This is a genomic window from Crystallibacter degradans, assembly GCF_012952295.1.
Classification (GTDB): Bacteria; Actinomycetota; Actinomycetes; order Actinomycetales; family Micrococcaceae; genus Crystallibacter; species Crystallibacter degradans.
Genome location: NZ_JABBCH010000004.1, coordinates 282,890 through 339,387, shown reverse-complemented (window position 1 = coordinate 339,387; position 56,498 = coordinate 282,890). Strand labels below are relative to the sequence as shown.

At 64.0% G+C, this 56,498-nt stretch carries 58 protein-coding genes and 1 tRNA gene (2 of these 59 running past the window's edge); 11 read left to right on the top strand and 48 right to left on the bottom strand.

Translation table 11 applies throughout. The features are described from left to right. Positions 1-719 carry the 5' portion of an exonuclease SbcCD subunit D gene (locus HGO92_RS10195; RefSeq protein WP_169994373.1) on the bottom strand. 442 nt of this gene lie to the left of the window's left edge, so only the first 719 of its 1,161 coding nucleotides appear in the window; its start codon is at positions 717-719; its stop codon lies beyond the left edge, outside the window. 136 nt (positions 720-855) lie between these two features. Then, entirely contained in the window at positions 856-1,896 is a 1,041-nt protein-coding gene (locus tag HGO92_RS10190) for an MIP/aquaporin family protein (RefSeq protein WP_169994371.1), read from the bottom strand. 174 nt (positions 1,897-2,070) lie between these two features. Between HGO92_RS10190 and HGO92_RS10185 the strand changes: the two genes are divergently transcribed. Further along, complete coding sequence (locus HGO92_RS10185) at positions 2,071-3,123, top strand: ADP-ribosylglycohydrolase family protein (protein WP_169994369.1); 1,053 nt, start codon at positions 2,071-2,073, stop codon at positions 3,121-3,123. Positions 3,124-3,152: 29 nt separating this feature from the next. Beyond that, positions 3,153-4,079, top strand: a complete 927-nt coding sequence (locus HGO92_RS10180) for an SDR family NAD(P)-dependent oxidoreductase (protein ID WP_169994367.1) — start codon at positions 3,153-3,155, stop codon at positions 4,077-4,079. A 37-nt stretch (positions 4,080-4,116) separates the two neighbouring features. Here HGO92_RS10180 and HGO92_RS10175 read toward each other — a convergent pair whose 3' ends face one another. From HGO92_RS10175 to HGO92_RS10160, 4 genes are all read right to left on the bottom strand, one after another. Beyond that, a complete protein-coding gene (locus tag HGO92_RS10175) occupies positions 4,117-5,136 on the bottom strand; it encodes an exonuclease domain-containing protein (RefSeq protein ID WP_169994365.1) in 1,020 nt (339 codons plus the stop codon). Between the two features lie 120 nt (positions 5,137-5,256). After that, the gene (locus HGO92_RS10170; RefSeq protein ID WP_346768911.1) at positions 5,257-5,946 is read right to left on the bottom strand and encodes a hypothetical protein; all 690 of its coding nucleotides are present in this window, start codon (positions 5,944-5,946) and stop codon (positions 5,257-5,259) included. Further along, positions 5,943-6,878, bottom strand: a complete 936-nt coding sequence (locus HGO92_RS10165; protein ID WP_169994363.1) for an ATP-binding cassette domain-containing protein — start codon at positions 6,876-6,878, stop codon at positions 5,943-5,945. The genes HGO92_RS10170 and HGO92_RS10165 overlap by 4 nt, the downstream gene beginning before the upstream one ends. Beyond that, the gene (locus HGO92_RS10160) at positions 6,875-7,264 is read right to left on the bottom strand and encodes a GntR family transcriptional regulator (protein ID WP_169994361.1); all 390 of its coding nucleotides are present in this window, start codon (positions 7,262-7,264) and stop codon (positions 6,875-6,877) included. The genes HGO92_RS10165 and HGO92_RS10160 overlap by 4 nt, the downstream gene beginning before the upstream one ends. Positions 7,265-7,456: 192 nt before the next feature. Between HGO92_RS10160 and HGO92_RS10155 the strand changes: the two genes are divergently transcribed. Next, positions 7,457-8,059, top strand: a complete 603-nt coding sequence (locus HGO92_RS10155; protein WP_169994359.1) for an HAD family hydrolase — start codon at positions 7,457-7,459, stop codon at positions 8,057-8,059. Between the two features lie 7 nt (positions 8,060-8,066). Here HGO92_RS10155 and HGO92_RS10150 read toward each other — a convergent pair whose 3' ends face one another. From HGO92_RS10150 to clpS, 7 genes are all read right to left on the bottom strand, one after another. After that, positions 8,067-8,747, bottom strand: coding sequence for a DedA family protein (locus HGO92_RS10150; protein WP_169994357.1), 681 nt, complete (start codon positions 8,745-8,747; stop codon positions 8,067-8,069). Between the two features lie 74 nt (positions 8,748-8,821). After that, positions 8,822-9,457, bottom strand: coding sequence for an RdgB/HAM1 family non-canonical purine NTP pyrophosphatase (gene rdgB / locus HGO92_RS10145; protein ID WP_169994355.1), 636 nt, complete (start codon positions 9,455-9,457; stop codon positions 8,822-8,824). Continuing rightward, positions 9,454-10,224, bottom strand: a complete 771-nt coding sequence (gene rph / locus HGO92_RS10140; protein ID WP_169994353.1) for a ribonuclease PH — start codon at positions 10,222-10,224, stop codon at positions 9,454-9,456. Before rph ends, rdgB begins: the two co-directional genes overlap by 4 nt. 58 nt (positions 10,225-10,282) lie before the next feature. Further along, positions 10,283-11,077, bottom strand: a complete 795-nt coding sequence (locus HGO92_RS10135) for an MBL fold metallo-hydrolase (protein ID WP_169994351.1) — start codon at positions 11,075-11,077, stop codon at positions 10,283-10,285. Continuing rightward, positions 11,074-12,042, bottom strand: coding sequence for a glutamate racemase (murI, locus tag HGO92_RS10130; protein ID WP_346768910.1), 969 nt, complete (start codon positions 12,040-12,042; stop codon positions 11,074-11,076). Before murI ends, HGO92_RS10135 begins: the two co-directional genes overlap by 4 nt. A 117-nt stretch (positions 12,043-12,159) precedes the next feature. After that, positions 12,160-12,735 (bottom strand): DUF2017 domain-containing protein, encoded by a 576-nt coding sequence (locus HGO92_RS10125; protein WP_169994347.1) that lies wholly within the window; start codon positions 12,733-12,735, stop codon positions 12,160-12,162. Positions 12,736-12,737: 2 nt separating this feature from the next. Further along, positions 12,738-13,091, bottom strand: coding sequence for an ATP-dependent Clp protease adapter ClpS (gene clpS, locus HGO92_RS10120; RefSeq protein ID WP_169994345.1), 354 nt, complete (start codon positions 13,089-13,091; stop codon positions 12,738-12,740). Between the two features lie 87 nt (positions 13,092-13,178). On the opposite strand from clpS, the gene HGO92_RS10115 reads away from it, so the two are divergent. Further along, on the top strand, positions 13,179-14,519 hold the full coding sequence (locus tag HGO92_RS10115) for a nicotinate phosphoribosyltransferase (protein WP_346768909.1): 1,341 nt from the start codon (positions 13,179-13,181) through the stop codon (positions 14,517-14,519). After that, positions 14,516-15,148: a nicotinamidase gene (locus HGO92_RS10110; protein ID WP_169994343.1), complete on the top strand. Its 633-nt coding sequence runs from the start codon at positions 14,516-14,518 to the stop codon at positions 15,146-15,148. The genes HGO92_RS10115 and HGO92_RS10110 overlap by 4 nt, the downstream gene beginning before the upstream one ends. 27 nt (positions 15,149-15,175) lie before the next feature. On the opposite strand, the gene HGO92_RS10105 is transcribed toward HGO92_RS10110, so the two are convergent. The 8 genes from HGO92_RS10105 to HGO92_RS10070 form a co-directional block, all read right to left on the bottom strand. Next, on the bottom strand, positions 15,176-16,957 hold the full coding sequence (locus tag HGO92_RS10105) for a DEAD/DEAH box helicase (RefSeq protein ID WP_169994341.1): 1,782 nt from the start codon (positions 16,955-16,957) through the stop codon (positions 15,176-15,178). Continuing rightward, entirely contained in the window at positions 16,954-18,381 is a 1,428-nt protein-coding gene (locus HGO92_RS10100; protein ID WP_169994339.1) for an MFS transporter, read from the bottom strand. Before HGO92_RS10100 ends, HGO92_RS10105 begins: the two co-directional genes overlap by 4 nt. An 84-nt stretch (positions 18,382-18,465) precedes the next feature. Continuing rightward, positions 18,466-18,774, bottom strand: a complete 309-nt coding sequence (locus HGO92_RS10095) for a DUF3039 domain-containing protein (protein ID WP_169994337.1) — start codon at positions 18,772-18,774, stop codon at positions 18,466-18,468. Positions 18,775-18,873: 99 nt separating this feature from the next. Then, positions 18,874-20,445 carry a transporter gene (locus HGO92_RS10090; RefSeq protein WP_169994335.1) on the bottom strand — a complete coding sequence of 524 codons (1,572 nt, stop codon included), beginning with the start codon at positions 20,443-20,445 and terminating at the stop codon, positions 18,874-18,876. After that, positions 20,427-21,290 (bottom strand): ABC transporter ATP-binding protein, encoded by an 864-nt coding sequence (locus HGO92_RS10085; protein WP_169994333.1) that lies wholly within the window; start codon positions 21,288-21,290, stop codon positions 20,427-20,429. The genes HGO92_RS10090 and HGO92_RS10085 overlap by 19 nt, the downstream gene beginning before the upstream one ends. Then, entirely contained in the window at positions 21,277-22,452 is a 1,176-nt protein-coding gene (locus tag HGO92_RS10080; protein ID WP_169994331.1) for an oxidoreductase, read from the bottom strand. The genes HGO92_RS10085 and HGO92_RS10080 overlap by 14 nt, the downstream gene beginning before the upstream one ends. Positions 22,453-22,463: 11 nt before the next feature. Beyond that, positions 22,464-23,432 carry a tetratricopeptide repeat protein gene (locus HGO92_RS10075; protein ID WP_169994329.1) on the bottom strand — a complete coding sequence of 323 codons (969 nt, stop codon included), beginning with the start codon at positions 23,430-23,432 and terminating at the stop codon, positions 22,464-22,466. 61 nt (positions 23,433-23,493) lie between these two features. After that, on the bottom strand, positions 23,494-25,215 hold the full coding sequence (locus tag HGO92_RS10070) for a DUF8094 domain-containing protein (RefSeq protein WP_169994328.1): 1,722 nt from the start codon (positions 25,213-25,215) through the stop codon (positions 23,494-23,496). Between the two features lie 281 nt (positions 25,216-25,496). Here HGO92_RS10070 and HGO92_RS10065 point away from each other — a divergent pair, with 281 nt between their 5' ends. Beyond that, positions 25,497-26,780, top strand: a complete 1,284-nt coding sequence (locus tag HGO92_RS10065; RefSeq protein WP_440915771.1) for an AI-2E family transporter — start codon at positions 25,497-25,499, stop codon at positions 26,778-26,780. A 21-nt stretch (positions 26,781-26,801) separates the two neighbouring features. On the opposite strand, the gene HGO92_RS10060 is transcribed toward HGO92_RS10065, so the two are convergent. After that, positions 26,802-27,128, bottom strand: coding sequence for an Rv1322 family protein (locus HGO92_RS10060; RefSeq protein ID WP_169994326.1), 327 nt, complete (start codon positions 27,126-27,128; stop codon positions 26,802-26,804). 58 nt (positions 27,129-27,186) lie between these two features. Here HGO92_RS10060 and nucS point away from each other — a divergent pair, with 58 nt between their 5' ends. Beyond that, a complete protein-coding gene (gene nucS / locus HGO92_RS10055; protein ID WP_169994324.1) occupies positions 27,187-27,882 on the top strand; it encodes an endonuclease NucS in 696 nt (231 codons plus the stop codon). Positions 27,883-28,170: 288 nt separating this feature from the next. Continuing rightward, entirely contained in the window at positions 28,171-28,374 is a 204-nt protein-coding gene (locus HGO92_RS10050; RefSeq protein ID WP_074701697.1) for a cold-shock protein, read from the top strand. A 78-nt stretch (positions 28,375-28,452) separates the two neighbouring features. On the opposite strand, the gene murA is transcribed toward HGO92_RS10050, so the two are convergent. The 23 genes from murA to argS all read right to left on the bottom strand — a co-directional run bounded on the left by murA (position 28,453) and on the right by argS (position 52,951). Beyond that, the gene (gene murA / locus HGO92_RS10045) at positions 28,453-29,754 is read right to left on the bottom strand and encodes a UDP-N-acetylglucosamine 1-carboxyvinyltransferase (RefSeq protein WP_169994322.1); all 1,302 of its coding nucleotides are present in this window, start codon (positions 29,752-29,754) and stop codon (positions 28,453-28,455) included. Positions 29,755-29,829: 75 nt separating this feature from the next. Next, positions 29,830-30,261 (bottom strand): DUF2550 domain-containing protein, encoded by a 432-nt coding sequence (locus HGO92_RS10040; RefSeq protein WP_169994320.1) that lies wholly within the window; start codon positions 30,259-30,261, stop codon positions 29,830-29,832. Between the two features lie 18 nt (positions 30,262-30,279). Further along, complete coding sequence (locus HGO92_RS10035; protein WP_074701693.1) at positions 30,280-30,567, bottom strand: F0F1 ATP synthase subunit epsilon; 288 nt, start codon at positions 30,565-30,567, stop codon at positions 30,280-30,282. 4 nt (positions 30,568-30,571) lie between these two features. After that, positions 30,572-32,032 carry a F0F1 ATP synthase subunit beta gene (gene atpD / locus HGO92_RS10030; RefSeq protein WP_169994318.1) on the bottom strand — a complete coding sequence of 487 codons (1,461 nt, stop codon included), beginning with the start codon at positions 32,030-32,032 and terminating at the stop codon, positions 30,572-30,574. A gap of 73 nt (positions 32,033-32,105) precedes the next feature. Then, entirely contained in the window at positions 32,106-32,999 is an 894-nt protein-coding gene (locus tag HGO92_RS10025; RefSeq protein WP_169994316.1) for a F0F1 ATP synthase subunit gamma, read from the bottom strand. A 94-nt stretch (positions 33,000-33,093) separates the two neighbouring features. After that, entirely contained in the window at positions 33,094-34,731 is a 1,638-nt protein-coding gene (atpA, locus tag HGO92_RS10020; RefSeq protein WP_169994314.1) for a F0F1 ATP synthase subunit alpha, read from the bottom strand. Positions 34,732-34,844: 113 nt separating this feature from the next. Further along, positions 34,845-35,660 (bottom strand): F0F1 ATP synthase subunit delta, encoded by an 816-nt coding sequence (locus tag HGO92_RS10015; protein WP_169994313.1) that lies wholly within the window; start codon positions 35,658-35,660, stop codon positions 34,845-34,847. Continuing rightward, positions 35,660-36,223 (bottom strand): F0F1 ATP synthase subunit B, encoded by a 564-nt coding sequence (locus HGO92_RS10010; protein WP_074701685.1) that lies wholly within the window; start codon positions 36,221-36,223, stop codon positions 35,660-35,662. The genes HGO92_RS10015 and HGO92_RS10010 overlap by 1 nt, the downstream gene beginning before the upstream one ends. Positions 36,224-36,268: 45 nt before the next feature. Next, a complete protein-coding gene (gene atpE / locus HGO92_RS10005) occupies positions 36,269-36,472 on the bottom strand; it encodes an ATP synthase F0 subunit C (RefSeq protein ID WP_074701684.1) in 204 nt (67 codons plus the stop codon). Between the two features lie 65 nt (positions 36,473-36,537). Then, positions 36,538-37,344, bottom strand: a complete 807-nt coding sequence (atpB, locus tag HGO92_RS10000) for a F0F1 ATP synthase subunit A (RefSeq protein WP_169994311.1) — start codon at positions 37,342-37,344, stop codon at positions 36,538-36,540. 86 nt (positions 37,345-37,430) lie between these two features. Further along, positions 37,431-37,697, bottom strand: coding sequence for an AtpZ/AtpI family protein (locus tag HGO92_RS09995; protein ID WP_169994309.1), 267 nt, complete (start codon positions 37,695-37,697; stop codon positions 37,431-37,433). Continuing rightward, positions 37,697-38,194 carry a Cg1360 family ATP-synthase-associated protein gene (locus tag HGO92_RS09990; protein ID WP_169994307.1) on the bottom strand — a complete coding sequence of 166 codons (498 nt, stop codon included), beginning with the start codon at positions 38,192-38,194 and terminating at the stop codon, positions 37,697-37,699. Before HGO92_RS09990 ends, HGO92_RS09995 begins: the two co-directional genes overlap by 1 nt. 106 nt (positions 38,195-38,300) lie before the next feature. Next, entirely contained in the window at positions 38,301-39,305 is a 1,005-nt protein-coding gene (locus HGO92_RS09985) for an MraY family glycosyltransferase (RefSeq protein WP_169994305.1), read from the bottom strand. Then, positions 39,302-41,119, bottom strand: coding sequence for a polysaccharide biosynthesis protein (locus tag HGO92_RS09980; protein WP_169994303.1), 1,818 nt, complete (start codon positions 41,117-41,119; stop codon positions 39,302-39,304). Before HGO92_RS09980 ends, HGO92_RS09985 begins: the two co-directional genes overlap by 4 nt. Then, positions 41,116-41,841, bottom strand: a complete 726-nt coding sequence (locus HGO92_RS09975) for an L-threonylcarbamoyladenylate synthase (RefSeq protein ID WP_169994301.1) — start codon at positions 41,839-41,841, stop codon at positions 41,116-41,118. Before HGO92_RS09975 ends, HGO92_RS09980 begins: the two co-directional genes overlap by 4 nt. Positions 41,842-41,869: 28 nt before the next feature. After that, positions 41,870-42,715 (bottom strand): peptide chain release factor N(5)-glutamine methyltransferase, encoded by an 846-nt coding sequence (prmC, locus tag HGO92_RS09970; RefSeq protein WP_169994299.1) that lies wholly within the window; start codon positions 42,713-42,715, stop codon positions 41,870-41,872. 6 nt (positions 42,716-42,721) lie between these two features. Further along, positions 42,722-43,801: a peptide chain release factor 1 gene (gene prfA, locus HGO92_RS09965; protein ID WP_169994297.1), complete on the bottom strand. Its 1,080-nt coding sequence runs from the start codon at positions 43,799-43,801 to the stop codon at positions 42,722-42,724. A 129-nt stretch (positions 43,802-43,930) separates the two neighbouring features. Further along, positions 43,931-46,060: a transcription termination factor Rho gene (rho, locus tag HGO92_RS09960; RefSeq protein ID WP_169994295.1), complete on the bottom strand. Its 2,130-nt coding sequence runs from the start codon at positions 46,058-46,060 to the stop codon at positions 43,931-43,933. Positions 46,061-46,369: 309 nt separating this feature from the next. Beyond that, the gene (thrB, locus tag HGO92_RS09955; RefSeq protein ID WP_169994293.1) at positions 46,370-47,332 is read right to left on the bottom strand and encodes a homoserine kinase; all 963 of its coding nucleotides are present in this window, start codon (positions 47,330-47,332) and stop codon (positions 46,370-46,372) included. A gap of 7 nt (positions 47,333-47,339) precedes the next feature. Continuing rightward, positions 47,340-48,440 carry a threonine synthase gene (gene thrC / locus HGO92_RS09950; protein WP_169994291.1) on the bottom strand — a complete coding sequence of 367 codons (1,101 nt, stop codon included), beginning with the start codon at positions 48,438-48,440 and terminating at the stop codon, positions 47,340-47,342. Then, a complete protein-coding gene (locus HGO92_RS09945) occupies positions 48,441-49,760 on the bottom strand; it encodes a homoserine dehydrogenase (protein WP_169994289.1) in 1,320 nt (439 codons plus the stop codon). A 69-nt stretch (positions 49,761-49,829) separates the two neighbouring features. Then, positions 49,830-51,305, bottom strand: a complete 1,476-nt coding sequence (lysA, locus tag HGO92_RS09940; protein WP_169994287.1) for a diaminopimelate decarboxylase — start codon at positions 51,303-51,305, stop codon at positions 49,830-49,832. 2 nt (positions 51,306-51,307) lie between these two features. After that, positions 51,308-52,951 (bottom strand): arginine--tRNA ligase, encoded by a 1,644-nt coding sequence (gene argS / locus HGO92_RS09935; protein WP_169994285.1) that lies wholly within the window; start codon positions 52,949-52,951, stop codon positions 51,308-51,310. Positions 52,952-53,196: 245 nt separating this feature from the next. On the opposite strand from argS, the gene HGO92_RS09930 reads away from it, so the two are divergent. Continuing rightward, positions 53,197-53,269 (top strand) — tRNA-Arg (locus HGO92_RS09930). A 94-nt stretch (positions 53,270-53,363) separates the two neighbouring features. Here HGO92_RS09930 and HGO92_RS09925 read toward each other — a convergent pair. Continuing rightward, positions 53,364-54,338: a GlxA family transcriptional regulator gene (locus tag HGO92_RS09925; RefSeq protein ID WP_169994283.1), complete on the bottom strand. Its 975-nt coding sequence runs from the start codon at positions 54,336-54,338 to the stop codon at positions 53,364-53,366. A gap of 81 nt (positions 54,339-54,419) precedes the next feature. Between HGO92_RS09925 and HGO92_RS09920 the strand changes: the two genes are divergently transcribed. Further along, positions 54,420-54,581, top strand: coding sequence for a hypothetical protein (locus HGO92_RS09920; RefSeq protein WP_169994281.1), 162 nt, complete (start codon positions 54,420-54,422; stop codon positions 54,579-54,581). 43 nt (positions 54,582-54,624) lie between these two features. Here HGO92_RS09920 and HGO92_RS09915 read toward each other — a convergent pair whose 3' ends face one another. Beyond that, positions 54,625-55,182 (bottom strand): DinB family protein, encoded by a 558-nt coding sequence (locus HGO92_RS09915; protein ID WP_169994279.1) that lies wholly within the window; start codon positions 55,180-55,182, stop codon positions 54,625-54,627. Between the two features lie 135 nt (positions 55,183-55,317). On the opposite strand from HGO92_RS09915, the gene HGO92_RS09910 reads away from it, so the two are divergent. Continuing rightward, the gene (locus tag HGO92_RS09910; RefSeq protein ID WP_169994277.1) at positions 55,318-56,268 is read left to right on the top strand and encodes a helix-turn-helix transcriptional regulator; all 951 of its coding nucleotides are present in this window, start codon (positions 55,318-55,320) and stop codon (positions 56,266-56,268) included. A 60-nt stretch (positions 56,269-56,328) separates the two neighbouring features. Here the strand turns inward: HGO92_RS09910 and HGO92_RS09905 are convergent, their stop codons facing one another. Next, a protein-coding gene (locus HGO92_RS09905; RefSeq protein ID WP_169994276.1) for an ABC transporter ATP-binding protein crosses the window boundary here: on the bottom strand, positions 56,329-56,498 show its 3' portion. 622 nt of this gene lie beyond the right edge of the window; the window shows 170 of its 792 coding nt (coding positions 623-792); the start codon falls outside the window, past its right edge; its stop codon occupies positions 56,329-56,331.

Sequence of the window (56,498 nt, the reverse complement as noted above, 5' to 3'; positions counted from 1 at the left end):
GAAAACGAATACGGCAAGGGCGAACCGGAATAGCGCACCGAACGGCTCAACTCCTGGCGCCCATGCAGGTGCCCCAGCGCCACATAGTCGAGGCCGTCGAAGAGGTCCACCGGGATTGCCCCTACTCCGCCGATGCTCAGGTCCCGCTCGCTGTCCGAGGTCAATCCGCCGCTGGCGAAAGTGTGTGCCATGACCAGCGAGCGGACCGGCCCGTGTGCCCTGCGGCTCTCCAGATCATGGTGGACACGTTCCAACGCGGCACGCATCACGGCAGTGTGCGTGGGCGCGGCTGCCTCCAGTTCTTCCGCCGTCAGCCGCGGCTCCAAGTACGGAATGCCGTAAACGGCCAGGGTGGCGCCGGCCAGCTCAAGTTCCACGGGGGTGGCCAGCTCGGCAATCCGGGTCCTGAGGTGGACCCCGCCGTGGGCCAGAATGGCGCTGCCGAAGCCCAGGCGCGAGGCTGAGTCATGGTTGCCGCTGGTCAGGATGATCCGGGCGCCGGCCGACCGGATCCTGGACAGCGCGTCCGAAAACATCGTGACGACGTCCACCCCCGGCAGGGCACGGTCATACACATCACCGGCAATGAGCACGACATCCACGCTGCGTTCCCGCACCGTGTCCACCAGCTGGTCAATAAAGTGCTGTTGCGCTCCGAGCATGCCGACGCCGTGGAAAGACCGGCCCAGGTGCCAGTCCGATGTGTGCAAAAGCTTCATGGCTTCAAAGCTACCTGCCGGCTCTGACAGTTTTTCGCAGACCTGCCGTTATCCACAGGTGTCCTTTTACACAGCTGTGTCCCGCCCCTGCGGCAGGGACGGGACACGCCTTCTCAAAGCAGGCGGCGGTAACGCCTTACTCGGCGGAGTCCTTCCGGCCGGCGTCCTTGGGAGCCGGCTTCTGGTCAAAGAAGTCGCGGGCCTCGGCGGCACCGAGATCGTCCCGGGCAGGTTTACCGTCGGTAGTGTTCTGGTTATCGTCGATAGTATCGACCACCGCATTGCCCCCGGCGACTCCTTCGCCGGGCGTGGTGCCAGTGGGTGTACCGGTGACGGAACCGGCAGCGGAGGTATCGGCAGCCGCCGAAGCCGGCCGTCCGGCGTCGTCCGCATTTTTGGTCTTGCCGGCAGGCACGGTTTCAGCACTGCGGTACAGCAGCCCGGCAATCACGGCACCAAGCACCGGAGCCACCCAGAAAAGCCACAGCTCGCCCAGGGCGGCCGGCTCGGCAAAGTAGACCGCGGCCGTGGAGCGGGCCGGGTTCATGCCTGCGTTGGAGATCGGCAGCAGGGCGGCCGTCAGGACGGCGAAGGCCAGACCCACGGCGTAGGGTGCGCTGCGCAGCCGGTCGCGCGAAGAGGTGGCACCGAGGTAAATGGCCACGAGCATCGCGGTGCCGATGGTTTCCGCGAGGAAGACGCCGGCCATCGTGAAGCCGAGGTCTTCGCCGGAGGCATACCCATTGGCAACGGAGGAGAATACCTGGGCGGCCTGGGATCCCACCGGATGGCTGCGCATGATGACCCACAGCACGACGGCGGCCAGCGATGTACCGACCAGCTGGGCGATGATGTACGGCAGGACGTTCTTCCAACCGGTCCTGCCCGCGAGCGCACTGCCCAGCGTGATCGCCGGGTTGAATTGTCCGCCGGAGATGTGGCCGAATGCCAGCATGCCGGCGATCACGGCCAGGCCGAAACCGAACGGCACGGCGAATCCGCCCTGCGGGTTGAACATGCCGATGCCCAAGGCACCGAAGAACAACAGAAAGGCACCCGCAATCTCGGCGGCGATCCGCGCCGACATCCCATAGCCCTCCCCTAGCCGTGGAGGCAGTTCCCTCGCAGCCAGCGGTGCGGGACGTGGCTGGGGGTTCTCAGCCTGCTCTGTTGACATCTGGTTATTACCTCCTTGGGCCGGTGCTGTACCGGCGTCCGATCACAAAACGACTACAGCGTTTCACCTGCGGCTGGGAATAAGCTGAACGTTTGCTGAACGCGCTGGGCGACGGTTGGCTGGGAACCGCTCCGGCACGTCCAACGGGAGTTGAGGCGCAGATAAGCTGAAGGGGTGACTACTGACTTCGCTTCCCGCGTCCGCGGCTGCCTGCTGGGCGGTGCCCTCGGCGACCAATTGGGCTATGCCGTTGAGTTTTCCAGCTGGAACCAGATCCAGGAACGCTTCGGCCCGGACGGACTGCGGGATTTCCCGCAACTGGACTCCCCGGGGCACATCTCCGACGACACGCAGCTGACCCTTTACACTGTGGATGCCCTGGTCGAGGCGCTGGAATGGGCCAACGACGGCACGGCTGCTGACGAGACTGCCCTCCTGTGGCTGGCCTACCTGCGCTGGTACAGCGGCCAGGAAGGCGGTTTTCCCGATTCCGCCCCGCAGCCGGCGCCGCGCTGGATCGACGCCCAGCCGGTTCTTAAGCAGCGTCGCACCCCGGGCAAGGCATGTTTGTCGGGGCTGGCCACCGGCGAGATGGGGACACTGGCCCGGCCGGTGAATCCGCAGTCCAAGGGCTGCGGATCCGTGATGCGGTCGGCTCCGTTCGGGCTGCTGCCGTTCGTCACGCCGGAGACCGTGTACACCTTCGCGGTCAACGGCTCGGCCCTGACCCATGGCCACCCGGCAGCACACTACAGCGCCGCGGCCTTCGCATCCCTCATCCGGCTGCTGGTTCACGAGAACGCCGACCTCGCCGGCGCTGCGTCTGCCGTACTCTCCCGCGCCGAGCAGGAAACATCCGTCCCCGAGCTCGCCGCCAGGCTCCGCGCGGCTATCGGCGTGGCGGAGCAAGGCGTCATTGCGCCGGCAGAACTGACCGCAGCGCTGGGTGAAGGCTGGGTCGCCGAGGAGGCACTCGCCGTCGCTCTTTATGCGGTCCTGGTTACCGCCAGGAGTACGACGCCGGAAGAGCACTTCCGCAGCGCCCTCGCCATAGCCATTAATCACGACGGCGACAGCGACTCCACCGGGAGCATCGCGGGGAATATCCTCGGGGCGTTCTACGGGGAGGCGGCGCTGCCCCCATCCTGGGTTGACGCGGCAGAAGCGCCGGAAGCGGTCCTCGGCATGGCGGCCCGCTTCCTGGCCCAGACGCAGGCCCCGGCTTAAGCAGCCGGAGCGGCCGATACGCTGGTTTCATGACTCAGGACTGGATCCCCAACGCATTGCCGCCCCTGCACGGAAAAACGGTGGTCGTCACCGGCGGAAACGCCGGTCTGGGCTATTTCACCTCCGAGCAACTGGCCGAAGCGGGCGCCAAGGTCATCATCGCCGCGCGGAATCCGCAGAAAGCCAAAGCTGCCATAACCGCGATCAAGGCTCGCTTTCCGGAAGCAGATGTGACCTACCAGCATCTGGACCTGGCGAGCCTGGCCTCGGTGCGGCACGCGGCCGCGCAACTCTCGGAACTGGAGCACATCGACAGTCTTGTGGCCAATGCCGGCGTTATCGGCTCCCCGCTGCGGCAGAACACTGTTGATGGCTTCGAGCTCCAGTTCGGCACGAACCATCTGGGCCATTTCGCGCTGGTCGCCGAACTGATTCCCGCGCTGGCCGCCCATGGCAGCCGCATAGTTCACGTGGGCAGCGTTAGCCACCGCTGGGTGAGGCCGGACTTCACCACGGCGGCGCACCCTCGCAAATACTCGAGCTACCGCTCCTATGCCCTGTCCAAGCTGGCGGTGATGAGTTTCGGTTTCGAACTGGCGCACCGGCTCGAATTGATGGGCTCCCCGGCCACCTCGGTTGTGGCCCATCCCGGCTATTCCCGCAGCATGTTCACCCCGCGGCGGCCCGGCGTGGCCACTTATCGGCCAGCCTCGGCGCTGCAGCAACGGTTCAGCCGACCCTTCGCCCAGGGCAAGGACGCGGGCGGCTGGCCGCTGGTGCGTGCCGCCGTGGACGACGAGGTCCGCAACGGGGACTACTGGGGGCCCGACGAGCCGTTCCAGCTCCGGGGACGGCCCGCACTGGTGCGGCCGCAGTCCCATGCCCTGGAACGGAACGCCGCGTCAAGGCTGATCGATCTGTCCCAGGAACTGACCGGGTTCCGCCTGGACCTTTAATACGTAATTCAGGCTACGCGGTTTCGGCTACGCAGCTTCAGGCGCTGGTGGACGGCCATTCGCCGCCGAGCATCTGCAGGAACTCCCCCTCGGAGAGGACCTCCACCTGTTGGCCGCGGCTGTGCAGCGTCAGGACCTTCTGGGCCTTGGTGGTGATCCGGCCCCGCTTGAGGTCCGCCGCGACGAAGCCGTCCCCCACTACCAGGACACTGGTCTTGCGCGTCACGGTGCTGGCCGGCTGGGCGCCGAGCGCAGCTGCCCGGATCTTGGCCTGCTGGCGTTCAATCCCCAGATTGCCGGTGAACACGATGGTTTGCCCGAACAGCGGATGCGTCTCGTCCGCTTCCGGATTGGCCGGCGGATTGGCGCCTTCCTGCGGCCAGTAGGTCCAGGCGGTGCTCGGCGCCGCTCCCCCGGCTGTGCCGGCCAGTTCCTGGCGGGTGCGGGCGTTGACTGTGGGTTTGGAGAGTCCGTCGCGGCCCGGGACGTATTCCTGCAGCCGCGACGCCGGCAGCTGCATGGAGACCAGAAGTTCGGCAATGCTGGCCGCCGAGTTCCGGGCGGCAATGTCGACCATAATGCCGGCGCAGGCCCGGGCATCGGCAACCGCATCGTGGTGGTTCAGCAGCGGAACGCCGGCGGCTTCGGCGACGAACGGCAAAGAATAGGACACCAGCGAGTAGCTTCGCCGCGAAAGGATGACGGTGCACGCGTAGTCATAGGCAGGACCGGAGAGCTCCGAGACTTCCAGCGCTGAACGGATCACGCCCATATCGAACGCGGCATTGTGCGCCACCAGGACATCCGCACCGATAAAGCCGGCCATCTCGGGAAAGATCTCCCCGAACCGCGGGCTGCCGGCGACCATATCAGCGGTGATGCCATGGATCTGGACGTTGCGCGGATCGAAATGGTCGAAGCCCTCCGGCGGACGCATCAGCCAGGAGGCTTCTTCCACCACCTGCCCGTCACGGACCTTGGTCAGACCCACAGAGCATGGAGAGCCCCTGAACCCGTTTGCTGTCTCAAAGTCTATGGCCGTGAACTCGATTCCCACGCCCTCAAGAGTACCGGCCCGCCAGGGCAGTTCCTGCCATAAACACGACGCGGCTGCCAGCACCAAGGCCGGCAGCCGCCGTCGTTATTTTGGGTGTCCGCTGGAGCGTGGCTCAGCTCCCTACGGCTCGGCCCGCCGCAGTGTGAGGTAGGAACCCGCGGCGAGGGCCGCGCAGAATAGCGCAACCCAGCCGGAGACGCTCAGCGGCGTCTGCGCAACGAACCAGGCGCCGACCGCGGGCCACCAGCCCTGCCATGTGGTCAAGGCCACCAGGCCCAGCAGCACCAAGGCAATCGCGATCCAGACGATCAGCATGCCCGTAGCCCGCCAGCGTTTGTAGATGGTGGCGAACCAGAAGCCGACCATAAACAAGGCCAGCATGGCGATGAAGTAGAACAGGATCTGGACCACGGCGTGGCTGCCGGCAACCCAGCCCAGGGCGTAGAGCTGTCCGTTCTGGCCCCAGCCGTTGGTCGCCACTTCGATCAGGCCGAGAATGTAGTAAAGAACACTGATGGCCAGGGCGACGACGGCGAATAAGCCTACGGTGCCGATGTAGAAGGTCCGGCGGCTGACACTCATGGCCTGCGAGAACGGGAAGGTGAGGGTCAGCGACTGGATCCCCAGGGCCAGAAAATACCACATGACCGCCTGTGCAGCTCCGGAGTACACAGTGGGGCCGCCGTCCGGGATCAGTACCCAAATGAGATAGGTGACCAGGAAGGCGCCCGCCAAGATGACCGCCGGGATGCCCAGGAAGGTCCACTTATTGATGAGCTGCATCCGGGCGACGTTGACAATGCGGTTCACGGTGATACCTCCAGTTCGGTAGCCGCCCCGTTCATGGACAGTTCGGGGCCAGGGTCCATGGTCCGGCGGACGATGAGTTGTTGCAGGGATACCGGCGCCACTTCCAGGCCGAGCTCAGCCGCTTCGGCCCGGCCGGCTTCGCTCAGCCGGCCCTGGACAGTGACCGAAGCCAGCGAGGCCAAGGATTCCCGGTGCAGGATTTCGCGGCCGGCGGTAAAGGCAGCGACCCTGGTGCCCGTGCCGACTACGGTGAACGCCGAGCCGCGGATCGCCTCGGCGTCGTCGTCGATCATGATCTTGCCTTTGTCGATCACGATCACGTGCTCGAGCAGGTTCGCCACCTCATCGATCAGGTGGGAGGAAAGAATGATGGTGCGCTGATGCTCCGAATAATCCTCGACAAGCCGGTCGTAGAAAATCTGCCGGGCCACGGCGTCCAGTCCCAGGTACGGCTCGTCGAAGAAGGTGAGCTCCGCGCGGGACGCCAGGCCGATAATGACTCCGACGGCGGAGAGCTGGCCGCGCGAGAGCTTCTTGATCCGGCGCTTGAGCGGCAGCTGGAAGTCATCCGCCAGCCGTTGGGCAAAGGCCTTGTCCCAGTTGCTGAAGAACAGTGCGGCCGAGGCGAAGGCCTGTTCGGCATTGAAATCATCCGGGTACTTCTGCGACTCCCTGATGAAACAGATCCGGCTCAGGACCCTGTCGTTTTCGTAGGGAGGCTCGCCAAAGACCCGGATTTCGCCGGAGGTCTGGAAACCCTGTGCGGTCAGCACAGACATCAGGGTGGTCTTGCCGGCTCCGTTCCGGCCGAGCAGACCGTAGATCTTGCCGCCGTCGATCTTCAAGCTGACGTCGTCGAGGGCCGTGGTGTCTTTGTAACGCTTGGTGACATTGCGGATTTCGATAATGGTCGACTCGCCTGGGTCCGTCACTGTGCCACACTCCTTTCAGTGGTTTCTGTCTCTGTCTCACTGCGGCTGAGCATCTGCGCCAGCTGCTCCTTGCCGATGCCGAGCTTGCGGGCCTCCCGGGCCAACGGTTGGACATACTGGCGGAAGAATTCTTCCCTCCGCCTGTCCACCAGCAGAGCGCGCGCGCCGTTGGCCACGAACATGCCGATACCCCGCTTCTTGTAAAGGATTCCCTCGTCCACCAGCCGGTTGACGCCTTTGGCCGCCGTCGCCGGGTTGATTCGGTAGAAGGCCGCAAATTCGTTGGTGGAAGGAACCTGCGACTCTTCTGCCAGCGCCCCATCCACGATGTCGTTCTCGATCAGCTCGGCGATCTGCATGAAGATCGGACGTGATTCATCGATCATTTGCCCACCTGCCCTTCCGACCTCCGCCCACCTCGTCGAGGTTAGGGGGTTCATTACTCATGTAACCAACCATACAACACCTCCTGCACCGGCGGTCAAGAGACATGACTGGGGAAATGCGCAGGAGAAGCTTAATGAAGTGTTTACACTGGAGCCCTTAGAAGCCGGCGGGCGCAGCGCTACCCTTGAGACATGGCTACTCTCACCCCCGTGCCGCAGTGGTATCTGTTCGACTACGGCATGGTGATATCCACCGCCCCGGAGGAAGCGGATTGGCTGGCGCTGGAAGAGGCGGCAGGCCTGAATCTGCGGCATATGGACAGCGCCTACTGGCTTCACCGGCTGCAGTACGACGAGGGCCGGCTCTCCTCGAGAGAGTACTGGGCACGGGTTGTCGGCTCGGCAGTCTCCGAGGGCAGGGCCATGGAACTGGATTCACTGGACGCGATCCAGTGGTCACACCTGAATGTGGACACGCTCGATGTCCTGGATCTGCTCAGTTCCCGCACCGCGCAGCTCGCAGTGCTGTCCAATATGCCGCTGGCCATGGCAGACGAATTCTCCTCCGCAGCATGGACCCGGTACTTTTCGCAGTGCTTTTACAGCTCCCGGATCGGCAAGGTCAAGCCCAATCCCGGCGCCTTCCAGCACGTGCTCTCAACCTTGAACGCGGATCCGTCCGCGATCGTCTTCATCGACGACAAGGCCGAAAACATTGCGGCTGCCGCCGCGCTGGGCATGACCACCGTGCACCACATCCCGGATACCGATCTGCTGCGCGAGCTGGGGCTTTAGCTAGGAGTCAGGAAGCGGAATTCCGGCTGTTGCGGATCTTCACAATCTTGGAAATGAGCCAATAGGCACCAAAGATGACCACTGCGGCAATGACGATCTTCTGGAAGATGTCCGCGTACTGCTCCACAAAGTGCCAGTTTTCGCCGAGGTAGAACCCGGCAAGCACAAAGATAGTGTTCCAGATCAGGCTGCCGGCCGTGGTCAGGAGCAGGAACTTCCACACCGGCATTCGTTCAATACCGGCCGGAATCGAAATCAGGGACCGGAAGATCGGGATCATCCGCCCGAAGAAGACTGCCTTGTAACCGTGCCGGTTGAACCAGGCTTCTACCTTCTCGACATCCTCGACGTCGACCAGCGGCAGTTTGTCCGCAATGGCGTACATCCGCCGGCGGCCCAGCCAGGCGCCAAGCCCGTAGAGCAGCCAGGCCCCGAGCACAGAGCCCAGTGTGGTCCACAGCAGCGCCTCGATCAGCGTGAAGTTACCCCGGCTGGCGGTGAAACCGGCCAGCGGCAGGATGACCTCGCTGGGAAGCGGCGGGAAGAGGTTTTCCAACGCGATGGCCAGACCCGCACCGGGAGCCCCGATCGTCTCCATCATGTTCACGGCCCACTGGGCCACGCCCGTGAGGTTCGCGGCGGAGTCGGTGGACTGGGCGAAAACAGCGGCGGGGAAATGGATGCTCATGATGCCTTCAAGTGTGCCTTACGCTTCTCCGCTTCGCCGAACGGCGCGTCTGTGCCGTGACGAAGACCACGGACTCAGCTCAGGGCTTTGACCAGGTGCGGCAGCAGTGCCCGGAAGGCCTGCCCGCGGTGGCTGATGGCGTTCTTTTCCTCCGGCGACAGTTCGGCACAGCTGCGGTCCATGCCCTCGGGCCGGAGGATCGGGTCATAGCCGAAGCCGCCGGCGCCGCGGGGTTCGGTCAGGAGCGTTCCGCGAAGCCTGCCTTCCACCACGGCGTTCATGTTGGCCGAGACAACGCTCGCCGCGCAGACGAAGGACGCCGCGCGGTGTTCGGGTCCGATGTCTTCGAGCTGGGTCAGCAGGAGCTTCAGGTTGGCGGCGTCGTCGCCGTGCGAACCGGCCCAGCGGGCCGAAAAGATGCCCGGAGCCCCGCCGAGGACATCGACCTCAAGGCCGGAATCATCGGCGACGGCAACCAATCCGGTCGCTTCCGCCACGGCCCGTGCCTTGAGCAGGGAGTTCTCTTCGAAGGTGACCCCGGTTTCCTTCACATCGGGCACGCCGGCGGTGGCTGCATCGATCACCTGGGTGTCGACGTCGAGACCGGGGACTTGTCCGCGCAGCAACTCACGCAGTTCACGCAGCTTGCCGGGGTTCCGGGTGGCCAGGACCAGGCGAGCTGCACCTTCGTGCTCGGCCGAGCCGCTCATGCGCTCTCCCCTAGCGTCTCGCGCTGGATCTGAGCCAGTTCGACGGTGCCGGCGAGAGCGAGATCCAACAGGGCGTTCAATTCGTCCCGGTCAAACGGCGCGCCCTCGGCGGTGCCCTGGACTTCGACGAACTTTCCGGACCCGGTAACGACGACGTTCATGTCCGTCTCGGCGCGCACATCTTCCACGTAGGGCAGATCGAGCATGGGCACTCCGTCGATGATGCCCACGCTGACTGCTGCCACCGTATCGATCAGCGGCTGGGCATTGCGGGCCACCAGCTTGTTTTCCTTGGCCCAGCGCAACGCGTCGGCCAGCGCCACATAGGCCCCGGTGATGGCAGCGGTACGGGTTCCGCCGTCGGCCTGCAGGACGTCGCAGTCCAGCACAATCGTGTTTTCGCCCAGGGCCTTAAGGTCAATGATGGAGCGCAGGGAACGGCCGATCAGCCGCGAAATCTCGTGGGTGCGGCCGCCGATCTTGCCCTTGACGGATTCGCGATCGGAGCGGGTGTTCGTGGCACGGGGCAGCATGGCGTATTCGGCCGTGACCCAGCCACGGCCTTCGCCCTTGAGCCAGCGCGGCACGCCTTGGGTCAGGGAAGCGGTGCACAATACCCGGGTGTTGCCGAATTCGATCAGCGCCGAGCCTTCGGCCTGGTTGGACCAGCCCCGGGTAATGCTGATGGGCCGCAGCTGGTCCGGCGTGCGTCCATCGGCACGGACGATGGCGGTGGGCAGGGCGGAGCTCGAATCAACTGAAGTCATGAATCCAGCTTATCCGCACGGCCAACGCTCAGACGACGTAGCTGACTCCGGCCAACGCTCAGACGACGTAGCTGACTCCGGCCACGGCCACGGCCAAACCGCCCGAGTAGGTCTCACGGGCTTCTTCGACCGTGCGCACGGAATCGTTCCACACCGGCAGATGGGTCAGCAGCAACCGGCTGACATTGGCCTTGGTCGCCGCGGCACCGGCCCGCTTACCCGTCAGGTGGATTCCTTCAATGGCGTCATCTCGGCCCTCATGGTAGGCCGCCTCGCAGAGAAACATATCCGAATCCTGAGCGGCTTCGACCAGTGCGTCGCAGCTGTCCGTGTCGCCGGAATAGGTCAGGATCTTTGTGACCGGACCGTTGGGGCCTTGCTCGGTGGCTTCGACGCGCATGGCGTACGCCTCGTCCACCGGGTGGCGCACGGCGTACGGGGTGATGGTGAAGGGACCCAGCTTGACGGTTTCCCGGTCCGTCCAGTTATGAAAGTTGAACTCTTCGTGCATGCCCGGGTCCAGCTCTAGTCCGTAGGCGGTGGCCATGCGGTCCGCGGTGGCGGCCGGCCCCCACACCGGGATGCGGCCCTTTGACCAGCCGTCCGGATGCCAGCGCACGGCAACATGCAACCCGCACAGATCCATGCAATGGTCCGGATGCAGGTGGCTCAGGAAGATCGCGTCGATGTCTTCCAGGTCCATGTAACGCTGCGCCGTTCCGAGCGCACCGTTGCCCAGGTCCAGCAGAATCCGCCAGGTCCTTTCGCCGTCGTGAGCCGACACCAGATAGCAGGAAGCAGGCGACAGCGGGCCCGGGAAGGAACCGGTGCAGCCGATAATGGTCAGGTTCATATCCCCGCGTCCTCACGCCCGGCCCCGACGAAATGCGACAGTGGGGAGCTCCCGTTCCTACCGTTCCCGGACTTCGCCGCAGCGATCATTTCGTCGGTAATCCGCGCCATGGCTCCGGTGGGATACTGCGCCGCTACCCGGTCCACATGCTCCACGGTGCGGACCTCGGGCCCCAGGAAGCGCCTGGCCAGAACCTCGAACGCGGCCGCGTCGCCGGTGGCAATGAAGTGGTGCTGCGGGGGCAGGCCATCCTGGCGAAGGAGGTCGTGGCGCACCAGCGCACGGTAGACGTCCTTGGCGGTTTCCTCGGCGCTGGAGACCAGGGTGACGCTGTCCCCCATCACATAGGAGATGACGCCGGTCAGCAGCGGATAGTGGGTGCAGCCGAGCACCAGGGTGTCGATGTCCGCCGTTTTCAGCGGCGCAAGATACGCCTCGGCCGTGGACAGGAGCTGGTCCCCCGCTGTGACGCCGGCTTCCACGTATTCGACAAACCGCGGGCAGGCAACCGACGTGACATCCAGATGCGGCGCGGCTGCAAAGGTGTCTTCGTAGGCGCGGGAGCCGACGGTTGCGGAAGTACCGATGACGCCGATCCGGCCGCTGCGGGTCGAGGCAACGGCGCGGCGGACTGCCGGCTGGATGACTTCGATCACCGGAATTCCGTAGCGGGCGGTATAGCGTTCCCGCGCATCGCGCAGCACGGCCGCGGAGGCCGAGTTGCAGGCGATGACCAGCAGTTTGACGCCAGAGTCCACAAGTTCATCCATCACGCCTAAGGCGTTGGCGCGCACTTCGGCGATCGGCAGGGGTCCGTAGGGGCCGTTCGCGGTATCCCCGACGTACAGCACGGACTCCTGCGGCAACTGGTCTATGACAGCACGCGCTACGGTCAGCCCACCGACGCCCGAATCGAAAATGCCGATGGGGGCAGAGGGTTGGCTGTTCTTCAAAGTCGCACTCACGTCCGGGCTCATGATCTAACGAGGATAAGTCCTGGCCGCGCTATTGCAGAACTTCCGCGCATCGGCTGTAAGCCATCTCACAGTCCGATGACGCTGCACGAAGCCCGCAGGCAGACGTCAACTGACCGATCCGGGCCTGCCCAGTCCGTCCAGCAACGCCTGCATCAAGGTCTCCTGCAGCCACGTCATGAAGTTGTAGACCAGGGCCAGGTAGGTGTCCAGATCCTCTGCCTGGGACCAGTCGTCGATGCCGTGCAGGGCCTGGGCGTCTTCATCCGTTTCGATCTTGAGCCGGTCCGCCAGCACCAGCCGGACATCATTGACCGCGCGGGCGAAGAGCCGGGCCTGCTCGGCAGTCAGCTGGACGTGGCTCTGCTCCAGCAGCAGCGAGCTGGCGCGCAGCGCCGCCACTTTGTCTTCCCGCAGGGAACGTTCGGTGAGCCGACGGAACTCGAGCGCCTCGCCGTCGTCGTTCTTCACCGCATCCGGCAGCAGGCGCAGCAGGGCGCTGTCCTCGGGCTTGACGGCCTTGCTATCCAGCCCGACCATGGCTGCCAGCGGGTCCTCGTCGGCAATCCCCTCGCGCTCGAGCATGCTGATGATGTCCTCGAACAGCCGGCGGATCAGATCCCGCTCCGCCGCTTCCAGCTCGCCGGTAATGCCCTTGCGTGTGTTCCTGAATGCCTTGGCCATACTTACGCCTGGTCCGCCTTCTGGTACGTGGCCCACAGGCCGAATGAATGCATTGCCACGGTGTCCCGCTCCGCCTTTTCCCGGGTGCCGCTGGCCACCGCCGACTTGCCCTGCCGGTGCACCTCGAGCATCAGCTTGTTGGCCCTGGCTTCCGAGTAGCCGAAGTAGCTTTGGAAGACGTAGCTGACATAGCTCATGAGGTTGACCGGATCATTCCAGACAATAACCACCCAGGGCACGTCCGTTGCCGAGAGCTCCTCGACTTCGGCGTCCCGGGCCGTTTCTGCTTCGGCGTCGACGATGGTGTTGACCACCACCGCGGGCAGGGCGAAATCAGGGTAAATGCTCGACGTCATGACTTCCATTGTAGGCTTCAGGACTCCCCGCGCCGCTTTGGCCGTGCCGGGTACTCAGACGGCGAACACCGGATTAGAGTTTGTGGTGTGAGTACCGAATCCGGCTGGGTTCCTCCCAGCACGTCCTTGTATACCGACCACTACGAGCTGACCATGCTGCAGGCCGCCCTGCGCTCCGGAGCTGCCCACCGGCGCTCCGTCTTCGAAGCGTTCGCCCGCAGGCTGCCGGACGGCCGCCGCTACGGCGTGGTCGCCGGCACGGGCCGGATCCTTGAAGGCATCCAGAACTTTACGTTCCCCGAAGCCCAGCTCGATTTCCTGGCCCGGACTAAAGTGGTCGACTCCACCACTCTCGACTGGCTGGCGGATTTCAAGTTCAGCGGGGACATTTACGGCTATGCCGAAGGCGAAGCCTACTTTCCGTACTCGCCCATCCTCATCGTCGAAGCTTCCTTCGCCGAAGCCTGTGTGCTCGAAACCTTCATCCTTTCCGCACTGAACCATGACAGCGCCATCGCCTCGGCAGCGTCCCGGATGACCAGCGCGGCCGGCGCCCGGCCCTGTATCGAGATGGGTTCGCGGCGCACGCAGGAAGAATCCGCCGTGGCCGCCGCGCGGGCAGCGGTGATCGCGGGGTTCACCAGCACCTCCAACCTGGAGGCCGGCTTCCGCTACGGGATCAAGACCGTGGGCACCGCTGCCCATTCGTTCACCCTGCTTCATGACAGCGAGCGGGCGGCCTTCGAGGCCCAACTGGCTTCCCTCGGCAAGGGCACCACGCTGCTGGTGGATACGTACGACGTCGAAAATGCCGTCCGGACGGCCGTTGAGCTGGCCGGTCCGGAGCTCGGCGGCGTGCGGCTGGACTCGGGCGATCTGGTCACGCAGGCCCAATGGGTCCGCAAGCTGCTGGACGATCTGGGCAACCACAACACGCATATCACCGTCACCTCTGACCTGGATGAGTTCGCGATCGCGGCCCTGGCCTCCGCCCCGGTGGACTCCTACGGCGTAGGCACGGAACTAGTCACCGGTTCCGGGGCCCCGACGGCGAGCATGGTGTACAAGCTGGTCAGCCGCGACGACGACAACGGAAACCCCGTGCCGGTGGCAAAAGCGGCGAAGAACAAGGTTTCCGTCGGTGGCCGCAAGTACGCCCTGCGCCGGCTGAATGAACGCGGGACCGCCACCGCGGAAATCGTCGGCATCGGCCACCGGCCGAAGGACGACGGCAATGACCGCGCGCTGATCGAACAGTTCATGAAGAACGGCGAGCTGCTGCCGGGCTGGACCGGTGCCGAAGGCGTCGAACGTGCGGCCGAGCGGCACCACAAATCAATGGCCGAACTGCCCGGCACCATCCGCCGCCTGCAGCGCGGCGAAGCGGTAATCCCCACTGAGTTCGAGGAGTTTGAGGAGAAATCATGACCCGTGCACTGGTAATTGTGGATGTGCAGAACGATTTCTGCGAAGGTGGCTCGCTGGGTGTCGACGGCGGCGCCCGGGTTGCCGCGGACCTGAGCGAGCATCTTGAGGCCCATGGCATCAACTACGACTTCGTGGTGGCGACCCAGGACTGGCATATCGATCCGGGCACCCATTTCTCCGAGACGCCGGACTTCGTCGACAGCTGGCCCCCGCACTGTGTGGCCGGCACCAAGGGCGCGCAGCTGCACCCGGACCTGGACACCGACGAGATCGACGCCTACTTCCGCAAGGGCGCCTATGCGGCTGCCTACTCCGGCTTCGAGGGCCTGCTCGCCCCGGAAGACGAGGTGGCCACCGGCGACCTGGAGGACGACGGCGACGAGGACGATGCGGAGGTACTCAGCCTGGATGACTGGCTGCGCCAGAACGAGGTGGACGAAGTGGTGGTCGCAGGCATCGCCACGGACTATTGCGTCCGCGCCACCGCCCTGGACGCCGTGCAGGCCGGCTACTCGACGTCCGTCCTGCTGGATCTGACGGCCGGCATCAACGAGGAGCGGGTGGCCGAGACGATCGCGGAGCTCGAAGACAACGGTATCGAGGTAGTCCAGGAACAGGTTCAGAACTGACCCTTGCCAACAGGGTCTACCTGGCGCCTACTTGCGGCCGATAAACCAGTCCTGGAGCTTCTTCAGCCGCTTGTTGAGCTGTTCCTCATTGGCCTGGGCCACTGCGGGGCCGCCACAGATGCGGCGCAGTTCGGAATGCACCATGCCGTGCGGCATGCCGGAGCGTGCGGACCAAGCTGAAACGTTCTTGGCCAGCTGGCCGCGCAGTTCCGTCAGCTGCCGGTGGTCCACCACCTGCGGTTCGGGTTCCGCGGCGGCGCCGCTGCGCAGGCGTTTGCGGGACTGCTGCTCCTGCTGGCGCTGGCGCAGCAGCGTGCCCACCTGCTCCGCATCCAGCAGGCCGGGAATGCCGAGGAAGTCGAGCTCGTCCTCGGAACCGATTTCGCCGCCTGTGCCGAATTCGCCGCCGTCGAAAAGCACCCGGTCGAACGAAGCCTGGGACTCCAGCGCCTCGTACTTGCCCTTGGTCAGCGAGTCCGAAGCCTTGTCCTCCCGGTTCGCGGCCTCCATCAGGCCTTCTTCGGGGACGAAGCCCTCGTCATTGTCTTTGTCGGGGCGGTCCAGCGCGTGGTCGCGCTCCAGTTCCAGCTGGTTGGCCAGGGCCATCAGGTTGGGCACGGAGGGCAGGAACACCGAAGCGGTTTCGCCCCGCGTCCGGGCACGCACAAAGCGTCCGACCGCCTGGGCGAAAAACAGCGGCGTCGCGGTGGAGGTGGCGTACACGCCCACGGAGAGGCGCGGCACGTCGACGCCTTCGGACACCATGCGCACGGCCACCATCCAGCGGCTGTCCGAGGCAGAGAACTCTTCGATCTTCTCGGAGGCCCCCGCATCGTCGGACAGGATCACGGTGGGCGATTCGCCGGTGATCCGGCTGAGTTGTCCGGCGTAGGCACGGGCGTCCTCGTGGTCCGTGGCGATCACCAGTCCGCCGGCATCCGGGACGGCACGGCGGACTTCGGTCAGGCGTTTGTCGGCCGCCGCCAGCACCGAGGGAATCCACTGCCCCTGCGGGTTCAGCGCGGTCCGCCATGCCTGCGCAGTGATGTCTTTGGTGACAGCCGCCTCGCCGAGAGAGGCCGCGTATTCTTCGCCCGCGCTGGTACGCCAGCGCATCTGCCCGGAATACGCCATGAACATCACCGGGCGGACCACATGGTCGCGCAGCGCATTGCCATAGCCGTAGGTGTAGTCGGACTTCGAGCGGCGGATGCCGTCCTTGTCCTCGGCGTATTCGACGAACGGGATGGCCGCCGTGTCCGAGCGGAAGGGCGTACCGGTCAGGGCCAGGCGGCGGGTAGCCGGTTCGTATGCCTCGCGGATGCCGTCGCCCCAGCTGAGCGCGTCGCCGCCGTGGTGGATTTCGTCCAGGATGACCAGCGTCTTGGCGGCCTCGGTCTTGGCCCGGTGCAGCATCGGCTTCATCGCCACCTGCGCATAGGTCACGGCCACGCCGATGAAGTCGCGGCCATGGGCGCCGTCGGAATTTTTGAAGTTCGGATCGATGGACAATCCTACCCGCGCCGCGGCATCGGCCCACTGGCGCTTCAGGTGGTCCGTCGGAGCGACGACGACGATGCGGTTGATCGTCCCGCGCTCCACAAGCTCGGTCGCAACCCGGAGCGCAAACGTGGTCTTACCGGCGCCGGGAGTAGCAACCGCCAGGAAGTCCTGCGGTGCCATGGAGAAGTACTTCTCCAGCGCTTCGGCCTGCCACTGGCGCAACTTGGGTGCGGTACCCCAGGCAGCCCGTTCGGGGTAGGCGGGGGGTAGCGCCGGTCCGGAACCGAAGAGAGTGTCTTGGCTCATACTTTGCGAAACTCCTTGCGGTTTGCAGCTAATGGATCCTGTTCAGCACTGCGCCAGCCAGTGTACATGGCGGCCGCGGCGAAGACGGCCAGTGCGAGCCAGATCACCACGTACACGCCGGTGTCCGCGGGGTTGTCCGGGTTCCGCAGCAGCGCGAACAAACTCCCGGCTCCCGCGGTACCGACCACGCCGCCCAGCTGGTCCGCCAACTGCAGCGACGCCGAGTTCCGGCCCCGCTCGGCCGGAGCGGACATCTTCAGAATCATGACCGACGTCGTGGACAGCGCCATGCCCATGGAGAAACCGGCGATTCCCCACACGAGAATCAGCAGCCAGAAAGGTGCCTCCGGGTTGGTCAGCAGCGACATCAGTCCCATGGCGGCCGCGAGCACGCCGGAACCGATGACCAGCAGCCAATGCCGGTCTGTACGCACCCGCGCCTGCACGAACGAGCCGATGCTCCAGCCCACCGCGCCCGAAGTCAGCGCCAGGCCTGCCGTCGCCGGCGAGATGCCGTGGGAAGCCACCAGCATCAGCGGGATGAAAGCTTCGGCGCCGAAGAACGCGAGGTTGATGAAGCCGCGGGTGGCGACGACACTGGGCAGCCCACGCTTCAGGCGCAGTGTGCCGGCCGGCATGAGACCCGGCAGGGCCAGCAACGCCAGCACGGTACCGACGCCCGCCACGGCATAAAGTGCTGCGGCCGATCCCGCCTCCGGCGTCTGGACTGCCCGGTACAGCGCCCATTGGGCCAGGAACACGCCGCCGGCCAGGACCAGTCCGCGGACAACCTGCTGCTTGCCCAGGCGCCGGTCCATGGTCGGCTCTTCCGGCGCGCCGAGATGGCGCACCGAGGGCCAGATCACCAGCACCGCCAGCAGCACGATCGGTGCCACGCCGTAGAAGACCAGCCGCCACGACAAGTACTGCGCCAGCAGTCCGGCCACGTAGGGGCCGATCAGGGACGGCACCACCCAAGCCGCCGCGAGCCAGCCGAAAATGACCGGCTGCACCTGCTGGGGGTACGCCTGCCCGATGATCACGTAGACCGCCACGATCAGAAAGCCGCCGCCGAGCCCGGCAACGGCCCGCCCGGCGGTGAAGAGCCAGAACGTATCTGCCACGCCGGAGAGCACCAGGCCCGCCACCATCAGCCCCAGGCCAATGCCCAGCGAGGGCGTCGGGCCTCTGACGTCGCACCAGATGCCGGCGATCACGGTGGCCAGCAGCGAAGCGGTCAGGAACATGGAGAACGCCAGCCCGTAGCTGGACTGCCCGTGCAGCTCCTGCGCGACCACCGGCATCGCCGTGGCGACTGCCATCGCTTCGAACGCGGTCAGCGTGATGATGGCCAGCAGCCCAATAGTCAGCGACCGGTAAGCAGCGGACATCGCTCCCTGTGCGGCGGCTGGTGGTTCGCTCATCTGGTAATCAGTACATACTTTCAGGCAGCGGGCAACGGCCGCCGGATGGAACGTCCGGCGGCCGCAGGTGAACGGAGGACAGGCTTACTTCTTCCCGGAATCGTCGCTTCCGGAACGCAGGCCTTCGTAGATTTCCTTGCACTCGGGGCAGACCGGGAACTTCTTGGGATCGCGGCCCGGCGTCCAGACCTTGCCGCACAGGGCAATCACCGGCTCGCCGGAGAGCGCGGACTCCATGATCTTCTCTTTGCGCACATAGTGGGCAAAGCGCTCCCGGTCTCCGGGCTCGAGTTCCTCGCGCTGCTCTTCGCGTTCAATGGTCGCGGTGGAACCGCCCGGCCCCGAAGGATCGCGGTACGGGTCGTTTTCGAAGGGATCAGGAGGCAAAGTCATGTGTCCATCTTACCCGTCGATTCCCCGCACCCTCGGTGCGAACGACGGCGGAGCCCAAGGCCCCGCCGTCGTTATTTGGACTTTTGCACACAGCGGAGGCTACTTGTTGACGGCCACGGCCTGCAGCAGTTCGGGGGCCCGGCGGTCGTACCACTTCCCTCCGGCCCGCAGCCCCACAAAGAGCAGCACGGCGCCCAGCACCAGTCCGACAGCCAGCGCCGCCCAGCTCCAGATTGCGTCGCCGGTGAGCATGGCGGCCAGCAACAGGCCGGCCTCCGGGAGCACCAGCAGCAGCTGGACCGCCATGCCGCCCATCTGCACAATCATCATCCGGGCCGTCGAGCCGGGCGGAGTCTTGAAGGGGCTCTCCCCCGGCAGCGGGACGTTGTAGGTGTAGCGGGCCGACACCACGCTGGAGAGTCCGAAGCCGGTCAGCAGGGTGCCCAGCGACAGGCCCAGCACCCCGGGCAGCAGCTCCCAGCTGCCCAGCCAGAAGAAAGGAACGACGGCGAAAACCAGCGTCACCGGCAGCGCAAAGACCGCGCAGGCCACCACGCGCCCGGCCCGGTCCGCGAGGCCGCTGACGCCGGTGGTCAGGTGCAGGGCGAAGGCAGTGTTGTCATAGGAGATGTCGGCCGAGATGCCGAAGGCGAGCAGGAACGCCATGATCGGGCCGAGCCACATCATGAAGCTGAAATCGCCGCCCTGCGAGAAGGCGAAGAACATCACCACCGGGATCAGCGGAACGGAGATCAGCGAAGCGCCGTAGCGCGGATCCTTGAACCAGTAGGTGAGGGCCCGTGCCGCGATGGCACCGGTGGGCGTGCCGGGAAAACGGGAGAAGAAGCCCAGGCGGCCGCCAGCCCGGCGGGTGACCGCGTTGTACGGCGGCGTCACCAGGGCACGGGCCAGGCTGATTTTCCACAGCCAGGCGATCAGGGCCAGGAACGCCGCACCGATCGCGAACCGCGCCGCCGCCACGCCCCAGTTCGCCAGGGCCAGGTCGCCGGGCACTGCCCAGATGCTGCCCAGCGGCGTCCACGCGAGCGTGTCGGCCAGTGAGGGGAGGAAATCGCGCGAGCTCTGCAACCCCTCAGTGACACCGATGATGATCGGGCCCAGGAGCATCAGCGGAATGATGCCGATGATGCCGCTGAGGTCTTTGAACCGGCGGGAACTGGCCAGCGTGGTTGACGCTGACGTGGTCAGCCGGGAGAGCACAATGCAGGTCAGAACAGCGACGGCGGCGCAGGGTATCGCCGCGACCATCGCCACGGGCTGGCGCCACCACATGGCGGCCTGGCCCAACGCTGCCAGCAATGTGGCCAGGCCCGGAATACCGATAACACCGCCGATGGCCAGTCCCAGCAGCAGCTGCCGCATGGGCACGGCGAACGTGACAAAACGGGCCGGATCCAGTGTCATGTCGACGCCGGTGGCCACCATGGGGATCAGCGCCCAGCCCAGGAACGCGGCCGCACCGCCGAGGATGACGGCCATCCTTCCGATCCCGGGTTCGTGCGTGGCCAGCAGGACGAGCCCGGCGATGAGCAGCACCAGGACGCCCAGCGCATAGAGGCCGCCGAGGATGACGCCGACCAACTGCCAGGGGCTGCGCTTGAAGCCGTTGCGCAGCAGGGTCAGCTTGAGCCTTACGAGGTGCGCAACCACTCGAGCCCCTCCGCCTGGTTCCGTCCGCCGACCAACTGCACAAACCGGTCCTCGAGGCTGGCGCCGGCCCGGACCTCGTCCACGGTGCCGGCTGCCAGCACGTTGCCGTTGGCGATGACGGCAACGTGGTCGCACATGCGCTGGACCAGGTCCATCACGTGGCTCGAGACAATCACCGTGCCGCCCGAATCCACGTAATCGTGCAGAATGTCCCGGATGTTGGCCGCCGACACCGGGTCCACCGCCTCGAACGGCTCATCCAGCACCAGCAGCTTGGGGGCATGGATCAGTGCAGAAGCCAGCGCGATTTTCTTGGTCATGCCTGCCGAGTAGTCGACTACCAGCGTGCCCGCATCATTAGTCAGGTCCATCGCCCGCAGCAGGTCCGCGACCCGGCCGGCCACGGTCTCCCGGTCCATCCCGCGCAGCAGGCCCGCATAGGTGACCAGTTGCTCGCCGGTCAGGCGGTCAAAAAGCCGCACACCGTCAGGCAGCACCCCCATCAGCCGCTTGGCTTCCAGCGGCTGGGCCCATACGTCGACACCGTGCACCCACACCTGACCGTAGTCCGGACGCAGCAGCCCCGTTGCCATGGACAAAGAGGTGGTTTTGCCCGCGCCGTTGGGCCCCACCAGGCCGTAGAACGATCCCGCCGGCACATCCAGGTTCACGCCGTTGACGGCGATCTTCTCGCCGAAGCGCTTCGCCAGACCGCGGACGGCAAGCGCTGGTGCACGCGGGGGAACCGCGGCTGTCTCGGCCGGCTGGACCGGCTCGGCGTAGTCAGATGGTGCAGGAGAAGCCGTGCCGGAATCGGCAGGCGGCCAGGCGTCAGGGGATGTCATGAACCCACGGTAACAACGCCGGTTCCCTGTTCACATCATCCGCAAGGACTAAAAATTCTCCCTCACGGCTGCACGCTGGTACTGCGGGGCCCCAGGGCAGATCATGACCGAGTTCGACGGCGGCGCGCTGCCACCAATGCGGGTCACGCAAGGCGGCGCGCGCGATCAGGACGGCGTCCGCGTCGCCGTCGGAGATAATGCGGTGGGCATGGCTGGCCGAGGAAATCAGCCCCACCGCGCCGACGGGCAGCCCGGTCCGCTGCCGGAGCTCTGCGGCGAAGGGCACCTGGTATCCGGGAGCCAGCGGAATGCGGACACCGGGCACCGCGCCGCCGCTGGAAACATCAACGAAATCCACCCCGTGCTCGCGTGCGGCCGCCGCCATCCTCGAAACCGACTCCGGGTCCAGCCCGCCCGGGACCCAGTCCGAGGCCGAAACACGCAGCAGCAGCGGCATAGCATCGGGGATCACGCCGCGGACTGCGTCGATGACCGCAAGCAGCAGCTTTGACCGCTTCAGCTCGGATCCTCCCCAGGCATCGCCCCGGTTATTGACCAGAGGGCTGAGGAACTGGTGCAGCAGGTAGCCGTGGGCGCCGTGGATTTCGATGGTGTCGAACCCGGCCCAGACGGCACGGGCCGCGGCATCCCTGAAGTCCGTAATGACTTGTTGGATTCCGTTTTCGTCCAGTGCCTCCGGTGCGTCCAGTCCGCCGAACGGTTCGGTGGTCGGGGCGAGAGTCTGCCAGCCGCCTTCCGAGCGCGGGACACTTCCATGCTCGATGGCGAAAGGCCAGTAGGTGGAGGCCTTGCGGCCGGCGTGGGCAAGCTGAATGCCGATCTTCGCACCTGATGCCCCGTGCCGGTGGACAAAATCCGTGATCCGGTTCCAGGCGTCTGCCTGCGCGTCGGTCCAGATGCCGGTGTCACGGCCGCTGATGCGTCCTGCGCCGCTCACCGCCGTGGCTTCGGTCAGGATCAGTGCTGCTCCCCCCACCGCGAACTGGCCCAGGTGCATCAGATGCCAGTCGTTGGGCACACCCGGCGCATCCGCGCCGTCCACGGAGTACTGGCACATCGGTGCCACCCATCCGCGGTGCGCCAGCTCCAGACCCCGCAGGGTGATGGGGCTGAACAGTCCGGTTGTTCCGTCGGCAGCCACCGAGCCCGCCTTTAAAAAAGTGCCCGGGCCAAGGCCTGGCGGGCTTTGGAAACCCGGGGGTCCGTCGCCCCGACAACCTCGAACAGGTCCACCAGTCGCGCGCGTGCCGCATCGCGGTTGTCGCCGGCGTTCCGGGCGACAAACTTCACCAGCCGCGCGAACGCATCTTCGATATGGCCGCCGGATACATCCAGGTCCGCCACTGCCAGCTGTGCTGCCAGATCATCCGGGTTCTCCGCCGCGGCGGTGCGGATAGCTGCACCATCGGCACCCTCCAGGCGCTGCATCAGCTCAACCTGCGCCAGCCCGGTCTTGGCTTCATGATCGGCGGGCTGCTCGGCCAGCGCCTTGCGGTAGGCGGCGGCAGCGGCAGCAAAGTCACCGGCTTCGATCGCGTCGAACGCCTCCTGATGCAGAGGCGGCAGCGGCGGTTCGGCCGGGGGTTCCTCCTGTCCGTCGGCAGAACCGGCCCGCCCGGTCACTCCGTTGGCTTCAGCTACCTTGAGCAGTTCCTCCACGAAGGAGCGCAGTTCCTCTTCGCTGGCGAGGCCCTGGAACAGCGGAATGGGCTGGCCCTTCAGCAAGGCCACGGCCGCAGGCACGCTCTGCAGCTGGAACGCCTGCCCGATGCCGGGGCTGGCCTCCACGTCAACCCGCGCCAGGATGAACCGGCCGGCGTATTCGTCCGCCACCTTCTTGAACACGGCGGACAGTTGCTGGGCGATGTCGCTGTATGCGGCCGTGAGTTCCACGATCACCGGAACCTGCGCGGAAAGCTGGACCAGGGACGAGAAGCTTTCCTGATTGACGTCCACGATGTAGGGCACGCGTGCGCCGTTGCCGTCCTGACCGGCGGGCGCCGCGGTACCGGGCGCGTTGCCCGCCGGTTGCTGCGGCCGCTTGAGCGCGGACAGATCCACGGCTCCACGGAGATTAAGGGATGACGGCGCAGGGCCCTGCCCTGAAGCTGGAATGCTCATGACATCACACTAATACGGATCCTCGGGGCCTTCCGAATTCGGCGGGCAGGTGTGTTCGGACTTACTTCAGGCGGACGTCCACCAGATCCTGGGCCACGCCGATAACAGTGATCGGCTCCTTCGATCCTGCCGGCGGAACATAGATGGCTACGGACTCACCGTAAGTGACGTCCACGCCTTCCGTGGTGGTCTGCTCCCCTGCCAGCGCCGCGAACTCTTCGGAGAGCCCAACGGTGGCACCCGGCTCCGACGGAACGCTGCTCATGACGTTGCGCATGTAGCCGTAGACCATGGCCCCGCCGTCGGCCGTCTTCAGTGCCCGGACGGACTTCCCGTCGACGCTGCGGCTGAAGGAGATGTCCGCATTGTCGTTGGACGCGACCTGGTCCTTCTGGAAGGACGTGATCTGTTCGGCGAAGGTATTCTCCGCGACGGCTTCCTTGTTCTTGCCGTCCGTCAGGTAGCCGGCCAGCAGCTTCAGGGCATCTTGCGGCGCGTGCAGCAGTCCGTCCTTGCTATCAGCCGGTACCGAGGGGGAGCCGCCCTTTTCGGTGGAGACCTGGGGGAAAGTTGTTCCGGGCAGCATCTGCACCGCGTGGACCATCTTGTAGTTCTCCCGCGGCGTTGCCTGGGAGAGCACCACTACCTGCGGAACCGGGTTGTCGTCGCCCCGCGTCACCGCCACAACGGTTCGGGGCCACTCCGGGCCGCTGTCGACCATGGAGGTCAGAACCGGATCCGCGGCAACGGGCACGGGTGCCGCCACATCGCCATTCTCTGCCCGGACCTTGTAGTTGGCCTCGCGCAGTGCAAGTGCTGCACCGCCGACCCGGGCATTAAGTTCGCCGGCGTCGCGAGCAGCGTCACCGGCGGTGACAGCTCCGGCCACTGCATCCATGATGCGGTTCAACTGCCCGTCCAGCACGACGGGGTAGGTAGCCGCTGCCGCCTCGGGCGAAGCGGCGGGCTCGCCGGCGTGCGCCGGCACGACCTGCGCGGTCAGCGCCGTACCCGCAGCGAGCACGACGGCCAAGGCTCCAGCGCCGGAACGTCGCCCATCGGTACGGGATTCAGCTCTTCCGGCGGAGGCACCGGAGCCGCCCCCTGCTGCCACGCGGCGGCCGCTGACAACTGCGGTCTCGTCCAGGCTGCCGGCAGGCCGGTCACCAGGCCCACCGGCCGGGGCAGCTCCGCCACCACGGCGGGAAATGATGGCGATGGCCAGTCCGAGCACTGCCAGCAGCGCGCCAATAATGATCAGGGCGATGCTCCCGGGAGAAGTGGTGTCGTTCGGCCAGCTGACCGTAACGTTCGTGGGGGCGGGCTTGGTGCCGTCCGCGGCCAGCAGAATGGACCACTCGCCCTCGGCCGGTGCAATCCACCGGTGCTCGGTGCTTTGCGCGGCGGTCTCCTCGCTTACCCACAGATCCGAGCCTGCGGGGTTGGGAACCTTCGCGTCCCCCTCTACCGCGCTGCCCTGCAGTCGCCCGTCCGCTACGGCGGAAATTGACGTATGCGCGGCTTCGCCGACCCAGGCGTCAACGTCGCCGGCACGGCCCACTGCCAGGAAAAACTCTCCCTCGCCTTCAACCGTGATGTCCACGCGTTCATCATCCACGCCAAGCACGCCGGGCTCGATCACTGTCACCGGCGCCGTCGATTCAGCTGCTGAATAGCTCGCGGAAACTGTCTCCGGAGGTGCCCAGACGGTTCGCAGGGCGATTCCGAGCACCACGGCGAGGAGGCCGGCTGCAATCAGGGCCACTGCAATTTTTAAACGCACAAAAATACCTATCAATCGTCGCTGCGGGGCATGACGCCCGCGTCAAACCGCGGCGGAACGGGGTCAGTCCGCGGGTAGAAATGTCATCGCTCGTCATCGGCCGATCTTTTGTAACCCTATGGTAACGAAAAAGGCTGTTAGAGTGCCTTCTTGGTGACAGCCGCCACCCGGGCACCGGCGTTCGGCCCTGCCACCCGTGGTTGCTGCTGACAACCGCTGATACTCTTCGACAAAGTCCATCCCGTCTACGTTCGCGGGCTGAGGGAAACAGGTTCATACGCGTGAGGGAGCATACAGGAAATCCGGCCGGTGCCGAAGGCAACGATAACTCCAGCGAGCAGGAGGCCGCCCGCCCGGTCCCGGTCACGCCTGCCCGTCGGAAATCCGTCCTGACCGCCCTCGGCCGGATCGGCGCCTCCATTCCCCGCGCCCAACCGCGTCTGCGGTTCGAAATGCCGCCGGAAGCCCAGACACCTGATGAGGCTGACGACGTCGAACCGCCGCCTCCCGCCGCCGTCTCCGGTTATACCGCTGCCCACCATCCCATCCACTTCGGTTTCATGGCGACTGTCGGTGTCGGAATGGCGCTGCTGTTGTATTTCATCCTCACCAACATCGGCGAACTGCTTGGTTGGATCGCGGCCGCACTCTTCATCGCGCTCGGCCTGGATCCGGTTGTCCGGTGGCTGGAGCGCAAGGGCTTGCCGCGGCCGGCCGGAGTTGTCGCCGTCGTCCTTGCCTTGGCCGGGCTCCTGGCGGCGTTCTTCTCCACGCTCATTCCGACGATCGTCAACCAGACAACGCAGATCGTGGCCAACGCGCCCAGATACGTCGACGAATTCCTGGAGTCGCCGGTTTTCCAGTCCATTGACGAACGCTTCCAGGTCCGCAACCGCGTGGATGAGGAAGTGGCCAAGTTCTTTGCCAACTCCGACGCCGTTACCGGCATCTTCGGCGGCGTGCTCGGCGTCGGCAGCAGGGTCTTCCAAGGAGCCTTCGGTGCACTGATCGTGCTGGTACTGACCTTGTATTTCCTCGCCTCGCTGCCGGCGATGAAGGTCTGGGCCTACCGGCTCGCGCCGAGATCGCGGCGGCAACGTGTGCAGTTCCTCGCCGAGGAAATCACCGGCAGCGTGGGCAGTTATGTGATCGGGCAGGCCTGCGTTGCCCTCGTCAACGCCGTGGTGGCCTTCATCGCCATGTCCATCGCCGACGTCCCCTTCAGTGTCCTGCTGGCGTTCCTGGTAGCGCTGCTGGCCTTCATCCCGCTGGTCGGCGGCATGATCGCCGGCATCATGGTCTCACTCGTGGCGCTCACCGTGGACTGGCAGACCGCGGTGCTCTTTGCCATCATCTACTTCGCCTACCTGCAGTTCGAGGCGTACTTCGTCTCGCCCCGGATCATGCAGCGCGCGGTCGCCGTACCCGGCGCCGTGGCGGTCATCGCCGTCATTGCCGGCGGCCTGCTGATGGGCGTCCTCGGTGCCCTCATGGCGATCCCGGCAGCGGCCGCGGTGATGCTGCTGATCAAAGAGGTCATCATCAGCCGGCAAGACCAGCGCTAGGTTGCCGCGGGAACTCCCCGGCTAGCGGTAACGGAAACTCCGGGTCTTCCAGCAGTGCGGGTGCCAGTGCCGCCGTTCTGCCAAGGCTGTTTCCGCCCCGAAGAGCGAGTCCTGCCGCCATGCCACCAGGTGCTCCACCCCGGGACGGATCATCTGCCCGCACCCCGGGCAGGTGTAATCCTTGGCAGCGCTGCCCGGCGTTATCCGCCGCACGTTCCACTCCCCGTCCGGCGCGCTCTGCCGTTCCGGGATGCCCGCCCGGGCGCGGTCCAGGTCAAGCTCGGCGCCCTGCACCCATTTACGTGACGCCGTCCCAGTGCGGCGGCGGGGACGGTTTGAACGGGGCATGGATCAATTCTGCCCCACCACACAGGTGCCTGCACAAACTAACGTAAAGTGGCCTACTGTGCGTTTAGTTATTGCCCGCTGCTCAGTTGATTACATCGGCCGTCTCCGCGCCCATCTACCGCTGGCCACACGCCTGCTGATGGTCAAGGCGGACGGCTCCGTTCTCATCCATTCCGACGGCGGCTCCTACAAGCCGCTTAACTGGATGAGCCCGCCCGCCAGACTCCGTGTCGAGACGCCGGACGAAACGGACGCTGCCGACGGCGTAGCCGAAGTCTGGCACGTCCAGCATGCCAAGAGCGACGACCGGCTGGTCATCCAGATCCACGAGCAACTCCACGAGTTCAGCCACGAACTTGGCGTGGACCCGGGACTGGTCAAGGACGGTGTCGAAGCCGACCTGCAGCGCCTGCTGGCCGAGCAGATCCACACCCTCGGCGAGGGCTACAGCCTGATCCGCCGGGAGTACATGACCGCCATCGGTCCGGTCGATATTCTGGCCCGCGATGCCACCGGCGCGACCGTGGCCATTGAACTCAAACGCCGCGGCGATATCGACGGCGTGGAGCAACTGACCCGCTACCTTGAACTGCTGAACCGCGATCCCCTGCTGGCCCCGGTGAAGGGGGTCTTCGCGGCCCAGCAGATCAAGCCCCAGGCCCGGGTGCTGGCATCGGACCGCGGCATAGACTGCCTCACCTTGGATTACGATGCCATGCGCGGGGTTGACGACAGCGAAGCACGCTTGTTCTGACCTCCGCCCGGCCGCCTTTGAATGAGTGCACCGCCTACCCGCAACCGCGGGAAAACATTTGCTTAACAAACGATTGAATGCCCCCACAGGCCGTTGACCTGCCCTTTTACGTATGTGATGCTTAACGCAGTCTTTGTGTATGTGTGTTTTTCATGCTCGCAGGACATGTTGCGAGTGTGAAGCTCCTCACCGCTTCGGCAACCAGCCGGACATGAGGTCTTCCACGGAGTGACCCCGGTCCGGTACGAGGTGTGCCGGGCTAAAAAGTTCCACTATGAGGAGAAATAAATGGCACAGGGGACCGTCAAGTGGTTCAACGCTGAAAAGGGCTTCGGCTTCATCACCCCGGATGATTCCGACGGCGATGTTTTTGTTCACTACTCTGAAATCCAGACGGGTGGTTTCAAGACCCTGGACGAGAACCAGCGTGTGACCTTCGAGATCGGGCAGGGCGCCAAGGGGCCGCAGGCCACCGGCGTAACCGTCATCTGAGATTTCGAATACCACCTCGCGGCACCGCTGCGACGGACTTGCACAGAGATCCCCGGAGGAATCCGGGGATCTCTGACGTCAAGCCAACCTGCCGGCCAGTGCTCCGGGCTCCGGTTCGCTCCCCTGCCGGGCGACGGCAGCCCCCAAGGTACGCAGCTTCTCGTCGAAACGCTCATAGCCACGGTCTATATGGTCTACGCCCCGGACCTCGGTCACGCCGTCGGCTACCAGTCCGGCAATCACCAGGGCAGCGCCGGCGCGGATGTCATTTGCTACTACCGGCGCTCCGGATAGCTGCGGCACTCCCCTGATCAAGGCATGATGCCCATCCAGCCGGACCACGGCACCGAGCCGGGCCAGCTCAGAGGTAAAGCCCCAGCGCGCCTCAAAAACGTTTTCGGTCACCATGCCGTTGCCATCCGCTACCGCGTTCAGTGCTACGACGAACGGTTGGAGGTCCGTGGGGAATCCCGGATACGGCAGCGTGGAGACGTTGATCGGGGCGGGACGGCCGCTGCCTTCGACGATGAATCCGTCCGCCCGGGTGGTGATTGTGCAACCGGCCTGGGCCAGCTTGTCCAGCACCACAGACAGATGTTCCGGAACCGCATTGCAGACGTCCACGCACCCGCCGCTCATGGCAGCGGCAAACGCCCACGTGCCCGCTACGATCCGGTCCGGAACCGTCCGGTGCGTGACCGGATGCAAACGTTCGACGCCGGTTATCACCAAGGTCGGCGAGCCGATCCCTTCGATCTGCGCTCCCATGGCCACCAGCAACTCGGCTATGTCGCAGACCTCCGGTTCGCGTGCCGCGTTGTCGATGGTCGTGACGCCGTGCGCCAAGGTGGCCGCCATCATCAGATTCTCCGTTGCCCCTACGGACGGAAACGAGAGCCGATGGTGGGCCGCATGCAGGCCGCTGGGTGCACGCGCGACAAGATAGCCATGCGCAATGACTATTTCCGCCCCCATCAGCTCCAGACCGCTGCGGTGCATGTCCAGGCCGCGGGAGCCAATGGCATCTCCACCGGGCAGCGCTACCTCTGCCTGGTGGCAGCGGGCGACCAGCGGTCCCAACACCGATATCGACGCCCGCATTGCCCGGACCAGGTCATAGTCGGCCTGATGGGCCGGCTCGGCAGGAACGTCAATGTGCACGCATGACGCATCGACGTCGTAATCAACGGTGCAGCCAAGCCTTCGCAGCAGCTCCGCCATGATCCACACGTCCTGGATATTCGGCACGTTGGTGATCGTGGACTTTCCCTCGGCCAGCAGCACGGCGGCCATCAGTTTCAAGACACTGTTCTTCGCCCCGGCCACCTCAACACGCCCCGACAGGGTGCTGGGTCCGTTGACGACGATCACATCTTCCATAGTCCCCATCCTAATGAGCGTTCCCTAAAGAACAGCGGCGCGGCTCCGGTGAGGAGCCGCGCCGCGAAAGCATTTTCATCGCCAGGTACCGATCCCTATCACCGGACCGGCCTCCAACCAGGAAGACAGACCCGCGTAAACATCGAAGCTCATGGCGAGCAGCAGTTCCTGCTTGTCATGGCGAAGCATCACCACGATGGCCCCGGGCTGTATTTTCGCCCGCTCGGCCTCCGTAGGTTGGCGCCACCCCTGCAGCTCCAAGGCGCTGCGCCGGAATCTGTGGCGCGGCCTGGGACTCAGGGAAAAGAGCCGCAACCATTCCAGGTGTTTGTCCGCATAACGACAAACCCCCATCTGCCAGCTGCCAGGCAGCATGCAGATGGAGGCGTCAAAAGTGCCAAGGGCGCGCCGCAGTTGATAGCGGCGCACCCCGAAGGCAAGCAGCGTCAGTAGCAGCAGCAGGAACAGTGCCGCCAGAATAGCGAACGTGTAACCGACTTCTTCCACTGGCGCCGCTAGCTGTACCTAAGCCGTGGCCAGGTCATTGACCGTGGCGTTATCCGCCACGATGACCACGCGGTTACTGTCGACGGAGAAGAATCCGCCGTCCACGGTCACGTTGATCCGCTCGCCGTTGACGGGGTTGATCCCCAGCTCGCCGGGAGCCAGAATAGCCAGCACCGGCGAGTGGCCGGGCAGGATTCCGATCTCGCCTTCTGCGGTACGAGCCTTGACCAAAGTTGCCGCACCGGACCACACAAAATGGTCCGCCGCCACAATCTCTACTTCCAGTTCAGCCGCTTCGTTAGCCATTGGCTTACTTGCTCTGTTCCTGGATCTTGGCCCACTGGCGCTCTACGTCGTCCAGGCCACCGATGTTGAAGAACGCCTGCTCCGCAATGTGGTCCAGATCGCCGTCGCAGATGGCCTTGAAGCCTTCAACGGTGTCCTTGATCGAAACAGTGGAACCCTCCACGCCGGTGAACTGCTTGGCGGTGTAGGTGTTCTGCGACAGGAACTGCTGGATGCGGCGAGCACGCGCCACAACGATCTTGTCCTCTTCGCCCAGTTCATCAATGCCGAGGATGGCGATGATGTCCTGCAGTTCCTTGTTCTTCTGCAGGATCTGCTTCACGCGGACGGCGACGTCGTAATGCGCCTGCCCGATGTACTGCGGGTCGAGGATTCGCGACGTGGAGGTCAGCGGATCCACAGCGGGGTACAGGCCACGGGAAGCGATTTCACGGGAAAGTTCCGTGGTCGCATCCAGGTGCGCGAATGTGGTTGCCGGAGCCGGGTCGGTGTAGTCATCGGCCGGGACGTAGATCGCCTGCATCGAGGTGATCGAGTGGCCCTTGGTCGACGTAATGCGTTCCTGCAACAGGCCCATTTCGTCAGCAAGGTTCGGCTGGTAACCAACGGCGGAGGGCATACGGCCCAGCAGCGTGGAGACCTCGGAACCTGCCTGGGTGAAACGGAAGATGTTGTCGATGAAGAGCAGCACGTCCTGGTTCTGCACATCGCGGAAGTATTCCGCCATGGTCAGAGCCGACAGTGCCACGCGCAGACGCGTTCCCGGCGGCTCGTCCATCTGGCCGAAAACAAGGGCCGTGTCCTTCAGAACGCCGGCTTCTTCCATTTCGACCCAGAGGTCGTTACCTTCACGGGTACGCTCGCCGACACCGGCGAATACCGAGGTACCGCCGAAGTTACGGGCAACACGGGTGATCATTTCCTGGATCAGCACGGTCTTGCCGACACCGGCACCGCCGAACAGGCCGATCTTTCCACCCTTGATGTACGGGGTGAGGAGGTCGATGACCTTGATGCCGGTCTCGAGGATCTCCGTGGAGCTTTCCAGATCGGCAAAGTTGGGAGCCTTGCGGTGGATCGGCCAGCGCTCGTTGATCTCCAGCTCGGAAGCTTCAACGTCGAGCGGTTCGCCCAGCACGTTGAAGATGTGACCCTTGACGCCATCACCAACAGGCACGGTAATGGGCGAACCAGTGTCCGTGACGGTGGTGCCGCGGACGAGACCGTCGGTGGCCTGCAGGGAGATAGCACGAACGAGGTTGTCGCCAAGGTGCTGCGAGGTCTCGAAGGTGATGGTGTGGGTGTCGCCGTTGAGCGTGATCTCAGCGGTCAGTGCGTTGTAGATGCCGGGGATGGCGTCAGCCGGGAACTCGACGTCGACAACCGGGCCGATCACACGGGCAATACGGCCAGTGGCGCCCGAGCCGACGGAACCGGTTCCGTGCTCGATAGTTTGGGCAGTCATCTCTCTCACTTCATTCAGTTAGATGGCGTGGGTTAAAGTTTACTTTGGCCTGAGGCGCCTTCGACGCCGAAGGTCAGGACGCGCTTAGCGCGTCCGCACCGCCGACAATCTCGGTCAGTTCCTGCGTGATTTCGGCCTGACGTGCGTTGTTCCGGAGCCTTGTGTACTTCTTGATGAGGTCCGAAGCGTTGTCGCCCGCAGACTTCATGGCCCGCTGGCGGGCGGCAAGTTCACTGGCGGCGGACTGCAGCATGGCTGCAAAGATACGCGACTCAATGTAGCGCGGCAGCAACGCGTCCAGTACCTGCTCAGGTTCCGGCTCGTACTCGTACAACGGCAGCAGATCCGACTCCGATACAGCCTCCTCCTCCACGACTTCCAGGGGCAGCAGACGAATAACCGTCGGCTCCTGGGTCACCATGGACTTGAAGCGCGTGTAGACAACGTGGATCTCGTCGACACCGCCCTCTTCATAAGCAGTGTTGAAGTCAGCGAGTACGGCGTCGCCGATCTCGCGGGCAACCTCAAAGGCCGGCGCATCCGTGCCGCCGGTCCACACCTGCTCGTACGGAAGACTGCGGAAATCAAAGTAAGCCTGCGCCTTGCGGCCAACAAGGTAGTGGCGCACTTCCTTGCCGTCTGCCCGCAGCAATTCGGTCAGCGACTGTGCCTGCTTCAGAATCGAAGCAGAGTACGCTCCTGCCAGACCGCGGTCGGAGGTCATTACCACGACGGCCGCGCGCCGGATCTGCTCCGGCTCGGTGGTCAGCGGGTGTTCGATTTCCGACTGTGACGACACAGCAGAAACGGCACGGGTGATCGCATTAGCGTAGGGCAGTGACGCAGCCACACGGGTGCGGGCCTTTCCAATGCGCGAGGCAGCGATCAGCTCCATCGCCTTGAAGATCTTCTGCATCGACGTGGTCGAAGCAATCTTCTGGCGGTAGACCCGAATCTGGGCTCCCATACTTTTCCTTTCCTAATCCTCGCTGATTGAGCGAAGTCGAGTCCTATGCATGACGGCGTCAGGATTTCGACCCCGCTCAATCAACGAAAATGAATTAGCGCTTCTGCCGGACGATCTTTTCCTGATCCACGGCTTCCTCGGCCAGGGCGTCATACTCTTCTCGGCCTGCACCGACAAGCTGGTTGTCGCCTTCTCCGAAGAAGCCCTTCTTGAATTCCGTGATCTGCTGATCAAGTTCCTGGACCGTGGAGTCCTCAAGCAGGTTGGTCTGCGCGATCGTGGTCAGGACCGACGAGCGGTGACGCAGATGCTGAAGGAACTCGGTTTCGAAACGGTTGATGTCCTCGATCGGAACCTCATCCAGGTGACCGTTCGTACCGGCCCAGATGGAGACAACCTGGTCTTCGACCGGGAACGGCGAGTACTGTCCCTGCTTGAGCAGTTCGGTCAGTCGCGCACCACGGTTGAGCTGCTGCTTGGTAGCAGCATCGAGGTCGGACGCGAACATCGCGAACGCCTGCATGTCACGGTACTGCGCCAGTTCCAGCTTCAAGGTACCGGAGACCTTCTTCATGGCCTTGACCTGTGCCGAACCACCCACGCGGGAAACGGAGATACCCACGTCGACAGCAGGACGCTGGTTGGCGTTGAAGAGATCGGACTGCAGGAAGATCTGTCCGTCGGTGATCGAGATGACGTTAGTCGGGATATATGCCGAAACGTCATTGGCCTTGGTTTCGATGAGCGGTAGGCCGGTCATCGAGCCCGCACCCAGCTCGTCGGAGAGCTTCGCACAACGCTCCAGCAGACGCGAGTGCAGGTAGAAAACGTCACCCGGGTAGGCTTCACGTCCCGGCGGACGACGCAGCAGCAGCGACACGGCACGGTAGGCTTCAGCCTGCTTGGAGAGGTCATCAAACACGATCAGAACGTGCTTGCCGCCGTACATCCAGTGCTGTCCGATGGCCGAACCGGCATAGGGCGCCAGGTACTTGAAGCCGGCCGGGTCGGAAGCCGGAGACGCCACGATGGTGGTGTACTCCATCGCGCCCTTCTCCTCCAGCGACTTGCGGACTGCAGCGATGGTGGAGGCCTTCTGGCCGATCGCGACGTAGATGCAGCGGACCTGCTTGTTGACGTCGCCGGACTCCCAGTTCGCTTTCTGGTTGATGATCGTGTCGATCGCGATCGCCGACTTGCCGGTCTGACGGTCGCCGATGATCAGCTGACGCTGGCCACGGCCGATCGGGATCATGGAATCGATGGCCTTCATGCCGGTCTGCATGGGCTCGTGGACCGACTTGCGCTGGGTCACGCCCGGTGCCTGCAGTTCCAAAGCGCGGCGGCCTTCGGATTCGATGGGGCCCATGTCGTCCAGGGGCTCGCCCAGCGGATCGACAACGCGGCCGAGGAAGTTATCTCCCACGGGAACGGACAGAACTTCACCGGTGCGGTGAACTTCCATGCCTTCGACGATGCCGGTGAAGTCACCGAGGATGACGACGCCGATTTCGCGGGTGTCGAGGTTCTGGGCCAGGCCCAGAATGCCGTTCTCGAAACGCAACAGTTCGTTGGCCATTACCGAGGGAAGACCCTCAACACGGGCAATGCCATCACTGGCGGTTGTTACGCGGCCAACTTCAACGCGCTCGGCGCTGCCCGGTTCGTAGGACGCCGCGAACTCGTTCAACGCATTACGGACGTCGTCGGCGTTGATGGTCAATTCGGCCATCTGCAGTCCCTGCTCTCCTATGTTGTGATCATCGCGTGGGCGACGACCGGTGTGTATATCAGTCTGTATTGAGGCTTCCGGCTCCAGCTCTTCGTTCCCCGAAGGGACGAGTGCTAGGCCGCGAGCTTCCGACGAAGTTCGGACAGGCGGGTGACGACCGAGGAATCAACCACTTCGTCGCCTACCTGCACGCGGACTCCGCCAACTAGTGATGGGTCAACGTTGACATTGATCTTCAGCTCGCGGCCGTACAACCCATTGAGCCCTGCCTGCAGACGTGAGATCTGCTCCTGGGTCAGCGGACGGGAAACGCTGACGTTGGCGATCCAACGCTGCTGGCGCTGGGCAACCAGTTCCACAAAGCGCCGGACCAAAGCGGTCGGCTTGAGTCCGCGCGGGGCAGTAACTGCCTGGCGGATCAAGACCTGCGCCTCGGGTCCGACGTTCGGAACCAGCTTCAGAGCCAGAGCCGATTTAGCCTCGGCCGATGCCTGCGGTTCAACCAGCGCGCGCTGCAGATCGTGATCTGCCTCGACGAGCCGGATGAAATGGAACAGGTCGTTCTCCAGACCTTCGAGTCCGTCAACTCCAGCGCCCTTGCTCTCCGCAACAGCGATAGCAGTGGTAGCCGCGAGGGTTTCCAGAGCGTCACCAATGTCACGTGCAGAGCCCCAGCGGGATGCTGCCAGGCCTTCGGCTACGGCCCGGGCATCAGCCGAGACCTTGCCGCCGACCAACTGGGAAACCAGCTGCGCCTTGTCCTCGCCGCTGCGTGCCGGGTCCGTGAGGCTCCGACGCAGTCCGGCATTGCTGTCCAGCAGACCCAGAATTGCAAAGAGTTCCTCTGCCAGGGACAGCGGAGCGGTGGGAAGCTTTGCTTCCAGCTCCTGCTGTGCCGCTTTCAGTGACTCGCTCGATACACCTGCCATTAGTTCGAAGCACCTGCATTCTGGGATGCCGGAGCCGAAGCTTCAAGATCGGCCAGGAAGCGGTCAACAACACGTGCGGAACGCGCGTCATCGTTGAGAGATTCCCCGACAATCTTGCCGGCCAGTTCGGTGGCCAGCACGCCGACTTCGCTGCGCAGCGAAGTAACGGCTGCCTGGCGCTCGGCTGCAATCTGCACCTGCGCCTGCTCGCTGATGCGGTTGGCTTCAGCGGCGGCCTTGTCCTTCAGCTCTGCAAGAATCTGGGCACCTTCGGCGCGCGCATCCTCACGGATGCGGTTGGCTTCGGTGCGTGCATCCAGCAGCTGCTGCTTGTATTCATCCAAAGCGGCGCTGGCCTCGGCCTGGGCGGCCTCCGCCTTGGCAATGCCGCCTTCAATAGCTTCGGCGCGCTCTGCATACGTCTTCTCGAACGCCGGAACGACGAACTTCGTGACGATGTACATAAGTACGGCGAAGCCAAGCAGTGTTACCGCGATTTCCCAGATGTTAGGGACTAGAGGGTTGACGCCCTCTTCGGCGGCGAGGATAACTGCCTGTTTCATATCTCACCCGTCCTATCTACTCGGTTTGAAAAGTAAGCGTGCCTACTAGAGAACGAACGCGAAAACCAGACCGAGGATGGCCAGAGCTTCAGTCAGCGCCAGACCCAAGAAGGCGATCGGCTGCAGCACACGCTGTGCCTCCGGCTGACGTGCGACACCATTGATGTAAGCGGCGAAAACGAGGCCCACACCGATGGCACCGCCGATTGCGGAGAGACCGTAACCTACGAGGTTGATATTGCCTTCCATTATTTTCCTTTCAAGATGCCCATTGGGCAGGTTGTTTGGTTCAGGTGCTTCCCCAGCGGGGAAATTTAGTGTTCCTCGGCCAGGGAGCCTTGGATGTAGATCGCGGTCAGCAGGACGAAGACATACGCCTGCAGGACCTGGATCAGGATTTCGAACATGTACATGCCGACACCGCCGGCGATCGTCAGAACGCCAAGGGGCTTGAACCAGAAGTCGGCGTCCATGATCAGGAATTCGGAGCCCGCGGCCGACAGCATGATGATCAGGTGTCCGGCCAGCATGGTGGCGAAAAGACGGAGGCTGTGGGTGACGGGCCGAACCAGGAAGGTCGAGATGATCTCAATGATGACGATCAGCGGCAGGATTGCCTTCGGGACCCCTGCGGGCACAACAGCAAGTTTGAAGTATCCGATGCCGTGCTTCTTCAGGCCCAGGACGATCCAGGTGATGTAAACGATCCCGGCCAAAGCGTAAGCAGTGCCGACATGCGACGGCGTCGGGATCTGGAGCAGCGGAACAGAACCGAAAAGGTTGTTTACCAGGATAAAGAAGAATAGGGAGAACAGCAGCGGAACATACGGCCGGTAGTCCCGTTCACCGATGATGTCCTTGCCCACGGAGTTGCGGACGAAGTTGTAGCTCATTTCGCCCAGGTGCTGAAGCTTGCCTGGCACCAGCTGACCGCGGCGTGACGCGGCCAGGAAGAACCAGGCAATCAGTGCAACAGAGAGCAGGACCAGCAGCATCTGCTTGCCGAAACCTGTTCCGTACTCGGCAGCCCAAGGGAGAATCTCCGGAAGGTGCATATCTTCGAGGGTCGGTGGGACGAAGCCACCTTCATTAGCGGCCGCCGGAAGCGCAAGCGCGATCAACGCGTTTCCTCTCTGCAGTGTCCATCATTGGGCGTTTCAGGGTGGATTGCCGTCTCGGCACGCCACCATATGAAGTTTTCTGACATTTAGATGTTGTTCCCTTGACCGTCCCCATGGCGGCGCTTAGCGCTGCGGGTGAGGTTGTGTTTTCGGGCCAGATAATATCCGCCGCCAGCGCCTAGAACGGCACCGGCGATGAACAGCCACCGGGTATTCAACAGATAGTCCAGCCCCCAGCCTATCAAACCCCAGGCTATGATCCCGCCAACTATATAGGTCAAGACCGTGTTGCCGCCCTGGTAGCCAGAGTTGCTGCTGCCGGGATCTGAATTGCGGGGACTCTTGCCAGGCATTAACGAGATTCCTTCCCGGCTGTAGAGCTGTCGCCGTCTTCCGGGTCGTCGTAAATCTGGTATCGAACGCGGGAGAATGCGAACACTTCCGCAACCTGCCACACCACAACACTGACGACGGCAGCAATGAAGAACCAGGTCGTTTCCAGCCAGTCCGGCGTACCGATGATAAAGAGCGCAGCGCCGAAACCAACAACCTTGAGCACATAGGTGGCGATAAACGCACCTATCGCACCGGAGGGATTTCTTCGCCCGACGACGTGCCCGATCAATAGGCTGATGGCGAAGAAGAATACCACCAGTGCCGAACCCAGCACAGCGCTAAGGGCACCCACACCCCCCGCCACGATGAATGCCAGTACTACCACCAGAAGAGTGGCTGCGGCGGCACCGAGGGAAGAGGTTTTCAGGATCTTCAGCCATGGAGTAGCCGTTGGACCGGAGACAGGTACGGCACTGCCAGCGGCACTGTTGCCGTTGGAATGATGTGTGCTCATAGCTGTCCGATCGGGTGCACAGGCGGGATGATGACCGGTAGACCGGCCGCAAAGAATTCTACACGAGATAGAAGTCAGCCTGTGAATGCATGTCCTGTTTCTGAGGCTATCCGGTCGCGGCGTCGGCTGCGCGACGGCCGAAGATGCGTGGGGAGCGCAGATAGAAGAGTACGACGGCGGCGCAAACCAGCAGTGCAGATGCCTTGCCCGGTACGTTGCTGGCGGCAGCCACGAGTCCGCACAACCCGGTCAGCAGCGAGCAAACCGCGACCAGCAGGGCCGACTGCACATGGCTGAGCCCAACGTCCGTCAGCCGTTGGTAGACGTGCTGACGGTGCGCCGCGTACCACCGCTCCCCCGCACTGATCCGGCGCAGCAAGGTGGTCATCGTATCGGCAAGATAGATGGTCACGGGCCCAAGCAAATACTCCGGCTGGACTCCGCTGAGAAAACCCGCCGCCCCCAGGACGGCCAGCGAAGCGCCCAGCAAATAACTGCCCACGTCGCCAAGGAAGTTGTTGCCGGAGAGGTTCCAGGGCAGAAAAGCCGCGAATGCGACGGCAACCACAAGCCCCGAGACCGTCAGCCAGTCAAGCGATGACATCATTCCGGCCACTGAAAACAACAGTCCCACGACCAGCCCATGCAGGCCCGATATGCCGTTGACCCCATCCATGAAGTTCGCAACATTGATGTAGCCGGCAATGGCCAGCGCGCCGACCGGAATCCATAACCAGGAGGTATCGGTCAGGACCACGATGATGGCAGTGCCGGCGGCACCAATTCCCAACTGCAGCAGGAAGCGTACGGAGATGGCCACACCGCGGAAGTCCTCCAGCCAGCCCAGCACAGAGGCGGCTGCGCAAACGCCGGCCACAGTAGCAATGATTGCCACACCATCGGCAGCGGCCGCGGTCAGCACTGCCGTGAGCAGCCCGCCAAGGACGCCGGCTGCCACAGTGATGCCCATGCCGCGGACAACTACTTTTGTGTGGGACGATCTCTCGTTCGGTATGTCCAGCACGCCCAGCTTGAGCAGCAGTGGCTTCAGAACCAAAGGCAGTGACAGGCTGAGGACGAGGGCAACAGCGGCTGAAAGCGCTCCGGTCATTTGGCCGACTCCGGCTCGTTACTGGCCAGTGGCAGGTGCTGCCGGTTTTTCCACTCCTCAAGACTCATCTGGTGCGGATCCAGGGCGTCAATGGAAGCATGCGAAATCTTCGGGTGCAGCGGACGCGAATCGTCTTCACCGATACCGATCAGTTCTTCGTGCAGCTTTTCACCTGGACGCAGACCGGTGAAGACGATGTCAATCTCTTTGCCGGACATCGCGATCATGCGCTGGGCAACGTCGAGGATCCGTACTGGTTCGCCCATGTCGAGAATCAGGACCTCTCCCCCGCGTCCGATGGCTCCAGCCTGAATGACCAACTGGCACGCTTCCGGAATCGTCATAAAGAAACGGGTTGCGTCCGCATCTGTCACCGTCACCGGTCCCCCATTGCGGATCTGCTGGTTGAACAGCGGCAGCACGGAACCGCGGCTACCCAGGACATTTCCGAAACGGACCGAAACGTACTTCAATCCGGTTTGCTGCGCGAGCCACGCCGTGATCTTCTCCGCAACCCGCTTGGAATGTCCAAGCACCGTTGTCGGATTAGCCGCCTTGTCAGTGGAAATATTGACGAACGTCTGGACATCGGCCAGCCGGGCGGCTTGGAGAACGTTCAAGGTGCCCAGGATATTCGTCTTCCAGGCTTCCTCGGGATACTGCTCCAGCAGGGAAACGTGTTTGAGCGCCGCTGCGTGGAAGACCACCTCGGGCTTCCGATCCAGGAAGATCTCCTCCAGGGCACCTGCGTCACGGATGTCGGCCAAAACCGTGTCTTTGCCGTTCAGCAATCCTTGGCCGGTAATCGATATCTGGGTGGACTGCAGCCCGGTTTCGTCCCGGTCCAACATGATCAATTCACGCGGCTCGAATTCGTTGATCTGCCGGCACAGTTCCGATCCTATGGAGCCGCCGGCCCCGGTGATCAGCACGCGCTTTCCCTTGACGTAATGGGCGATCTCATCAACGTGGATGTCGACGGGCTGCCGTCCAATCAGATCCTCGATTGCCACCTCGCGGAAGGAAAATTCGGACCCGCCGGTCAACATGTCCTTCAGCGGCGGGACAACCAGAACCTTGATGTTCAGGCCCGCGACTGCGTCCGAGATCCGGCGGACTTGCTTGGCATCGATGTCCGCTATGGCGATCAACAGGACCGTGGCGTTTGTCCGGGCCACGATGTCCGGCAGGTCCTCCATCCGGCCGAGCACCGGAACACTGGCAATCCGCAGGTGCTTCTTCGCCGGGTCATCGTCAATCAGGCCGACAGGCAGCCAAGGCGACTGCGGGTCGTTGCACATGCGGCTGACGATGGACTTACCCACAAAACCGGCGCCGTAGATCAGGGTCCTGGCGGCCTCTTCGCCGGGTTTGGCCTTGCTCTCAACGTACATCCGCTTCAGGTAGCGGATAGCGGCCATGAAAAGGCAGGCGAACGGGAAGGCGATGATGCCTGTACCACGTGCGATACCCATGGAGATACCAAAGAACAGCAGGGCGACCGTGGTGATGGCCGAAACCGCCACCGTCACGATCACAAGCAGCTTTGCCTCGTGGAAGCTGCCAAAGCTGTACCGCCCCTTATACAGCGCGAAGGCTGAACCCACTGCGAACTGCGCGGCGATCGCAATGGCGCAGAGGACGATGATGCCTGGGATCTTCGATGGATCCAGTACCATCTCGTACCGCAGGAAGACGGCCAGGACGATCGAAACAATCCAGGCGGATGAATCCAGCAGGAACTGCGACCAGAGCCAGAGGGCCTTGTCGCTGCTGGCAGTCTTACCGGATGCGGGGCCACGTCCAATGCTCATAGCTGGCTGCTCTCCCCTGGCGTCTCCGCTGCAGGGTCCGGCGTTAGCCCAGCCGGTTCCTCCCCAATGCCGAGGATGTCCGGCACGATTTCCCGCAACCGGTCAATGGGTATGGCTCCGTCACGGACCACACGGAAGGGCTGTGAAGTGCAGTCGACAATAGTCGACGGCAGGGACTGGCTGTCTTCGGTATCACCGCGCAGTCCGTCTTCCAGGTAGACCTCCACCGATTCAGCAAGCTGCACGTGGGCTTCGACGGCTGTCCGGGATGCCGGCTGGCCGGTGCGATTCGCGGACGAAACCGCCAGCGGGCCTGTCACCGCGAGCAGGTCCAGCGCCAGACGGTCATCCGGCATCCGCAGGGCCACGGTGCCCTTGGTGTCGCCCAGATCCCAGGTCAGCGACGGCTGGGCATGGAAGATCAGAGTCAGTCCGCCGGGCCAGAATTCGTCCGCAAGGCGTCTGGCCTCCTCGGCGATGTCCACAGCCAGCCCGTCCATGGTCTGCGGACGGGGAATGAGGACCGGAGGGGGCATGGTGCGGCCACGGCCCTTGGCTGCCAACAGCGTGGCAACCGCCTGTGGCGAGAACGCGTCCGCAGCGATGCCATACACCGTGTCCGTAGGCATGACAATGCACTGTTTTGACGCGATTGCCGTCTGCGCGGCGGCAAGGCCTTCACTACGTTCGACGTCGTCCTTGCAGTTGAATGTGGTGGTCACAGGATCATTCTTTCATTTCGGGGCAGCGCTACCGCCGGACGGCGGCGGTGGCCCGTTCGCGTCCGGTCAAATCGTAGACTGTGGCAACATCGTCCCAGCACCCGGCACTATGCAGCAGGTGCGACACAGCTTCAGCCTGGACTTCCGCATGTTCCATGATGAAGTAACCGCCGGATTTCAACAGCCGTGCGGCGGTGCTGGCCGTGGCCGCTGGCAACTGGAGACCGTCGGCGCCGCCTCCATACAGAGCAATTTGCGGGTCATGTTCCGCCACTTCCGGGTCCCGCGGCACGGCTTCGGCGGGAATATACGGAGGATTGGAAACAACGACGTCGAAGGTTCCATCGTGTTCGGTAAGCGCGGTACGTAGGTCTTCCTGGACCAGGGTCACGCCCCACGGTTCCAGGTTGCGTGCTGCCCAGGCATGGGCCAGATCACTCAGTTCCACGGCGATGACTTCCGCTCCGGGAACTTCCTGGGCAATGGACGCCGCAATGGCGCCCGACCCGGTACCAAGATCAACGACCTTTGCGCGCGGGATTTTCACAGCGCGGTCAATGGCGTACTGGGCAACGGTCTCCGTTTCCGGCCGCGGGATAAAGACTCCGGGTCCAACCTGCAGTTCGAGGTGGCGGAAGTACGCCTTGCCCGTAATGTGCTGGAGCGGAACCCGACGGGCCCGTTCCGCCACGAGTTCGCCGAACTCCGGCGGGACCGTTGCACCAGTCAGGGCCAGCGATCTTATCCGGCCTAAGGACTCAGCCATGAGATGAGCCGCCAGAAGCTCGGCATCCACGCGCGGACTGGGCACCCCCGCCCGCGCCAATATCTGAGTTGCCTCGGCGAGAGCCTCGGCAAGCGTTTCTCCGGTCACTGGTGCCTAATGATCCTCGCCGACTGCCTCAAGCCGCGCCTGCTCGTCGGCCTCGATGGCCGACTGGATGACGGGCTCCAGTTCCCCGTTCATGACCGCATCCAGGTTGTAGGCCTTGTAGCCGGTGCGATGGTCCGCTATGCGGTTTTCCGGAAAATTGTACGTGCGGATCCGTTCAGAGCGGTCCATGGTCCGGATCTGCGACTTACGGGTCTCTGAATTGGCTGCGTCGATCTGCTCCTGCTGGTGAGCCAACAGACGGGCACGCAGCACTCGCATGCCCGCTTCACGGTTCTGCAGCTGGGACTTTTCGTTCTGCATCGCGACCACGATCCCGGTGGGAATGTGCGTGATGCGGACGGCGGAATCCGTGGTGTTGACAGACTGCCCACCTGGCCCGGAGGAGCGGTAGACATCGATCTTCAAGTCGTTCTGGCTGATGTCGACTTCTTCCGGCTCATCCACTTCCGGCAGAACCAGGACGCCGGCGGCGGAGGTGTGGATACGGCCCTGGGATTCGGTGACCGGAACACGCTGGACACGGTGCACGCCGCCTTCGAACTTCATCCTGGCCCAGACGCCTTCAGCGGGATCGTTCGATGAACCCTTGATCGCCATGGAAACGTCCTTGTAGCCGCCCAGATCGGACTCGGTGGCGGAGATGATTTCGGTCTTCCAGCCGCGTTGCTCCGCATACCGGGTGTACATACGCAGCAGATCACCGGCGAACAAGGCGGCTTCGTCGCCACCTTCACCGCCCTTGACTTCGATGATGACATTGCGTGCGTCGTCCGGATCCCGCGGGATCAACAACCGGCGCAGTCTTGCCTGGGCCGTCTCGAGATCAGCTTCAAGCGCAGGGATTTCGGCAGCAAACTCGGGGTCCTCGGCAGCCATTTCCCGTGCCGCGCCCAGGTCGCCCTCCAGTTGGCTCCAGCGGTTGTATGCCTCGACAATACCGTTCAGCTGCGCCGACCGGCGGCCCAGCTTGCGAGCCAGTCCCTGGTCCGCGTATACGGCCGGATCGCTCAGCCGCTTTTGCAGCTCTGCATGCTCTGCGAGCAATCCCTGTACGGACTCAAACATTTCTCAAACCTCTTTCGACTTCTTCAATAAGTCTAGATAAGACACCAACCGGCCGCTTAAACAGCGAACCGCCCAGATTTCACCGGACCCGCATTGCGGGACCGGCGAAATCATGAGCGGTTAGGGCAGCTACTTGTCGTTGTCGGACTTCGCGCCCAGCGTCGTCTTCTGTACCTGCATCAGGAACTCGACATTGGACTGAGTGTCCCGGATCTTGTTGGTCAAGAGCTCAAGCGCCTGCTGCGTATCGAGTCCGGAAAGGACCCGGCGCAGCTTCCACATGATCTTGACTTCCTCCGAGGAGAGCAAGTTCTCTTCCCGACGGGTACCGGAAGCGTTGACGTCCACGGCAGGGAAGATCCGCTTGTCCGCCAGATTACGGGACAGTCGTAGTTCCATGTTGCCCGTGCCCTTGAACTCTTCGAAAATGACTTCGTCCATCTTGGAACCGGTTTCCACCAATGCGGTTGCCAGGATGGTCAAAGAACCGCCGTTTTCGATGTTGCGGGCAGCACCGAAGAAGCGCTTCGGCGGGTACAGCGCAGAGGAATCCACGCCACCGGAGAGAATACGTCCGGAGGCAGGAGCAGCCAGGTTGTAGGCGCGTCCCAGACGGGTCATCGAGTCGAGCAGAACGACGACATCCATTCCCATTTCCACCAGGCGCTTGGCGCGCTCGATCGCGAGTTCGGCAACGGTGGTGTGGTCGTCGGCGGGACGGTCGAAGGTGGAGGCAATGACCTCGCCCTTAACCGTGCGCTGCATGTCGGTGACTTCTTCCGGACGCTCGTCAACCAGAACCATCATGAGGTGGACCTCGGGATTGTTGATGGTGATGGCGTTGGCGATGGACTGCAGAATCAGCGTCTTACCGGCCTTCGGCGGCGACACGATGAGACCGCGCTGGCCCTTGCCGATAGGTGCCACCAGGTCGATAACGCGGGGGCCGATCTTCTTCGGCTCCGTTTCCAGGCGCAGACGCTCCGAGGGGTAGAGCGGAACCAGCTTGGTGAAGTCCACCCGGTCCTTGTTATCTTCGGCGGGCTTGCCGTTGACGGAGGTCAGACGCACCAAGGCGTTGAACTTCTGGCGGCTGTTCTGGTTGGCGTTTTCGCCGTCCCGCGGGGCGCGGATGGCACCAACAACGGCGTCGCCCTTGCGCAGGTTGTACTTCTTGACCTGTGCCAGCGAGACGTAGACATCGTTCGGGCCGGGCAGGTAGCCGGAGGTGCGCACGAACGCGTAGTTCTCGAGCACGTCGAGGATGCCGGCCACGGGCAGCAGCACGTCATCGTCGGTAACCTCGGTATCGTCCACGTCCGGGTTCTGGCCGCGTCCGCGGCGGCGTTCGTTGCGGTCACGGTACCGGTTGCTGGTGTCCGTGTCGCGGTCGCGGCGGTTCCGGTTGCGGCGGTTGCGTCCGCGGCCGCCGTCGTCGCCGTCGTCGCTGCGGTTGTCACTCCGGCTGTCGCTTCGGTTGTCGCTGCCGGCGGACTCGTTGTCGCGGCCGCGTGTCCGGCTGCGTTCACGCCGGTCGTTACGGTCGCCACGATCGTTACGGTCGCCGCGCTCGCCGCGGTCGGTCTGGCCTTCCTTCGCACCCTCAGCAGGAGCTTCGGACGGCTCTGGCTTCTCAGCGGGCTTTTCGGCCTGCTGCTCCGGCTGGTCCTCACGGCGGTTACGGCCACGGCTACGGCGGCCCTCGCGGCCGCCTTCGGACTCCGGCTTCGCCTCGGCGGGCTGCACATCGGCCGGCTGCGCGTCGACGCGCTGTGCCTCTGCAGCCTTGGAACCGGCAACCTCGCCGTCCGTTGCCGTTTCGGCTGCAGCGGGTGCCTGCGCCGCTTCCGGCGCCACGCTGCCGTCGCTGGTCGCGCGACGGTTGCGGTTGCGGGTCCGGCTGACGCGTTCGGCAGCCTTGTTCAGGTCACCGCTGTCTTTCGCGTCCGCTTTGTCAGCGGTATCGGCAGCAGGCGCTGCAGGGGCCGTGGGCTCCTCGGCGGCGGGAGCGGCTTCTTTGGCACTTGCACGGCCGGTGGTCTTCTTGGCAGGACGGTCAGCTACTGCGGAACCACGCTGGTGGTCCGAAATAGCCGCCACCAGGTCGCTCTTGCGCATCCTGGAACCGCCGGTGATGCCGAGCTGGCCGGCCAAGGCCTGCAGCTGGGCAAGCTTAAGTCCGGCAAGTCCTGCGCTCTTCGGCGCAGCAGAGTCTGATGATGTATCCACACCTGCAGCCAGGTCAGTGGTTTCAGTCACGAAGGATCCTTCCCCCTCGTCGGGCGGTCCGCATGTGAAGTGGACCGCGTTGTTTGCGTCCCGGCCGATGCATAAGAAACAAGGCCGGGTCGGGGTTGCCCAAGTATGAGACCAGGCAACGCCGAGTGACATGAGAAAACCTTGAATGGATCTCGTTCACCATGGTCTTAGGGATATGCTGCCCGCACTCTTACGCGCATTTACAGCACTCAGTAATTCCGTGACGGATCCTGGAAGGTTGCACCGATCTTTGGTTCGCTGCCGGATGTTGTATGTCCACGTGGGACTTTCGACAGATTACCAAGCCGGTTATTTCCGGCGGTGCACTTCCACTTTAGCACCATCTGTGTCAACCGTCAGTTTTAGGACACGCCAGCCGTCCGGCATTTGCGAGGACTCCAACGTGGCGGCGATATGCTGCTCGACCTCAGCCGCCTGCGCGTGCCCTGCGGCCAGCGTCATCACGGTCGGCCCGGCGCCCGAGACAACAGCGGCGAAACCGGACGCGCGAAGCGATTGCAGCAGGTCAGCGCTCGGCGCCATGGCAGGCGCCCGGTGGCTCTGGTGCAGCTCATCCACCGTTGCCGCGAGCAGCAGTTCCGGGTCACGCGTCAGTGCCTGCACCAGCAGTGCCGCCCGTCCGGCATTGGCCGCTGCGATATGGTGCGGTACCGAGACAGGCAGCAGGTTCCGGGCCATTTCGGTCGACAACTCATAGGAGGGAATGGCGACGACCGGGACAATCTCCGTCACGACATCAACGGCGGTACTGAAGAAAGAACCCTCCGTTTCCCAGGAGATGGCGAGCTTGCCCGCCAGCGCCGGCGCCACGTTGTCGGGATGCCCTTCCTGGGCGGAACAAAGCTGCAGGACTTCCTGGGCAGTGAGCCGCGCAGCCACAGGCAGCAACGAGTTGGCCAACAGCACCGCGGAGACGATGGCCGCCGCAGAGGATCCCAGTCCCCTGCCGTGCGGAATCACGTTCTCGGCCTGCAGTCGCAAGCCCTCCGCCCGGTAGCCCGCACGTCCCAGCGTGTCCTGGATGGTGCGGATGATCAGGTGGCTCTCATCCGTAGGCAGGTTGGTGGCGCCTTCACCGGAGATCTCGGCATGGAAAACGCCGTCGTCGGTGGTTTCAACACTGACCGTGTCATACAGGCTCACGGCCAGACCGAGGCTGTCGAAGCCGGGCCCGAGGTTGGCGCTGGTCGCCGGGACCCGGACGCTGACGCGCTGTCCGGGCACCACGGCGGTACGCTCTGCGGTCCTCACGGCGGTGTTATTCGAGACCAAGGGCTGCAGCCACGCTCACGACGTCGAAATCCACCTTGACGGGCGTAACCTCGTGGCCGTCTTCGGTCTGCAAGGCCCACTGCGGATCCTTCAAGCCGTGACCGGTCACTGTGATCACAATGGTCTTGCCCGCCGGGACTTCTCCGGCAGCGTGTTTCTTGATGACGCCGGCAACGCCCGCTGCAGAACCCGGCTCGACGAACACGCCTTCCTTGGAGGACAGCCAGCGGTGCGCCTTGAGGATTTCCTCGTCCGTCACCGAATCGATCAGGCCGCCCGATTCGTCACGGGCGGCAATGGCGGTGTCCCAAGATGCGGGGTTGCCGATCCGGATGGCGGTGGCGATGGTTTCAGGCTCGGTGACCGGGTGTCCCAGCACCAGCGGTGCCGCACCGGCAGCCTGGAAACCCCACAGCGTAGGTGTCTTGGTGGCGACGGCTTCGAGGGTTCCAGTTGTTTCGGACTCGTAGGGCTTGGCGTACTCCTGGTAGCCCTTCCAGTAGGCCGTGATGTTGCCGGCGTTGCCCACGGGCATCACATGGATGTCCGGGGCATCTCCCAGGAAGTCGACGGTCTCGAAGGCAGCGGTCTTCTGGCCCTGGATCCGTGCAGGGTTGACGGAGTTGACCAGGAAAACCGGGTACGCTTCCGACAACTTCCGGGCAACTTCGAGGCAGTTGTCGAAGTTGCCGTTGATCTGGATGATCTCCGCGCCGTGGGCGATGGCCTGGCTCATCTTGCCCATCGCGATCTTCCCGGCGGGCACCAACACGGCGCACTTCAGGCCTGCCTGGGTGGCGTACGCGGCAGCGGAAGCCGAGGTGTTGCCCGTTGAGGCGCATACTACGGCCTTGGCCCCGGCTTCCACGGCGGCGGTGATGGCCATGGTCATCCCGCGGTCCTTGAAGGAGCCGGTGGGGTTCATCCCCTCCACCTTCAGGTACACGCTGGAGCCGGTCAGCTTGGAGAGGGCCTTGGCATGGACCAGCGGCGTTCCGCCTTCACCGAGCGTAATGATCTCGGTCCGGTCCGTGACGGGCAGACGTTCGGCGTACTCGCGGATAACGCCGCGCCATTGGTGGGCCACTTAGACTCCTTCTACTCGCAGTACGGAAGTAACTGAATTAACAATGTCGAGATCCTTGATGGCTTCCACCGTTGCGGCCAGCGATTTCTCGGTGCCGCGGTGAGTGATGATGCGCAGTTCCGCAGATGCGGTTCCGTCCTCTATTGAGACCAGGTCTTCCGTGTGCATGGTCTGGCGCATGACTTCGATCGACACTCCATGGTCTGCGAAGACGTGGGCAATCTTGGCCAGGACGCCGGGCTGGTCGGCCGCGTCGATGCCGATGTAGTAGCTGGTGAGGATGCTGTCTTCGCCCAGGACCGGCAGGTGCTGGCCCGTGGTTTCGGTACGTCCCCGGCCGCCGCTGACCATGCGGCGTGCGGCGCTGACCACGTCGCCGAGCACGGCCGAGGCCGTAGGACGTCCGCCTGCACCCTGGCCGTAGAACATCAGCTCGCCGGCGTTCTCCGCCTCAACGAACACGGCGTTGAAGGCGCCGTGGACGGCGGCCAGCGGGTGGGTACGCGGCAGCAGGGTCGGATGCACGCGCACGGACACCCCTTCGCCGCCGTCCTTGGTCGGCTGCTTCTCGGCGATTGCCAGCAGTTTGATGACGAAGCCGGTGTCTTTGGCCGCGTCGATGTCTGCGGAGGTGATGCCGGTGATGCCCTCGCACTTGACCGCGTCCAGCGGGAACATCGTGTGGAAAGCCAGCGAGGCAAGCAAGGTGCCCTTCGCCGCCGCATCCAGCCCCTCGACGTCGGCCGTTGGATCCGCCTCTGCGTAGCCGAGGACCTGCGCGGCCTTCAGCGCGTCCTCGAAGGCTGCCCCGGTCGTGTCCATCTGGTCAAGGATGTAATTGGTCGTGCCGTTGACGATGCCCAGCACCCGCTTGATCCTGTCCCCGGAAAGGCTGTCCTGGATGGGGCGCAGAATCGGAATGGCTCCCGCCACGGCCGCCTCATAGTAGAGTTCGACGCCCGCGGCGGAGGCCTTCTCGTACAGGGCGGGACCGTCGGCCGCGAGCAGCGCTTTGTTGCCGCTGACTACCGAGGCCCCGTGCTCGATGGAGCGCAGAATGAGCGACCGAGCCGGCTCCAGGCCGCCCATGAGCTCTATGACAATATCCGCGTCCTTGACCAGCGTCTCGGCGTCGTCCGTGAAGAGATCACGGGGCAGGTCAACGTCACGCGGCGCGTCGACGTTGCGGACGGCAATTCCGGCAAGCTCCAGCCGGGCTCCCGAACGCGAGGCCAGTTCAGCGGCGTCGTCCAGGAGAATCCGGGCCACCTGGGATCCGACATTTCCGCATCCCAAGAGTGCCACTTTCAGCGTGTTCATTGCTGTTCTAACTCCCAAAGCCATTGTTGTTTCCAAAAAATCCGCCGCCCCGGAGCGGACGATCGGGCCTCAGCCCGGGTCGCGGGCCAGAAGATCCTCTTCTGTTTCGCCGCGGACAATCAGCCGTGCCTGGCCGTCACGGACCGCAACTACCGGCGGCCGCGCCACATAGTTGTAGTTGCTGGCCAGCGCCCAGCAGTACGCTCCAGTGCCCGGCACCGCCAGCAGGTCCCCGGCGGCTACGTCGCCCGGCAGATAGACGTCCCGCACTACAATGTCACCGCTTTCGCAATGTTTGCCAACCACGCGGGAAATAATCGGGTCTTCATCCGTCACACGGGAAGCCAATACCGCCGAATAGTCGGCGTCGTACAGTACGGGGCGGGCGTTGTCGCTCATTCCGCCGTCTACGGAAATGTAACGCCGCGGATAGGTCTGTCCTTCCTCACTGTCCACGTTCACGGTCTTCAGCGTTCCCGTTTCGTACAAGGTGAACGTGCTCGGCCCCACGATGGCGCGCCCCGGTTCGATCGAGATCCGCGGAACCTTCAGCTCCAACCTGCGGCAAGTGGAACTAACGACGGCAGCCATCGCCTCCGCGAGTTCGGCCGGCGGGCGGGGCGTATCGGCCTCGGTGTAGGCAATGCCGTAGCCGCCGCCCAGATCCAGTTCGGGGAGCTCGACGCCGTGTTCGTCACGGATTTGGGCGACGAAGGTCAGCAGCCGCTCCGCCGCCAGGGCGAAACCTTCAGGCTCGAAGATCTGGGAACCGATGTGGCAATGCAGTCCCAGCAGATTGATGGACTCGGATGCCAGGGCTTCGTTGACTGCCCGTGCGGCCGGTGAGTTGCCTGCGGAAGGCGACGCCCCGCCGTCGTTCGCTGTACCGGACTCCGTGTCCGCTGCTGCCATGGAGAGACCGAACTTCTGGTCCTCGTGCGCGGTGGCTATGAATTCATGCGTGTGGGCGTGCACACCGGGCGTCAGGCGCAGCATGACATTGGCCTGCTCGGACCGGCTGGCGGCAAGGGTTGACAGCCGCCGGAGTTCATCCAGGCTGTCCACCACGATCCGGCCCAGCTTCATGTCCAGGGCACGGTTCAGTTCCGCATCGGACTTGTTGTTCCCGTGCAGGCCAAGCTTCTCACCGGGGATGCCTGCCCGTGCAGCCACGGCCAGTTCCCCGCCGGAGCAGGTATCCAGCCGAAGGCCTTCCTGCTCCACCCAGCGCGCTACCTCGATGCAGAGAAAGGACTTTCCGGCGTAGTAGACGTCCACTCCCCCGCACAGATCGGCGAAAGCGGCGTCGAAGGAGTCCTTGAAGTCCCGGGCGCGGGCACGGAAGTCGGTCTCGGACATGACGAAGAGCGGCGAGCCGAAACGGGCCTTGAGGTCGCTGACGCCAACGCCGTCGATCTCCAGCTCGCCGCTGGCACCGCGGGCCACGTCGCGGGCCCACATCTTGGGCTGCAGTTGGTTGGCGTCTTCCGGATAGCTCAACCACTGGGGAGCGAGCGGGGATGAATCGCGAATTGTTGAAGTCATGCTTACATCCGTTCCGGCGCGCTGACGCCCAGCAGGCCCAGGCCATTGGCCAGAACCTGCGTGGTTGCGTCATTGAGCCACAGTCGGGTGCGGTTCAGGTCGGTTACTTCGCCATCGCCCAACGGCGTCACGCGGCAGGAGTCGTACCAGCGGTGGTAGGCGCCGGCGATGACTTCCAGATGGCGGGCAACCCGGTGCGGTTCGCGCAGCTTGGCAGCCGTGGCCACAACGGACGGGTAGGCGCCGAGATAGGCCAGCAGTTCGTTTTCGGTGGCATGGTCCAGCAAAGACGCGTCGAAGGCGCTGCGGTCCACCCCTGCGGCTACGGCGTTACGTGCAACGGCACAGGTACGGGCATGCGCGTACTGCACATAGAACACAGGGTTCTCGTTGCTGCGCTTGGTCAGCAGGTCCAGATCGACGTCGATGTTGGAATCCGCGTGCGACCGGGTCAGCGCGTAGCGGGCCGCGTCCACACCAACAGCGTCCACCAGGTCCTCCATGGTGACCACCGTGCCGGCGCGCTTGGACATCCGGACCGGTTTGCCGTCCTTGACCAGGTTCACCATCTGGCCGATCAGGACCTCAACGCGGTCCGCGCTGTCGCCCATGGCGGCGGCAGCAGCTTTCAGCCGCGCCACGTAGCCGTGGTGGTCGGCTCCGAGCATGTAGATGCACAGCTCGAAGCCACGGTCGCGCTTGTTCTTGAAGTAGGCGATGTCGCCGGCAATGTAGGCGGCGTGGCCGTCCGACTTGATGACAACCCGGTCCTTGTCGTCGCCGAAGTCAGTGGACTTCAGCCACCAGGCGCCATCGTCGAAGTAGAGGCTGCCGGAGGTCTTGAGTTGTTCCAGCAGGGCGTCGACGGCGCCGTCTTCAAAGAGCGCATTTTCGTGGAAGTAGACATCGAAATCGACGCCGAACTCATGCAGCGACTTTTTGATGGCAGTAAACATCAGCTCGACGCCGCGGCTGCGGAACTCTTCCTGCGGGTCTGCCGCGGAGAGCGCGTCCGGATTCTGTGCCAGCACGGCGTTGGCAATATCCGCGATGTAATCGCCGCCGTAACCGTCCTCCGGGGCCGGCTCGCCCTTGGCGCTGGCGAGCAGGGACCGGGCAAAGCGGTCGATCTGGTTGCCGTGGTCATTGAAGTAGTACTCGCGCGTAACGTCCGCCCCCTGCGCCTGCAGGATACGGGCCAGCGAATCCCCCAAGGCAGCCCAGCGTGTCCCGCCCAAGTGGATGGGCCCGGTGGGATTGGCGGAGACGAACTCCAGGTTGATCTTGGTGCCGGCGTACTCCTCTCCGGTTCCATACCTATCGCCGGTTTCGACGATAGTCTGGGCCAGTGAACCCGCGGCCGCGGCGTCCAGCGTGATGTTCAAAAACCCGGGACCGGCGATGTCAACCTTGGCAACGCCGTCGATCTTGGCCAGCCGGGCGCTGAGGATTTCGGCGAACTGGCGCGGATTCATCCCCGCCTTCTTGCCCAGCTGCATGGCCACATTCGTAGCCCAGTCACCGTGCTCGCGGCTCTTCGGTCGCTCCACCCGCACCTCGCGGGGCATCTCGACGGCGAAGTCACTTGCGTCGACGGCATCCTGCAGGCAGGCGGTAATGGCAGCGGAAAGTTCTTCTGGAGTCACCCGTTAAGCATAAGTGCAGTGCAAACCGGATTCTGCCGCCGCCCCGTGGCCTGTGGCTGCCACCACGGAAGATCTGGCGCACAGGTACGGTCACATGGTTTCTCCACGGGTTTTCCAACGAGGTGGGCGTTCGCCGGATTCACCAGGACGCTGTCCTCGGATACTGACGGTTTGTGTCTGTGGGGGTAGTTCCTGATAAGCTCATTGACGTCCCAAAAGGTGCTGGAAGATTTACCCGGCGCCGCGCCCTCGTAGCTCAGGGGATAGAGCGTCTGCCTCCGGAGCAGAAGGCCGTAGGTTCGAATCCTATCGAGGGCACCGCAGAAAGCCCCGCCGCTGGAATACCAGCTGGCGGGGCTTTTCCGTTCCGGCGGGACACCTGGTGTGCCGGCAAGCCTGGAGACCGTTGCGGTTAGTGGACAGCCATGGCCGCGGAGCTTCCCCGGAATGTCCGGCGGTAGGCTGCAGGCGAAATGCTGAGTGCTTTGACGAAATGATGGCGCAGCAGGACCGCCTGACCGAAACCGGTGGCGCGGGCAATCTCGTCGATGTTCAGATCCGAGGTTTCCAGCAGCTCCTGGGCCAGCAACACACGCTGGGCATTGATCCAGGCAGCGGGCGTGGCGCCGGTCTCGGCGCGGAACCGCCTGGCGAAAGTCCGTTCCGACATGTGCACGCGTTGGGACAGTTCCGCGATGGAGACCTCGCGGTCAAGATTCTCGCTGAGCCAGACCACGAGGTCCTTGAGCGTGCTGCAACCTTCCAGCGACAAGGGCCGCGCGATGTACTGGGCCTGGCCACCCTCCCGGTGCGGCGGCACCACCATGTCCCGGGCAATGGCTGCCGCCACTCCGGCACCGAGCTCCGTCCGGACCAGATGCAGGCAGGCATCAATCCCGGCCGATGTACCGGCGCTGGTGATGATCCGGTCATCCTGGACGTAGAGCACATTCTCGTCGACATGGATCTGCGGGTATTGCTGGGCAAGCTGCTGCGAGTACTGCCAGTGCGTGGTGGCGCGGCGGCCGTCCAGCAAGCCGGCTCCAGCCAGGACGAAAGCACCCGTGCACAAAGACATCACCCACGCTCCACGAGCATGGGCGCGGCGGAGGGACTGCTTAACCTTTTCCGGCACCGGCGCGTCCCATTGATAGGGCGCCACGATGAGCAGATCCGCGTCCTCGGCCGCTTCCAGCCCCAGTTCGACGTCGATGGAAAACCCGGTCTTGGTGTCCACCTTCCCCGGCGTAGGTGTGCAGACCTTGAAATCGAAGGCCGGCACCCCGGTTCCACGGGCGGAACGATCAATGCCGAACACCTCGCATGCGACCCCGAATTCGAACGGCGAGGTACCTGGAAGCACCAGCACGGCTACGTTTCTAAGCATGCGTCCATTATGGCAGTTTTTTATCGTTAGCGGTCGTTTCTGCCACTCTTTTTTTGGCCCATACCGGCGCACCATGAAGTCATGGAACTTCTTCTAGCCCTGGCTTTCATCCTCATCCTCGTTGCCACCGTCGCCATCATCCCCAGCGATGGACACGGCCATACTCCGGAGGAGCGGTCCCTGCAGGACTGGTCCGACGGCGTCCTGCCCAGCCGCCCGTTCTCGCAGCTGATGCGCTGGTAAGCGCCGGCTCTTCCCCAGTCGAAGACGGCGCTGTCGAAGCCCTCTACTGCCGGTGGGCAAAAAGGTCCCGCAGCAGGGCCACTTCGGCAAGATGATGGATCATTTCGCGGTTGATGTGCAGTACCAGCGCCGCCATGGAACGGTCCGCAAACTGCCCCTCTGCCGCCCCGCAGGGTTTCTCCAGGCCCGGCTCGCCCAAGGAACCCACGCCGTCGATCCAGCGGGCATAGTATTCGTCCAGCAGCGCCAGCGCACCGTCTGCGGTTCCCGGATAGTCAAAGCTTTCGTAATCGACGGCCGGCCCGCCGAAGTGCGACGCGTTTCTGGCTCCCAGCACTCCGACCAGGATATGGCCGAGCCGCCAGGCGATGGTGGTGACTGGTGCCGGATAGGGTTCGGGTATGGCGAAGTCGATCGTGTAATCACCCGAACCTACGGACATCGGCGCATGGCTGGTCCCGCGGTGGCGGACGTTCCAGCAGTCCTCCCCCGGTTCCCAGAAATACTCCTCGTCGGTCAGCCCCTTTAGCCGTGGTCTGGCCTGGTTCTCCCAGTGCCACTGAAGCTGGTCCAGCAGTTCGAATTCAGCGTTGAACACCATTTTCCGCGCCCTTTCCCGATCAGCTCCGCCCACCGCGGCGCTGCAGCTTGTCTGGCTCCATCATGTCTGGCCGCCGCCGGTTTGCCCAGAGAATTCAGGACGGCGGCTGTCCGCATTGGGGCGTAGATTGTGTGCATGCTTGAAACGTCGGCACGGCTGCTTCAGCTATTGTCCCTGCTCCAGATGCGGCGCGAATGGACGGGTTCGGCTTTAGCTGCGCGCATGAGCGTCACGGAGCGGACCGTCAGGCGGGACATCGACAAGCTACGCAGTCTCGGCTACCCCATCAACGCGTCGCCCGGAGTGGCCGGCGGCTATCAGCTCGGCGCCGGCGCGCAGTTGCCGCCGCTGCTGCTGGACGATGACGAAGCCCTGGCCGTTGCACTGGGGCTCAGCGCCGTCACCGCCAGTCCCGTCTCAGGTGTTGCCGAAGCGTCGGTACGGGCGCTGACCAAGCTTGAACAAGTACTCCCGTCGCGGCTCCGGCCCAAATTCACCATGCTCAAGAACGCGGTCACCACGTTGAGCAGCCCGCGGACTGTGGTGAACCCGGAGACGCTGACCAGCGTTTCCGCCGCCATTTCCGACCGCCGGGTGGTGGCGTTCCGTTACGCCAAACCGGACAGCGAGTCCTTCCGGCGCCTGGCCGAGCCTTACGGCCTGGTAGATACCGGACACCGATGGTACCTGGTGGCCTGGGATCTGGGCCGCCAGGACTGGCGGACTTTCCGCGTCGACAGGTTCGAAAGCGTTCCTTCGGCACGGGAGCGCTTCACGCCCAGGCCGCTGCCGCAAAAAGATCTGGCAACGTATGTCCAGCGCTCGATCACGCGCTCGCCCTATCGTTATGACGTCGTCGTACGTATTTTCGCGCCGCTTCAAACGGTGGCCGAACGGATACCTCCCCAAGTAGCGGAGCTAACCGACGACGGCGGCAGTACCGTTCTGCGTTCGGGTTTCGATTCGCTGGACTACCCCTTGATGCAGCTCGCCGCAATGGGGTTCGAGTTTGAAATCCTCCAGCCCGCCGAATTCAAGGTCCGTGCGCTGGAACTGGCGGGAAAACTGGCGAAGGCCGGACGCTAACGTGTCCGGCCTTCATCAGTCCCGCCCAAACACTGGCCCGCAGCCTGTGTCCCGGCAGACCTACTGCAGCATGGTGCGGTCGTCCAGGGCGCCGCCCTTGATCTTTTCGAACTCGTGCAACAGGTCCTGGACGGTGGTTTTACGTTTCTGTTCCTGGCCAATGTCCAGGATGATCCGGCCTTCATGCATCATGATCAGCCGGCTCCCGAGGCGCAGGGCCTGCTCCATAT

Bases quoted from the DNA above. Each gene is read 5' to 3' on its own strand.
- atpA (WP_169994314.1), bottom strand. From the start codon at position 34,731: ATGGCCGAATTGACCATCAACGCCGACGACGTCCGTAATGCGTTGAAC.
- HGO92_RS10150 (WP_169994357.1), bottom strand. From the start codon at position 8,747: ATGAGCATCCATTTCCCCGCCGCTGTTTTCGCCCAGTCCACCGACTCC.
- HGO92_RS10075 (WP_169994329.1), bottom strand. From the start codon at position 23,432: ATGAGCATTCCAGCTTCAGGGCAGGGCCCTGCGCCGTCATCCCTTAAT.
- prfA (WP_169994297.1), bottom strand. From the start codon at position 43,801: ATGTTTGAGTCCGTACAGGGATTGCTCGCAGAGCATGCAGAGCTGCAA.
- HGO92_RS09995 (WP_169994309.1), bottom strand. From the start codon at position 37,697: ATGCCTGGCAAGAGTCCCCGCAATTCAGATCCCGGCAGCAGCAACTCT.
- HGO92_RS10125 (WP_169994347.1), bottom strand. From the start codon at position 12,735: ATGGCCAAGGCATTCAGGAACACACGCAAGGGCATTACCGGCGAGCTG.
- lysA (WP_169994287.1), bottom strand. From the start codon at position 51,305: ATGACTTCAACAATTCGCGATTCATCCCCGCTCGCTCCCCAGTGGTTG.
- HGO92_RS10085 (WP_169994333.1), bottom strand. From the start codon at position 21,290: ATGACATCCCCTGACGCCTGGCCGCCTGCCGATTCCGGCACGGCTTCT.
- HGO92_RS10155 (WP_169994359.1), top strand. From the start codon at position 7,457: ATGGCTACTCTCACCCCCGTGCCGCAGTGGTATCTGTTCGACTACGGC.
- rdgB (WP_169994355.1), bottom strand. From the start codon at position 9,457: ATGAGCGGCTCGGCCGAGCACGAAGGTGCAGCTCGCCTGGTCCTGGCC.
- HGO92_RS09980 (WP_169994303.1), bottom strand. From the start codon at position 41,119: ATGAGCATTGGACGTGGCCCCGCATCCGGTAAGACTGCCAGCAGCGAC.
- rph (WP_169994353.1), bottom strand. From the start codon at position 10,224: ATGACTTCAGTTGATTCGAGCTCCGCCCTGCCCACCGCCATCGTCCGT.
- HGO92_RS10180 (WP_169994367.1), top strand. From the start codon at position 3,153: ATGACTCAGGACTGGATCCCCAACGCATTGCCGCCCCTGCACGGAAAA.
- atpD (WP_169994318.1), bottom strand. From the start codon at position 32,032: ATGACTGCCCAAACTATCGAGCACGGAACCGGTTCCGTCGGCTCGGGC.
- HGO92_RS10100 (WP_169994339.1), bottom strand. From the start codon at position 18,381: ATGAGCGAACCACCAGCCGCCGCACAGGGAGCGATGTCCGCTGCTTAC.
- HGO92_RS10135 (WP_169994351.1), bottom strand. From the start codon at position 11,077: ATGAACCTGACCATTATCGGCTGCACCGGTTCCTTCCCGGGCCCGCTG.
- HGO92_RS10095 (WP_169994337.1), bottom strand. From the start codon at position 18,774: ATGACTTTGCCTCCTGATCCCTTCGAAAACGACCCGTACCGCGATCCT.
- HGO92_RS09920 (WP_169994281.1), top strand. From the start codon at position 54,420: ATGGAACTTCTTCTAGCCCTGGCTTTCATCCTCATCCTCGTTGCCACC.
- HGO92_RS09910 (WP_169994277.1), top strand. From the start codon at position 55,318: ATGCTTGAAACGTCGGCACGGCTGCTTCAGCTATTGTCCCTGCTCCAG.
- HGO92_RS10035 (WP_074701693.1), bottom strand. From the start codon at position 30,567: ATGGCTAACGAAGCGGCTGAACTGGAAGTAGAGATTGTGGCGGCGGAC.
- HGO92_RS09915 (WP_169994279.1), bottom strand. From the start codon at position 55,182: ATGGTGTTCAACGCTGAATTCGAACTGCTGGACCAGCTTCAGTGGCAC.
- HGO92_RS09925 (WP_169994283.1), bottom strand. From the start codon at position 54,338: ATGCTTAGAAACGTAGCCGTGCTGGTGCTTCCAGGTACCTCGCCGTTC.
- HGO92_RS10060 (WP_169994326.1), bottom strand. From the start codon at position 27,128: ATGCCCCGTTCAAACCGTCCCCGCCGCCGCACTGGGACGGCGTCACGT.
- HGO92_RS09985 (WP_169994305.1), bottom strand. From the start codon at position 39,305: ATGACCGGAGCGCTTTCAGCCGCTGTTGCCCTCGTCCTCAGCCTGTCA.
- HGO92_RS10110 (WP_169994343.1), top strand. From the start codon at position 14,516: ATGACCCGTGCACTGGTAATTGTGGATGTGCAGAACGATTTCTGCGAA.
- HGO92_RS10050 (WP_074701697.1), top strand. From the start codon at position 28,171: ATGGCACAGGGGACCGTCAAGTGGTTCAACGCTGAAAAGGGCTTCGGC.
- HGO92_RS10190 (WP_169994371.1), bottom strand. From the start codon at position 1,896: ATGTCAACAGAGCAGGCTGAGAACCCCCAGCCACGTCCCGCACCGCTG.
- HGO92_RS10015 (WP_169994313.1), bottom strand. From the start codon at position 35,660: ATGGCAGGTGTATCGAGCGAGTCACTGAAAGCGGCACAGCAGGAGCTG.
- HGO92_RS09990 (WP_169994307.1), bottom strand. From the start codon at position 38,194: ATGAGCACACATCATTCCAACGGCAACAGTGCCGCTGGCAGTGCCGTA.
- HGO92_RS10105 (WP_169994341.1), bottom strand. From the start codon at position 16,957: ATGAGCCAAGACACTCTCTTCGGTTCCGGACCGGCGCTACCCCCCGCC.
- HGO92_RS10025 (WP_169994316.1), bottom strand. From the start codon at position 32,999: ATGGGAGCCCAGATTCGGGTCTACCGCCAGAAGATTGCTTCGACCACG.
- clpS (WP_169994345.1), bottom strand. From the start codon at position 13,091: ATGACGTCGAGCATTTACCCTGATTTCGCCCTGCCCGCGGTGGTGGTC.
- HGO92_RS09945 (WP_169994289.1), bottom strand. From the start codon at position 49,760: ATGAACACGCTGAAAGTGGCACTCTTGGGATGCGGAAATGTCGGATCC.
- HGO92_RS10160 (WP_169994361.1), bottom strand. From the start codon at position 7,264: ATGATCGATGAATCACGTCCGATCTTCATGCAGATCGCCGAGCTGATC.
- atpE (WP_074701684.1), bottom strand. From the start codon at position 36,472: ATGGAAGGCAATATCAACCTCGTAGGTTACGGTCTCTCCGCAATCGGC.
- murA (WP_169994322.1), bottom strand. From the start codon at position 29,754: ATGGAAGATGTGATCGTCGTCAACGGACCCAGCACCCTGTCGGGGCGT.
- HGO92_RS10010 (WP_074701685.1), bottom strand. From the start codon at position 36,223: ATGAAACAGGCAGTTATCCTCGCCGCCGAAGAGGGCGTCAACCCTCTA.